The organism is Rhizobium sp. Root274 (assembly GCF_001429245.1).
In the GTDB taxonomy this organism is placed as follows: domain Bacteria; phylum Pseudomonadota; class Alphaproteobacteria; order Rhizobiales; family Rhizobiaceae; genus Allorhizobium.
Window position 1 is genome coordinate 1 of record NZ_LMJE01000008.1, and the last position, 57,671, is coordinate 57,671.

The window sequence follows — 57,671 nt, forward strand, 5'->3', positions numbered from 1 at the left end:
AGAGGTTTTCTCTAAAACGAAGGACTTCGTCGCTAGCAGCGCCGCCGCCCTCGTCAGTGAGCGGATGTATAGATTCCACCTCTCAGAAGGTCAACAGCTGTTCTCAGAAAAAATGAGAAAAAGCGACAAGGCGTTGAATTTTCATGTTTTATTTCGGGTCTTGGGATTTTGGCAGCTGCGGACCCTGTTTGACGGCGGTCATTGACCCCCCGAATCTGGCTCTCCTAGTCACGCAGTTTGCAAGGCTCCGAGGGCTTGGCTAGTGTCGGCAGCAGTTCAGGAGGTTTCCCTATCATGCGCATACTCGATCAAGCCGATACCGCCCGCTCCCTCTCCTTTCCGCCGCTGATCGACGCAATCAGCCAGATGTTCACCAGTGGCTGCGTCATGCCGGTTCGGCACCATCATACTATTGAGGTTCCCGGAGAGCGTGAGGCGACACTTCTGCTGATGCCAGCCTGGCAGCCCAGCGCCTATATCGGAGTGAAGCTCGTCTCGGTCTTTCCGGACAATCAGCTGCGTAGCCTCCCCGCGATCCACGGCAGTTATCTCCTCTCCTCGGGCAAGACCGGTGAATTGCTCGCGGTGATCGATGGTGGCGAGCTCACGGCACGGCGGACTGCGGCAACCTCGGCTCTTGCTGCACGCCATCTCGCCCGTGCCGACGCATCAACCTTGCTTGTCGTTGGTACCGGTCGGCTGTCGCTGAACCTGATCGAGGCGCATAGCCACGTGCGCCCTATAGAAAAGGTAATGGTCTGGGGACGCGACTTCTCCAAAGCGCAGGCCGTGGTCGCGGAGGCGAGAGGTCTTGGCTATGCCGCCGAGGCAGTCAGCGACCTCGAAACCGCGGCACGTTCTGCCGACATCCTGTCCTGCGCGACCCTTTCCCATACGCCCCTTATCTGGGGCGCCTGGCTGAAGCCTGGGAGCCACCTCGATCTCGTAGGCGCTTTCCGCAAGGATATGCGGGAGAGCGATGACAAGGCGGTAAAGCGCGCAAGCCTGTTCGTCGATACGCGCGCTGGTGCCTTTGCAGAGGCCGGGGACCTGCTGCAGCCGCTGGAGGCCGGGGTGATCACCCGCGCGGATATCAAAGCCGAACTCGTGGAACTGGTGAGCGGAACCGCACCAGGTCGACAGTCCGCGGGAGAGATCACGCTTTTCAAATCCGTTGGAGCGGCGCTGGAAGATCTGGCCGGGGCAATTCTTGCCTATGAAACCGTGTCGGGTGGCCACGTCCTCAGATGATACGGCCTTCCCTCCCCATACTGCCGATCACGGAACAACTATCTGCGATCGGCGCACATCTGGAGGCGCAGAATCGGCTGGTGCTTTCGGCGCCGCCCGGAGCAGGCAAAACCACACTCGTTCCGCTGTCTCTGCTCGATCAGCCATGGCGTGGCGATGGGCGCATCATTCTGCTCGAGCCCCGGCGGTTGGCGGCACGGGCGGCGGCCACGCGGATGGCAAGCCTGCTGGGCGAGGATGTCGGGGCCACGGTTGGTTATCGGATGCGGCTCGACAATCGGATCTCCGCCCAGACCCGGATCGAGGTGGTGACCGAAGGGGTTTTTGTCCGGATGATCCTCGACGATCCCGAACTTACCGGGATCTGCGCCGTTCTCTTCGACGAATTTCACGAGCGGTCACTCGATGCGGATTTCGGGCTGGCGCTGGCGCTCGATGCGCAGTCGGCGCTGCGGCCTGATCTCAAGATCGTCGTCATGTCGGCAACGCTCGACGTGGAGCGCGTGACGCGGCTGACGGGGCAGTCGCAAGCCGTGATCAGCGAGGGACGCAGCTTTCCGGTGGAGATCCGTCACCGCGATCGGTCCGGCGACGAGCGGATCGAGGACGCCATGACCTCTGCAATACTGGCGGCGCTCGCGAGCGAAGACGGCTCGATCCTGGCTTTTCTACCGGGTCAGGCGGAGATCCGCCGCGTCGCCGAACGGCTGGAGGGCAAAGTTACGGCCGATGTGCTGGTGACACCTCTTTATGGCAATCTGAGCCAGACGGAACAGGACGCTGCCATTCGTCCGGCACCCGCTTCGAAGCGAAAGGTCGTCTTATCGACTTCGATTGCCGAAACCTCGATTACCATCGACGGCGTGCGCGTTGTGATCGACAGCGGGCTGCAGCGCCTGCCCGTCTATGAAGCATCGACGGGCATCACCCGGCTGGAGACGGTGCGCGTCTCGCGCGCTTCGGCGGATCAGCGAGCGGGCCGGGCGGGTCGTACCGAGCCGGGGATTGCAATCCGGCTCTGGCATGCGGGCCAGACTGCAGCCTTGCCGGCCTTCACGCCACCGGAGATCCTGGCGACCGATCTGTCCGGGCTCGCTCTCGACATGGCCCATTGGGGCGTGACCGATCCGGCGCAGCTCGCGCTCATCGATCAGCCGCCTGCCGCGGCGCTTGCAGAGGCGCGGCAGTTACTGATCCAGCTCGGGGCGCTGGATACCGGCTACCAGCTCACAGCGCGTGGCCGGCAGATGCGGGATTTCGGGCTTCCGGCGAGACTGGCCGCCATGGTGCTTGCGGCAGCCGAGAGCGGATCGGCCCGACAGGCAGCCGATCTTGCGGTATTGCTCACCGAGCAAGGTCTCGGTGGAAGTGATGTGGATCTCGACGAGCGCCTGCGCCAGTTTCGCCGGGAGAACGGGGAGAGAGCAAAAAGCGCCCGCCTGCTGGCCTCGCGGCTGGTTGCCGGGTTCGGGCACCCGACTGAAGATCGGGCAGAGACGGCCGGAAGCCTGCTTCTGCACGCTTTCCCGGACCGTATCGCCAAGAGGCGGGGCGGGCGGGGACGCTTCGTCATGGCCAATGGCCGCGGAGCGGAGCTTCCCCAGACGGAGCGTCTGGCGGGGGCCGATATGTTGGTCGTCGCGGATCTGACCGGAAAGGCGGCTCAGGCGCGGATCCTGTCGGCTGCGGAGATCAGCCGAAGCAGCATCGAGCAGGCCATGCCTGACGCAATAAAGACGCTGGATGAGAGCGGCTTCGACATGGCAAGCCGACAGGTGCGCGCACGGCGCGTGACACGAATTGGCGCGATCATCCTTGATGAGGCCCCCTTGCCCAAACCGAAGGGCGAGGCTGCAGCACAGGCACTGGCCGACGGTGTGCGGCAGCTGGGACCGTCTGTTCTGCCATTCTCGAAGGCAACCGAACAGTTGCGCCAACGGCTGGGGTTTCTTTACCGGCTGCACGGGGATCCCTGGCCCGATACCAGTGACGAGGGGCTGGTAGCACGATTGGAGGACTGGTTCGTTCCCTTCCAGTCGGGCGTGGGCGGTCTACAGGAGATCTCCTCCGGGAGTCTGCATGACGGGTTGATGGCTCTGGTGCCGCCTGGATTGCAGCGCGAACTCGAACGGCAGGCGCCGACACATTATATGGCACCGACGGGACAGGCGCATCCTATACGCTATGACGGTCCGGAGCCCGTTTTGCAGATCCGCGTGCAGGAGCTCTTCGGCTTGAAGATCCATCCATCCATCGGCGGCGGCAAATTGCCACTGCTCTTGGAGTTGACGTCCCCGGCGCATCGACCCATTCAGACAACACGGGACCTGCCGGGGTTCTGGGCCGGCTCGTGGCGGGATGTGCGGGCGGACATGCGGGGCCGTTACCCAAAGCATCCCTGGCCGGACGACCCGGCATCGGCTGCACCGACGACCCGGGCCAAGCCGCGCGGCACCTGAACTGCGTTACAGAAAGGCGTTTGCCGATGACCATGGATCTTGCAACGAAATTTGGGCCGTCGAGCCGGCGACTCCGGCTTGAGACCCTGGTGCGGCTGCGCTGGGTGGCTGTTGCAGGACAGTTGTTGACCGTGATCCTGGTTGCCTACTGGTTCGAGTTCTCTCTGCCGCTGATGACCTGTCTTGGCCTCGTCGCGGCGCTTGCGGCGGCGAATGCGCTTCTATCGGTTGCTTTCCCGCCTACCTACCGGCTGGAACCTGTCGCTGCCTTCGCCGTGCTCGCCCTCGATCTCTTCCAGATGGGCGCGTTGCTGTTCATTACCGGGGGGCTCAGCAATCCATTTGCGCCCCTTATCTGCATCCCGGTCATCATTTCATTCGCATCGCAGCCGAATCGTCACTCGATCGCACTCTTCGTCACCGCGCTTGCCTTTATCACTCTGCTGGCCTTCACGCCTTTTCCCCTGCCCTGGTTTGAAGGGCGAACGCCCGAGGTGCATCCCCTGCTGCAGCTCGGCATGTGGAGTTCGATCGTCTCGATGATGGCCTTTGCCGCCTTTTATGCTTATCGCGTATCGCAGGAGGCAACGCTGCTTGCGGATGCGCTGACGGCAACGGAGCTGATCCTGCAGCGGGAAAAGCACCTGCACCAGCTCGATGGGCTTGCAGCGGCAGCGGCGCACGAACTCGGCACACCGCTTGCCACCATCAGTGTGGTTGCCAAGGAGATGGAACGCGAGCTCGGCCATGACGAGCGCTACCGGGAAGACGTGCAGCTCTTGCGCAGCCAGAGCGAGCGGTGCCGAGACATTCTGCGGCGGCTGACAACGCTTGCCTCGGAAGGCGAGGCGCATATGCGTGAGATGCCGCTCTCTTCGCTGATCGAGGAGGTGATCGCGCCGCATCGGGAATTTGGGATCAAGGTTGAACTGATCGAGCAGTCGAGCCGGGCCGGCGAACCGGTCGGGAGCCGCAACCCGGCGATCCTGTACGGCCTTGGCAATCTTTTGGAGAACGCCGTCGATTATGCACGATCAAAGGTGACCGTGACTGTCGATCATTCCCCCACCTTCGTCACCGTTGCCATTGAGGACGACGGGGTCGGTTTTTCCCCTGGGGTCTTGCAAAGAATTGGCGAGCCCTATGTTACAAGCAGACAAGGGGAATCCAGAGCCGGTGGACTGGGCCTGGGCCTTTTCATCGCCAAGACTTTGCTGGAACGATCTGGTGCGAGCCTGCAGTTCGAAAACGGCGAGACACTGGGATCCGGAGCGCGGGTCGTGGTGCAATGGCCCCGAGAGTTCATGGAAGCGGACACGCCCTTATGAACGCTTATGACTTTACCCCCTCGTCTTTCCTCGCCATAACTTCGCGGAAAGAGGCTCTTAACCGTCTCAAGGTTGTCAAACATGACTGATGTTGCATCCACCCTCTCCAAGACGACTGCGCAAAGCCCGCAGCACGTCGCTCACGATCTGGGACCCAATCCGACGCTGCTGATCGTCGATGACGATGCGCCTTTCCTGCGTCGACTGGCACGCGCGATGGAAAGTCGGGGATTTACGGTGGACCTGGCGGGATCGGTTGCCGAGGGGATCGCGAAGGCTAAAGAGGCGCCGCCAAGCTATGCGGTTGTCGATCTAAGGCTTGGCGACGGGACAGGCCTCGATGTCATAGAAGCCATTCGCGAGCGTCGCTCCGACACGCGCATTATCGTGTTGACCGGCTATGGAAACATTGCGACGGCGGTCACAGCGGTCAAACTCGGCGCACTCGATTATCTCGCCAAGCCTGCCGATGCGGACGATATCTATCTGGCTCTGACTCAGCGCCCAGGTGAGAAAGCGGAAATACCGGAAAATCCGATGTCGGCGGACCGGGTACGCTGGGAGCATATCCAGCGGGTCTATGAGAGCTGCGAGCGCAATGTGTCGGAGACGGCGCGGCGATTGAACATGCATCGCCGCACATTGCAGCGCATCCTAGCAAAACGCGCGCCGAAATAACCTGGCGCTAGAGCGGTGCGCGCGCCGCCCATTCGGCGAGCATCAGCCGCTGTGCTGCCGTCCGGGAGAATTCGAGCGTGACTGATTTTCGGGTCGCCGGCGCAAGCCGGTGTTCCGGCGCGTCGCGGTGCATGTGACCGGCATACCCATCAGATAACAGCAGGCCGCAATCTTCCGGGAAGATGTCGATCGGCACGCCGGGATGCGTGGCAAAGAACAGCCTGTCGCAATAGCGCCGGTAGTCCGGCCACTTTCTATCGACGCGGAAGTCCTCGATTGAAGATTTGATCTCGATAATCCAGATATCGCCTTTTTCCGACAGAGCGATCAGGTCGGCACGCCGGCCATTGGCAAGCGTGAGTTCCGGCAGGGCGGCGAATCGCAGATCGGTCAGCAAGATCTGCACACCGCGACGCACCATCATGGCACGATCCGACTGGCGACCGTCGATTAACGGATTGTTAGTGGAAACAGAAAGTAAAGTCATGAATATGTCCGTGAGAGCCTGGCTTCATGTTGCAAAAAAACAATGACGAGTCATTTTGCACCGCCGAAGACACCCGGCGGTTACGTGGCCCTTGCGTGGGCGACATTAATCCAAAATAAACCATATTCACAGATGGTCACGGCACCATCTCCCAGCCAACATTGATGAGTCACCCATGCGCTTCCGCACACTTACGATCGCGATCGGCCTACTGACCTCCGTCGGCCTCGCGAGCTGCACGACGACCTCCGGGGAAACCGACAAGGTTGCAGAAACCACCAAGGTCCAGATTTTCAGTGATGCGTATGGAACCGTGACCGATGCTGGCTTTGCTTTGCCGGCGATCCCGATCCAGAAGGTCGATCCGAAGTTTCACCGCCAGATCGTCAACTACTCGACCAGCGAGAAGCCGGGCACGATCATCGTGAACACCCGCGAGCGCTTCCTTTATTACATTCTGCCGCGCGGCCAGGCCGTGCGCTACGGTATCGGCGTGGGCAAGCAGGGCTTTGCCTGGGAAGGTGAAGCCTACATCGCCTGGAAGCAGGAATGGCCGACCTGGCATCCGCCGAAGGAAATGGCAGAGCGTAAGCCGGAAATCGCCCGCTATGTCGAGAAGGGCATGGATCCCGGCCTGAAGAACCCGCTCGGCGCACGCGCCATGTATCTGTTCAACGACAAGGGCCAGGACACGCTGTTCCGCCTGCATGGAACGCCGGAATGGGCGTCCATCGGCACGGCGGCTTCTTCGGGCTGTATCCGCCTCATGAACCAGGACGTGATCGACCTTTACAACCGCGTCAAGCCGGGCCGCAGCGCCAAGGTCATCGTTCAGCAGTAAGGCCGACTAGCGCTGGATCAAATAGAAAGGCCACCGGATCGCTCCGGTGGCCTTTTTGCTGTCTGCTCTCAAGACTGGTTCAGACCGATGTCTGGGCCTTCAGTTCGAGGCGGCGGCGGTGGAGGACCGGCTCGGTATAGCCGTTCGGCTGTTCTCTGCCCTTGAGCACCAGTTCGAGGGCTGCTTGAAAGGCTATTGAGCTATCATAGTTCGTAGCCATCGGGCGGTAGGCCGCGTCGCCTTCGTTCTGCCGATCAACGACGACTGCCATGCGTTTCATGGTTTCCTCGACCTGATCCTTCGTAACGACACCATGGTGTAGCCAGTTGGCCATATGCTGCGCCGAGATCCGCAGGGTGGCCCGGTCTTCCATCAGACCGACATTGTTGATGTCCGGCACCTTCGAGCAGCCAACACCCTGGTCGATCCAGCGGACGACATAGCCGAGGATGCCCTGCGCGTTGTTGTCGAGTTCGCGCTGGATTTCCTCCGGTGTCCAGTTTGGACGGACCGCAACCGGGACAGAGAGAATGTCGGAAAGCTTGGCCCTCTCTCGCGACTGCAGGGTCTTCTGAACTTCGGCCACATTGACCCTGTGGTAATGGGTGGCATGCAGGGTGGCTGCCGTCGGCGAAGGCACCCAAGCCGTATTGGCGCCGGCTTTCGGATGGGCGATCTTCTGCTCGAGCATGGCGGCCATCAGGTCCGGCATGGCCCACATGCCCTTGCCGATCTGGGCATGGCCCGAAAGGCCGCATTCAAGGCCGATGTCAACATTCCAATTCTCGTAGGCCGAAATCCAGGCGGCCTGCTTCATGTCACCCTTGCGGATCATCGGTCCCGCTTCCATCGAGGTGTGGATCTCGTCCCCGGTCCGATCGAGGAAGCCGGTGTTGATGAACACGACGCGCTCGCGGGCTGCACGGATGCATTCCTTGAGGTTGACAGTCGTGCGACGCTCCTCGTCCATGATGCCCATCTTGATCGTGTTGGGCGCCATGCCGACAAGCTGTTCGACCCGGGAGAAGATCTCGCAGGCAAAGGCCACCTCTTCAGGACCGTGCATCTTCGGCTTCACCACATACATGGAGCCGGCGCGCGAGTTCTTCCGACGGCCATCCTTGCCGACGTCATGCAGGGCAATCAGGGCCGTGACTGCGGCATCCATGATGCCCTCCGGCACTTCGTTGCCGTCGCGGTCACGGATCGCCGGGTTGGACATGAGATGTCCGACATTGCGGACCAGCATGAGGGAGCGTCCTGGCAGCGTGGCCGGCGTGCCATCGGCGCCGATAAAGGAGACGTCGTCCGACAGGGCGCGGGTGAAGGACTTGCCGCCTTTGACGATCTCTTCGGTGAGATCGCCCTTCATCAGTCCGAGCCAGTTTGAATAGACGGTGACTTTGTCCTCCGCGTCGACGGCTGCTACGGAATCTTCGCAGTCCATGATCGTCGTGAGAGCCGATTCGAGCCGGACATCATTGATGCCTGCCGGATCGGTCTTGCCGATCATTCCCGTGGCATCAACCAGGATTTTCAGATGGAGGCCGTTTTTGCGAAGGATGACGGCAGAGGGGTTTTCTGTCTCGCCACGATGGCCGACGAATTGCGAGGGATCCGCAAGACCGGTAACGCCGCCATCGGTCAAGACGACCGAGAGGGCGCCGGAATTGACCGAAAGCCTGGCGACCTTCGACCAATCACCCGCTGCGAGCGGTGTGGACTGATCGAGGAACTGCCGGGCCCAGGCGATGACCTTGGCGCCACGCGCGGGATTGTAGCCCTTGCCCTTCTCTGCCCCGTCGCTCTCCGGAATGGCATCGGTTCCGTAAAGGGCATCGTAGAGAGAACCCCAACGGGCGTTTGCCGCATTCAGAGCGTAACGCGCATTCATGACGGGAACGACAAGCTGCGGACCTGCTACGATCGCAATTTCCGGATCGACGTTCTCGACTGCGATGGTGAAATCCGGACCTTCCGGCAGGATATAGCCGATGTCACGCAGAAACTGTTTATAGACCGCGAGATCGGACGGTGCACCATTGTCGCGATACCATGCGTCGATCTTGGCCTGAAAGGCGTCCCGTTTTGTAAGCAAAGCCCGGTTTTTAGGGCCCAGCTCATGGACGATGGCGGCGAAGCCGGCAAAAAAGTCATCGCCAGCGACCCCGGTTTCGGGAAGGGCGTGATTCACGAGGAAATCGTGCAGCTTGGTGTCGATGGACAGTCCGTGTTGGTCGACAAAGGTCACGATGATATCTCCAAAGCTTTGCGGTATCTGTTTTGAGAACAGCTTCGCTCAATTTCATTCTCGGTCAATCCGGCACAAATAACAAAGATTGTTTCCGTTTTGGAAATTAATGCTCTCTCGCCGTCCGTGGGCGGCCGCTTGCCGTTGCCGATATGCGCGCCTCAACGAGTTTACGACGGCCCTCGATCTCCGGGGCATCAAGCTCCTCGCGCAGAGTGGTGACAAGATCGAGCGCGCCACTGGCTTCAGCCTGGCTACGCGCAAGTTCTGCCGCTGCGGAGCGGGCCGCATCCAAGGCTTCAGTCTCGTCCGTGAAGCGCTTGCTCTCGCCAATGCCGGAGAGAATAAAAAGCCCCTCCTCCGGCGACGTCACAACAAGATGAACAGTGCTTCGAACCTGCCCGACAACGGCACCGACGGCATTGGCGACATCGGCATCATCAGGAACTGCGCAGTCTGCCGAGAGCATGTCTGCGATTGCGGGATAGTAGACGCTGGCGGAGGCCCCAAGCCCGATCAGCGGACGGTCTAGCGCCAGCGAGAATCTGGCAATGCCCGTTTCGCGTTTAAGCGCGCGGTCGATGAGTATCGATTTCGCCGGGTCGACGTCCATCAGCCCATCCTCGGCGAGTGCTGCTGCCAGAATGGCCTCGGATGACTGGCGCGTCAGCCGCGCAACAATGCGCTCCGCCAGATCCTCTATCGATGTGGCAATGGGTTGCCCGCTGCCATCTTTCTGACGGATGGCGAGACGGATCCCGAGTTCGGCCGCCTCGCGATCCCATTGACCCTGCCTGCCAAGCACGTGCATGGCATCCGAAGGCGTTACTCCACAGATGTGCACGAGGCCGCGGGCGACCAGCCTGTCCAGCGTCGCCTTCTGCTGGGTGAAAGTGATCAGGGTATCGAGAGGCAGCGGCACGGGGCCGATCTTAGAGAAGAGAGCCGCTTCCTGCGGCTGCAGTCCGGCGGCCAGATTGTCGGGCACGCCAGTGCGTACGGCAAAGCGGCCATCATGGCGCCCGAGATGGGGTGCCCGCAGCTGACGTTCTAGCACCTCGCGGATAGCAGCGCCGTGCAAGGCTCCGGCCAGGCTGAGTGGGACCAGCCTTCGCGGCCCAAGCTCGATCTTCGAATTCATGCCACGGTCGTCGATGCGAACCTCGGAATCGCCGCCGAGACCGTAGGTGCGCATGGCGACAGCCTCGACCATTGTCCTGTAGCCACCGACGACTGCACCATCCTGATCAAGACGCGGCTGGCCTTTCTCCATGACGGCAACATCCGTCGTGGTGCCGCCGATATCAGAGACGACGGCATCGTCGAGACCGGTGAGATGGCGGGCGCCGACAAGACTTGCGGCCGGACCGGAGAGGATCGTTTCGATCGGGCGGGCACGCGCTTCGGAGGCTGAGATCAGCGCACCGTCGCCACGAACGACCATCAGCGGAGCATGAATGGCGCGCTCAATCAGGTATCGCTCCGCCGAGCCGATCAGGCGGTCGATCATCGACACGAGCCGCGCATTGAGCAGCGTTGTGAGAGCCCGACGCGGTCCGCCGAGTTTTGACGACAGTTCGTGACTGCAGGTGACCGGTAGACCGGACGCGGCACGAACGATATCACGGGCGCGCCGTTCATGGCTCGGATTGCGCGTGGCAAAGTAGCCGGCGATTGCCACGGAGGAGACATTGTTGGCAAGCTCGGGTAGTGCCTGCTCCAAAGCATCGCCATCAAATGGCGTTTCGTTGCCATGCACGTCATGTCCGCCCCCGATGAACAGAACCGGGTCGGTGCCCAAGGCCTCGGCCAGGCCATCACGCTTCAAATCCTCCGGACCGAAGCCGATCATGACGAGGCCGGCGCGCCCCCCCTGCCCTTCGACCAGGGCGTTTGTCGCGAGCGTCGTCGATAGCGAGACCAAGCCGATATCGGAGGGAGGAATGCCCGACGAGCGAAGAACGTTCTCCAAAGCGCCTGCGATACCGATTGACAGATCGTGGCGGGTGGTCAGCGCCTTTGCCTTGGCGACGATGCCGGCTTTTTCGCTATAGATCACCGCATCCGTATAGGTCCCGCCGGTGTCAATCCCCAGCATGTAATCTGATGTCACGCAGTCTGCCCCGATTTGCACATACCATTCCGGCTTTGCCTACCTATGGCACAGGCGAAGGGCCATTTTCCAGCCAAGCCGCGGCAAAGCCATGCCGCTCAAGGGCTATCTCGGCGTCACCCGCATCGGCAGACCGCCAGCGGGCTGCGTCGTGAGCTTCTGAACAGGCCAAGGCTTCGTCTGAGGGGTCACGTCGAAGCGGTAGCGCTGCATCAATACTGCCAGCGCGATCACCGCCTCCTGAAGCGCAAACGTTGCCCCGATACAGACACGAGGACCAGCACCGAAGGGGAGATATTGGAAGCGCCCGATCTTCTCACGCTCGCCCGGCATGAAACGGTTCGGGTCAAAGACCCGGGGTCGATCCCAGTAGAGTTCGTGCCGATGCAGCGTCCATGGCATGACGAGCACGGTGGTTCCCCGGGCGATCTCAACCACCTCGCCATTGTGTGCCACGTAGCGGTCGTCCGCAACCGCGTCCCGATTGATGGAGGGAGCCGGTGGATAAAGCCGCATAGCCTCCTCGAAGGAGGCGCGTACCAGCGGCATGCGCTCGAGCCAATCGACGGGGTCGGCGTCCGTTGCCATGACCCGGTCGATTTCGACTTCCATCGCCGCGCGGATGTCGGGGCTGTTGGCCACGCAGTAGAGCGTCCAGGCCAGCGCCCTGGCCGTCGTCTCGTGGCCGGCGCCGATAAAGGTCAGAATATTGTCTTCGATCTCCTGCGAAGTCAGTCCATCGGGACCTTCCAGCTCCAGGAGCAATGTGAGGAAATCATCCGGCGCCGTGGCGCGGTCCTTGCGAATCATGTCGCGACGGTGGTCCATCGTGCGATTGACGAGTTCGCGGAACTTGCGCAACACGCCCAGCCCACGGATACGGGTGAGACGCGGCACCCATTTGGGCGCCCGCAACAGGTCGAAGGGATCGACTCGTCCCATGCTGTGCAGGAGATCGTCGACATCCCGGGCAAAATCGCCCTGCTCCGAAATTATGCCACCGGAAAAGAGTGTCTCCGACAGGATGGCATAGGTCAGTTCCGTCATGTCAACGGCAATATCGCGGACCACACCCGACGGGCCCGACTGGTAGCGGCTGAGAAAGAGTTCGCTCTGCTCCCGCATTTGCCGGGCGAAACCGCGGGCGTGCCTGGGGGTAAAGACCGGGGCCATGGCTTTGCGAGAACGCTTCCAGACAGGACCCTCAGCGGTCAAAAGACCGTCCCGAAGGATCGGGCGCAACACAAGCTGACGGATCTCCGACATCTGGTAGTTCGCCGCATTGTCGACGAGCACGTGGCGGATCAGTCCCGGATCATTGGCGATGATGGTCGTCTGGCCGAAGAAGCGGGTAACGATCCAGGGCCAGGTATACGATGGAAGACCCGAGAGCTCGAGCGGGTTCTTCAATATCGTGCGGATGATTTCCAGGCGACTGGGCGGCACGGTGCGCGGAACCGGTGCCGGCGGCTCGAAGCCTGCCTTTTGCGGAATACCGTCCATGTCACCCTCCTTCAGGCGTCATGCCCTTCTAGGAGTTAGAGCAGCGACTCCAGCTCGTCCAGCCGGTCGTTTATCAGCCAGCCATAATAGTTCTCTTCCGGCCAATTGGCCGCACCACTCGCGCGCTTGGCAGCCAGCGCCCGCGCTCGCTGCTGGGAATTGCCGATGTTGAAGAGCGTGGCGGTGACGCCGGGGTTGCTAGAAATGTCCACATTGGCGATCGACTTGTAGTCATCGATAGACTTGCGGATCACGGCCGCCATGTAGGCGAGCGAGATGTCGGGATCCATGATGGCTTTGTAGACACCAGCTGCATCGGTCTCATCGAGCTTCGGATAGCCGGATTTGTCTGCGACAAGATCCGAGAGCATCAGCGCCGTGAGCGGGTTGATCTGCCCGAGGCCAAAGGTCTGACCAGCATAGAAAGGCTGAAAGAAGACGGCGCTGAAGCGGTTGTTGGGAAAGGAGGTCCCGCCCACTGTCTTGCCTCGGAATCGGTCCTGCCAAACGTCTTCGCGGCAGCTCCAGAGGCGGTAAGAGTCACTGAACGTGTTACAATCCGCAAATTCAGGCCGCTTCAAGAAATCAGCAATGCCTTCTCCCTCGTAAGCAAAACGGAAGCTGTTGCCGGCATAGGAGGCCGCCTTGACGTAATAGCTCTGCAAGCTGTCATAGGCGTCGACATTATAGGTATGCTCGCCGACGATCGCGCCAATCATGTGAATGGGCGCAATGCCATAGGCTGCGGCCGTTTTCTTGATCTTGCCCATGAGGGCAGAATCCGTGCGCAGGAGATCGCGCACCTTCTCATATTTGAGGTCGAAGCTGGTCTTGCCCGCCTTCGTCCGTCGAACGGAGGCTCCGGGGATCGCTGGCTGCTCTGCATTGCGATTGCCACGCGGCACCCTGTCGGCGGCGAGCGAAATCGTTGGAGCCGAACCAAGTATGGCGATGGCAAGAATGAAGATCCTGGTAATGCCTAGCACGATGCGCTGTCCCTGAGCGGGCAAGCAGCAGATTGCCATGACCCGACAGCGTCAGTCCTTACATAAGTGTCGACTGTATTGTCGACCTCAGCCGCTCTCACTTTATCGCCAGCGACACGGTGAAAGCGGCTGATAGATGCACAAAGATCACAGGATGTAGCGGCTGAGATCCGTGTCGCTGGCGAGATCCCCGACATGCTGCTGTACATAGGCAGCGTCAATCATCACCGCCGAACCGCCCCGATCCGGTGCGTGGAAGGAAATCTCGTCGAGAACACGCTCCATGACCGTCTGCAGGCGACGCGCCCCTATGTTTTCGACCGTCTCGTTCAGGCGCACGGCAACATCGGCGAGAGCGTCGATGGCATCTTCCGTGAACTCCAGTTCCAGCTCTTCCGTTTTCATCAAGGCGATATACTGGCGGATGAGACTGGCTTCGGTTTCTGTCAGGATGCGGCGAAAATCCTCCTTCGACAGCGGCTTCAATTCGACTCGGATCGGCAGACGGCCCTGCAATTCCGGCAAAAGATCCGAAGGCTTCGAGACGTGGAACGCACCCGATGCAATGAACAGAATGTGGTCTGTCTTCACCGGACCATACTTGGTCGCCACAGTCGTGCCTTCGACGAGAGGCAAGAGGTCGCGCTGGACCCCCTCCCTGGACACGCCCGCACCCATGGCACCTTCGCGCGCGGCGATCTTGTCGATTTCGTCAAGAAAGACGATCCCGTCATTCTCAACCGACCGAACCGCTTCCCGCTGGATGATCTCGTTGTCGATCAGCTTGTCAGATTCGTCGCGGATCAGGTCGCCATAGGAGGCCTTGACCGTGGTGCGGACTTTTTTGGTGCGGTTGCCCATGGCCTTGCCGAACATTTCGGACAGGTTGAGGATGCCGATGTTGGCGCCTGGCATGCCAGGCACTTCGAAGCCGGGCGCGCCGGAACCGCTATCGGCCACTTCGATATCGATCTCCTTGTCGTCGAGTTCGCCATTGCGCAGCTTCTTGCGGAAACTGTCGCGGGTGGCCGGGGACGCGGTCGCGCCGACAAGCGCGTCGAGAACCCGCTCTTCGGCCAGCGCATGCGCCTTGGCCTGAACTTCCTGGCGCTTCTTGTCCCGGACCAGCACGATGCCGATCTCGACCAGATCGCGGATGATCTGCTCGACGTCACGGCCGACATAGCCGACTTCGGTGAACTTGGTCGCTTCCACCTTGATGAAGGGAGCACCTGCCAGTTTGGCGAGGCGGCGGGAAATCTCCGTCTTGCCGACGCCGGTCGGGCCGATCATCAGAATATTCTTCGGCATAACCTCGTCACGGAGATCGTCCGACAGCTGCTGGCGGCGCCAGCGGTTGCGCAACGCAATGGCGACTGCGCGCTTGGCGTCGTGCTGGCCGATAATGTGGCGGTCGAGTTCGGAAACGATCTCGCGCGGGGAAAAATTGGTCATCTGATTGGCTCCTGATGATCCCTGGTCGGATCATCGCATGGGTTTCGTCGCTCGGCCTGCCCGTGTTCAGGCGGCGTCGAGCGTTTCAATGACGATGTTGCCGTTGGTGTAGACGCAAATGTCGCCGGCGATGGTCAGCGCACGCCGCGCGATGTCTTCGGCCGAGCGATCGCTATCCATCAAGGCCCTTGCAGCCGCATAGGCGTAATTGCCGCCAGAGCCGATGGCGATGGTGCCGTGCTCCGGCTCCAAGACGTCGCCATTGCCGGTGATTGCCAGCGTGATCGTCTTGTCGGCCACGAGCATCATTGCCTCGAGGTTGCGCAGATACTTGTCGGTACGCCAATCCTTGGCGAGTTCGACGGCGGCCCGCATCAACTGGCCGGGATACTGCTCCAGCTTCTTTTCGAGCCGGTCGAGAAGCGTGAAGGCATCTGCGGTCGCACCGGCAAATCCAGCAATCACATCACCAGTCTTGCCGATACGTCGCACCTTGCGGGCATTGCCCTTCATGACAGTCTGGCCAAGGCTCACCTGGCCGTCACCGGCCATCACCACATGGCCATCTTTGCGCACGGTAATAATCGTTGTCATCAGTCACCTGCTTGCCCGCCTCGCGGGCCTTGGTTCTGGCAGTTCCCTGCCGATTGGTCGGGTCCTATGTAAGTTGGCTTTCGACGATTGCAATCTGGTCGCATAGGCGGGGCGCCTGCCTTGCGGCAACGCAATGTAACTTCTGGATATTTGCGTGTCCTGCTGGTAAGGGAGGGCCGAGATCCCCTATGGAGCGGCCCGATGGCAGAACGTAAAGGCGAAATTTCCCGCAAGACCAACGAAACGTCGGTCGCGGTTTCCGTCCATATCGACGGCACCGGCAAGGGCAAGATTTCGACCGGCGTCGGCTTCTTCGACCATATGCTGGAGCAGCTCTGCCGCCATTCACTGATCGACATGGACATCGCCGTGAAGGGCGATCTGCATATCGACGATCACCACACGGTCGAGGATACCGGTATTGCGCTTGGCCAGGCGATTTCGAAGGCACTCGGCGACCGTAAGGGCATCACGCGTTATGCCTCGATCGACCTAGCCATGGACGAAACCATGGCCAAGGCTGCGATCGATGTCTCGGGCCGGCCGTTCCTCGTCTGGAATGTCAACTTCAGCGCGCCGAAGATCGGCACCTTCGACACCGAACTGGTTCGAGAATTCTTCCAGGCACTGGCGCAGAATGCCGGCATCACGCTGCACGTCTTGAACCACTACGGGGCCAACAACCATCATATCGCCGAGACCTGTTTCAAGGCGGTGGCGCGGGCACTTCGCTCGGCAACCGAGATTGATCCGCGGCAGGCGAACCAGATTCCCTCCACCAAGGGCACCCTGGTTTAAGGGCGCGCTCTCCGACAAAGGAAAGCGTGCGACCTTGCTCCGGCTGAGGCGTTGACCTCATCCGTCGAGCAGAAAGGACTGGAAGACATGCGTGTAGCCATTATCGACTATGGATCCGGCAATCTGAGATCCGCCACCAAGGCGTTCGAACGTGCGGCCCGCGAGGCTGGCCTCGAAGCCGAGATCGAACTCACCGACAAAGCGGACCGTGTCGCGTCAGCCGACCGGATCGTGCTACCTGGCGTCGGCGCCTATGCCGACTGCCGCCGGGGCCTCGATGCCGTCCCCGGCATGCATGATGCCATTACGGAAGTGGTCGAGACCAAAGGCCGCCCCTTCTTCGGCATCTGCGTTGGCATGCAGCTAATGTCGTCGCGCGGACTGGAGAAAACCACGACCGAGGGCTTTAGCTGGATCAAAGGCGACGTTGTCGAAATGACGCCCTCGGATCCCAACCTGAAGATCCCGCAAATCGGCTGGAATACGCTGACGCTCAACCGCCCTCACCCGCTGTTCGAGGGCATCCCGACGGGGCCGGATGGGCTGCATGCCTATTTCGTACATTCCTATCATCTGGCAGCCGAGCATGCTGCGGACGTTATTGCGACGACCGACTACGGCGGCCCGATGACCGCATTTGTCGGACGCGACACCATGGTCGGCGCGCAGTTCCATCCCGAGAAAAGCCAGGCACTTGGCCTGAAGCTGATCGCCAATTTCCTGACATGGGCGCCCTGAGCCCTTAGGACCGATATCATGATCCTATTCCCCGCCATCGACCTCAAAGACGGCCAGTGCGTTCGCCTCAAGCTGGGCGACATGGACCAGGCGACTGTCTACAACCCCGACCCGGCCGCGCAGGCACGGGCGTTCGAAGACCAGGGGTTTGAATGGCTGCATGTCGTTGATCTCAACGGCGCCTTTGCCGGTGAGAGCGTCAATGGTGCGGCCGTCGATGCGATCCTGAAGGCAACAAAAAATCCGGTGCAGCTCGGAGGCGGCATCCGGACGCTTGAGCATATCGAGAGCTGGTTGTCGCGGGGTCTGTCCCGCGTCATCCTCGGTACCGTTGCCGTGCGCGATCCGGCCCTCGTCATTGAGGCCTGCAAGCGTTTTCCTGGCAAAGTCGCCGTCGGCATCGATGCCAAGGGCGGAAAGGTCGCCGTCGAGGGTTGGGCTGAAGCGTCCGAGCTCGGCGTGATCGAGCTTGCCCAGCGTTTCGAAGGTGCGGGCGTTGCGGCAATCATCTATACGGACATTGATCGCGACGGTATTCTGACCGGCATCAACTGGGCCTCGACGCTGGAACTGGCTGCCGCCGTTTCCATCCCTGTCATCGCCTCCGGCGGCTTGGCTTCGATCGAGGATATCAAGCGCATGCTGCAGCCGGATGCACGCAAACTGGAAGGCGCGATTTCCGGCCGGGCGCTTTACGATGGCCGCATCGATCCGCAAGAGGCGCTTGCGCTGATCCAGGCTGCGAAAGGCTGAGGACGTACCATGACACTCAAGGCCCGCGTGATCCCCTGCCTCGACGTCAAGGACGGTCGAGTCGTTAAAGGCGTGAACTTCGTCGACCTGATCGATGCCGGCGACCCGGTTCAGGCGGCAAAAGCCTATGATGCGGCAGGGGCGGACGAACTCTGCTTCCTCGATATCACGGCTTCATCTGACAATCGCGACACCATCTTCGATGTCGTGGCGCAGACGGCAGACCACTGCTTCATGCCGCTCACCGTGGGCGGTGGCGTGCGCGCAGTGGCCGATATCCGCAAGCTTCTGCTGTGTGGCGCCGACAAGGTGTCGATCAATTCGGCAGCTGTCAAAAATCCCGACTTCGTTGCGGAGGCCGCCGACAAGTTCGGCAATCAGTGCATCGTGGTGTCCATCGACGCCAAGAAGGTTTCACGTGAAAACGAAAACCCGCGCTGGGAAATCTTCACCCACGGGGGGCGCCAGCCAACGGGGATCGACGCAGTCGAATTCGCGATCCAGATGGTGGAGCGCGGTGCCGGTGAGCTGCTGGTGACCTCGATGGACCGCGATGGAACGAAAAGCGGTTACGACATCGGCCTTACCCGCACGATTGCCGACAGCGTCCGTGTTCCCGTGATTGCCTCCGGTGGCGTCGGCAATCTCGATGATCTCGTTGCCGGTATCCGCGACGGTCATGCGACAGCCGTACTTGCCGCCTCGATCTTCCATTTCGGGACCTATTCGATCGCCGAGGCAAAGGCCCATATGGCCGCTGCCGGCATTGCCATGCGTCTCGACTGACACGGAAAGGCCCGTCATGAGCGACTTTACTCTCGCCGACCTGGAAACCATCGTCTCCAACCGTGCCCAGGCAAGCCCCAGCGAATCTTGGACAGCGAAGCTGGTAGCAGGCGGACAGGACAAGGCCGCGAAAAAGCTAGGGGAAGAGGCGATCGAGGCTGTCATGGCAGCCGTGAAGGACGATCGCGAGAACCTCGTCTATGAGAGCGCTGATCTGCTCTATCACCTGATGGTCGTATTGAAAATTGCCGACATACCGCTACAAGACGTGATGCAGGAACTTGAGCGTCGGACCGCTCAGACGGGCCTGAGTGAAAAGGCCAGTCGGCAGGATCCATGACCATAGCTATGCGGGACTCGGAAACGCCAGAGGTTCTCGATCATTTTCAGGCGAACGGCTATTCCCCCTATCTCTTCTTTGAATCGGAAGAATGGGCACATTTCCGGGCCGACACACCGCTGACGCTGACCGCCGATGAGGTACATCGCCTGCGATCGATCGACGACCCCATCGATCTCGATGAAGTGCGCCGGATCTATCTCTCGCTGTCGCGCCTGTTGTCGTCGCATGTGGAATCGTCGCAACTGCTGTTCGAGCAGCGCAACCGTTTCTTGAGCATGTCCGACGTGTTCAAGACGCCGTTCGTCATCGGCATTGCAGGTTCCGTGGCGGTCGGAAAATCCACGACAGCGCGTATCTTGAAAGAGCTTCTTGCGCGTTGGCCTTCCAGCCCCAAGGTAGATCTCGTCACCACCGACGGCTTTCTCTATCCCAATGCGCATCTGGTGAAGAACGGGATCCTGAACCGTAAGGGCTTTCCGGAAAGCTACGACATCGGTGCGCTCCTGCGTTTCCTGTCGGCGATCAAGGCCGGTCTCCCGAACGTGAAGGCGCCCAGCTACTCGCACCTGACTTATGACGTGCTGCCCAACGAACATCGGGTCATTGACCGTCCGGACATCCTGATCTTCGAAGGCATTAATGTCCTGCAGTCGCGCAACCTTCCCGCCGATGGAAAGATCGTGCCGATGGTTTCGGACTTCTTCGACTTTTCCATCTATATCGACGCCGACGAGAATGCGATCCACCGCTGGTATGTCGACCGTTTCATGAAATTGCGACAGACTGCATTCCGCGACCCGAATTCCTATTTCCATCGCTATGCGACAATCAGCGTCGAGGAGGCGAAGGAAATTGCCGAGGGGCTGTGGGCGAACATCAACCTCAAGAACCTGCGTGAAAACATCCTGCCAACCCGCCCAAGGGCGGACCTGATCCTGCGCAAGGGTGACAACCACCTTGTGGAGACAGTTGCTCTCAGAAAATTGTAGGCGATATATCGCCGGCTATGGATTGACGCGGCGCAGTGTCAGATTGATGCGCCCACCTGATTTCAAGAGTGTCGATGTAGCGGGATAGATCCGATCGACCCCGTGAAAGCAAAGCCTTCCTTCACCGCCGAGAATGAACACGTCGCCGCTTTCCAGCTTCAGGGATTTCGTTCGGTCGGTCCGGGAGAGCCCGCCGATCCTAAACAGGCAGGTGTTGCCAAGCGATATCGACAGGACCGGCGCCAAAAGATCCGTCTCATCGCGATCCTGATGCAGTCCCATCTTGGCGTCATCGGCATAGAAGTTGACGAGGCAAGCCTCGGGATCCTTCGGATATCCTGACAGTTCACGCCAGAGATCGAGAAGGACTTCCGGGATTTCTGGCCAGGGCTGGTTCGTCACGGGGTGGGTCGACTGATAGCGATAACCCCTTTCCTTGTCGGTTACCCAGCCGAGCGGACCGCAATTGGTCATGCGCACGGACATAGGGCGGCCACTGCCCGGCATAACGGGGATGTAAAGGGGCGCTTGTTCGACGACAGCCCGGATTTGCTCGACGAGGCTTATCTGAGCCTCACGGTCGAGCCGAGCCGGAAGATAGCGCAGACCGGGCGACAGGTTCAGTTCCTTCGCTGTGCTCGACATGCTCAATCTCCCGCAGGTTTGCTCCGCATCTTCTTGACGTCGGAGCGGCCCGATTTTTCCTTCAGACGTCGCTCAATGGAGCCTTTCGTCGGCTTGGTCTTCTTGCGCGGAGGCGGTGGGGGCTTGGCCGCTTCGAGGATCAGTTCCTTCAATCGTTCGCGCGCATCCTCACGGTTGCGTTCCTGACTGCGATAACGGCTGGCTTCCAGCATCAGGACACCCTCTTTCGAGAGGCGCTTGCCGGCAAGCTTTGCCGCGTTTTCCTTGACCCGATCGCTGAGCGACGGCGAACCGATCAGATTGAAGAAGAGCTGGACGGCGGTCGAAACCTTGTTGACGTTCTGCCCGCCGGGACCTCCCGCCAGAACGAATTGTTCCGTGAGTTCCCAGCCTGCGATGGTGATGCGGCTGTTGATCTGAAGGGGGTCGCTGGCCATGTCGTCGGTTCTTCCTTTGTCCGACCTCATATCGGCCGGGTCTTTTCAGAAGGCAAGCCCAACGCAAAAGCCCGGCTGTGCGCCGGGCTCCTGTAGACAGTGTCTGGTCGCCTTACTCGGCAGCGATCCGGATGCCCGGGGCTGCGTCGCGTACCTTGCCATCGACATGCGCTTCAAACTTGGCGAAGTTGTCTATGAACATGCCAACCAGCTTTTTCGCCTGGGCATCGTAGGCCTGTCCATCGGCCCAGGTCGAATGTGGGTCGAGGATCTTGGTATCGACGCCGGCGACCGCAACCGGGACGGCGAAGCCGAAATTCGCGTCGGTGCGCATCTCGACCTTCTTCAACTCGCCCGTTAGCGCAGCTGTCAAAAGCGCACGGGTCGCCTTGATCGGCATGCGGCTGCCAATACCGTAAGCGCCGCCCGTCCAGCCGGTGTTGACCAACCAGCAATCGACCTGATGGGTGGCGATCAGGTCGCGCAGCAGGTTGCCGTATTCGGTCGGGTGGCGCGGCATGAACGGAGCCCCGAAGCAGGTCGAGAAGGTCGCTTCCGGTTCCGTCACGTCCTTTTCCGTACCGGCGACCTTGGCGGTGTAACCGGACAGGAAGTGGTACATGGCCTGCTCGGGCGTCAGCTTGGCAATCGGGGGCAACACGCCGAAGGCGTCTGCCGTCAGCATGATGATTGTCTTCGGATGCGGGGCGCGACCGGTCTCCGAAGCATTCGGGATGAAATGCAGCGGATATGCGCAACGCGTGTTTTCCGTCAGCGACCCGTCGTTGAAGTCAGGAACCCGGTCTTCATTGAGGACGACGTTCTCAAGAACGGTGCCGAAGCGCTTTGTCGTAGCATAGATTTCCGGTTCGGCCTCAGCCGACAGACGGATCGTCTTGGCGTAGCAGCCACCTTCGAAGTTGAAGATGCCGTTCTCGCCCCAGCCGTGTTCGTCGTCACCGATCAAGGTCCGGCTTGGATCAGCAGAAAGTGTGGTCTTGCCGGTCCCCGACAGGCCGAAGAAGACGGCTGCATCACCATCCGGGCCGACATTGGCCGAGCAGTGCATCGGCATGACGCCCTTCGACGGCAGCAGGTAATTGAGGACGGTAAAGACCGATTTCTTCATCTCGCCGGCGTAGGAGGTGCCACCGATCAGAACGATGCCGTTGGTCAGGTCACAGGCAATAACCGTCTCAGTTCGGCATCCATGACGGGCCGGATCGGCGCGGAAGCTTGGCAGATCGATGATCGTCAGCTTCGGCACGAAGCTCTTCAAGGCGTCCCGGTTAGGGCGGATGAGCAGATTGCGGATGAACAGAGAGTGCCAGGCAAATTCGGTGACAACGCGTGTGGGAAGGGCATTGTCCGCGTCCGCTCCGCCAATCAGGTCCTGGACTAAGAGGTCCTTGCCGGCCGCATGAGCCAGCATGTCTTGGTGCAGAATGCTGAAATGCTCCGGCGACAAAGGCTTATTGTTGTCCCACCAGATCTGATCCACGGTCTTGTCATCGCGCACAACGAACTTGTCCTTTGCGGAACGGCCCGTGTGCTGACCCGTCAGAGCGCGCAGCGCACCGTCGGCCGTCAGTTCGGCCTCACCCCGACGAATCGCCTCTTCATAGAGCGCGCCCTCAAGAAGGTTATAGCGAACATTCGCGGCCTTTCCCAAACCAGCTTCTGCGAGACCTGTTGCCAGGTTTCTGATGCCGAATTCCTCCATAATGCGCCGTCCTCTCGTGTGGGCCACAACTCTCCGATGGGGAAAACATAGATCGAAGACGGGCATGGCGCAAGATAAAGGCGGAAAATAATCAATGATATCAATTATTTAATCGATTTAAAACGTCGAATTACCAGTTTAAATCGTTTAGTTCCTGTTATATTCTGTCTGCGCAGAAAGGCGCTGGAGGCTTCCCAAAGGAGGCTGGCATTGTTTTCGACCCGCCCCACCTTTCCCTTTGCCACAATTTGTTCCACCTTTATCCCCATGAAGCACTGCCGTGAAACCGGAGCTGGGCTGGGGTAGAGCCAGGAGCAGCGCTTAAGATATGATGGAGAGTTACATTATGCAGACGATCGCCCTGGTGGATGACGACCGCAATATTCTGACATCCGTCTCGATCGCTCTCGAAGCCGAAGGCTACAAGGTCGAGACCTATACCGACGGCGCATCGGCCCTTGATGGCCTCTTGGCACGGCCCCCGCAGCTGGCGATCTTCGATATCAAGATGCCGCGCATGGACGGTATGGAGCTGCTGCGCAGGCTCAGACAGAAGTCCGACATCCCGGTCATCTTTCTCACCTCCAAAGATGAAGAGATCGATGAACTGTTCGGCCTGAAGATGGGCGCCGATGATTTCATCACCAAGCCCTTCTCCCAGCGCCTGCTGGTTGAGCGGGTGAAGGCAATCCTTCGTCGTGCAGCAAGCCGTGAAAATCTGGCTGCGACCGGTGGCGCCTCTGCCAAGCCCGGCAGCGAGCAACAGGCACGCACGCTGGAGCGTGGCCAGCTGGTCATGGACCAGGAGCGCCACACCTGCACCTGGAAGGGCGATCCGGTTACTCTCACTGTCACGGAATTTCTCATCCTCCAGTCGCTTGCGCAGCGTCCGGGCGTGGTGAAGAGCCGTGACGCCCTGATGGATGCGGCTTATGACGAACAGGTCTATGTCGACGACCGGACCATCGACAGCCATATCAAGCGCCTGCGCAAGAAGTTCAAAATGGTCGACACCGACTTCGATATGATTGAAACCCTCTATGGTGTGGGCTACCGCTTCCGCGAGGCGGCTTAAGCTCCCGGCTTCGCCGATCTGCCGCCAATGGAGTTGCAGATTTAGGCGGCACGGGTGAAAGGGTGAGACTTGGCCAGGCAGGTTGACGATGGGACATTGGAGGAGCTGGAGAGCGGCTCCGAACAGCGACGGCTGTTTTCCCATCCCTTCATTCTCATCCGACGGATCTTCGGCCACGCGCTGTTTTCCAGCCTGACGCGTCGGATCGTGTTCTTCAACCTCGCTGCGCTGATCGTGCTGGTCGGTGGGATCATGTATCTCAACCAGTTTCGCGAGGGTCTGATCGATGCACGCGTCGAAAGTCTTCTGACCCAGGGCGAAATTATCGCGGCCGCGGTTTCGGCCTCCGCCTCGGTCGACACAAACTCCATCACTATTGATCCGGAAAAGCTGCTGGAGCTCCAGGCCGGGCAGAGCATCACGCCGGTCCCCAATGACGAAGACCTGGAATTCCCGATCAATCCGGAACGGGTCGCTCCCGTTCTCCGCCGGCTGATCTCCCCGACCCGCATTCGCGCCCGGCTCTTCGATGCCGACGCCAATCTGCTGTTGGACTCGCGGCATCTCTATTCCCGCGGCCAAGTGCTACGTTTTGACCTGCCGCCCGTGGACAACGACACGTCCAGCCTGACCGACTGGATTACCCGGATGTTCAACACTATCCTGCAACCGGGCAACCTTCCCATTTACAAGGAAGCGCCGGGCGGAGATGGATCGATCTACCCCGAAGTGATGAATGCGCTTACCGGCGTTCGTGGTGCGGTAGTTCGGGTCACCGATCAGGGGGAGCTGATAGTCTCCGTCGCCGTCCCTGTGCAACGCTCGCGTGCCGTGCTCGGCGTCTTGCTGCTGTCGACCCAGGCGGGCGATATCGACAAGATCGTTCATGCCGAACGTCTGGCCATCCTGCGCGTCTTCGGAGTGGCGACGCTTGTCAATATCGTCGTGTCGCTGCTGTTGTCGTCTACGATTGCGAATCCCCTTCGCAGGCTTTCGGCGGCTGCGATCCGGGTGCGTCGCGGAGCCAAGGAGCGCGAGGAGATCCCCGATTTCTCGGTGCGTCAGGACGAGATCGGCAATCTATCGATTGCGCTGCGCGAGATGACGACCGCGCTCTATGATCGAATCGATGCGATCGAAAGCTTTGCCGCCGATGTCAGTCACGAGCTCAAGAACCCGCTGACGTCGCTGCGCTCTGCCGTGGAAACCCTTCCGCTCGCGAAAACGCCGGAATCCCGGCAGCGGCTGATGGATATCATCCAACACGATGTTCGCAGACTGGATCGCCTGATCAGCGACATCTCCGACGCATCGAGACTCGACGCGGAACTGGCGCGCGCGGACGCAAAGCCGGTTGATCTGGAAATCCTGCTCTCAAGCCTGGTCGATATCTCAAGGGAGATCCGTCACGGCAAGAAGGCTGTACAGATTGATTATGTCATCGACCAGAAGCCAGGCTCCAGGCAGGGCTTTATCGTCAATGGACATGATCTGCGGCTCGGACAGATCGTCACCAACCTGATCGAAAACGCCCGCTCTTTCGTGCCCGAACAGGGTGGCTGCATCACGGTCCGCCTGTCGCGCACACGCACGCGCTGCCTGATCCAAGTGGAAGACAATGGACCCGGTATTCAGGCGGAAGATATCGACCGGATCTTCGAGCGGTTCTACACCGACCGGCCCGAGGGCGAGAGCTTCGGTCAGAACTCGGGTCTGGGCCTCTCCATCAGCCGCCAGATCGCCGAAGCCCATGGCGGTACGCTGCGCGCAGAGAACGTCCTGGATGGCAAAGGCGGCCGCGTCACCGGGGCCCGCTTTATTCTGTCCTTGCCCGTCGAGATCGGCAATTGAGCGGCGAACCGTTCAATGTGCACGGTACGGCCATTGTGGTCGACGGCACCGGCCTGCTGTTCATCGGTCCGTCAGGCAGCGGAAAATCTGCCCTCGCCTTCGACTGTCTGGCGGAGGCCAGTCTTCGCCGCCTTTCCGCAGCGCTCGTCTCAGACGATCAGGTTTATCTGTCACGCAGAAACGGACGGATTTTCGGACAGAGGCCGGAGGCGATCCAAGGCCTGATCGAGTTGCGCTACAGCGGCATCGTCGTTCTCGACAGTATCGAGGAAGCAGAACTCCATTTTGTCATCTCTCCTGTGGTCTCTGCGGACAGTCCTCGCCTGCCGCCGGAGGACGAACGGCATTCGCTTTCGTCTGACATCAATCTTCCTGTGATCAGGGTGCCGTTCTGGAGCCGTTTTCCGCTGGCTCTCATCTTTGCACAAATTGTCACGATGAAAGCAAAGCACTCCTGAGCACGCGCTTTTGGCTTGCACTTCCCGTTTTCATGGACAAGATGGCGTCCTATCGATGGACGAACCACTGGTGTTGCGCTATCTGGCGACTTTTTCCGCTAAGGGGCAGTAGAGAATGATCGGACTTGTGCTTGTCACTCATGGCAAGCTGGCTGAAGAGTTTCATCACGCGGTGGAACATGTCGTCGGCCCACAGAAATGCATCGAGACTGTTTCGATTGGCCCCGAAGACGACATGGACCAGCGTCGTCAGGATATTCTAGATGCCGTGCTGCGCGCCGATGACGGACATGGTGTGATCATTCTGACCGACATGTTCGGCGGCACGCCTTCCAATCTCGCCATTTCCGTTATGAACACCGGCCGGATCGAAGTCATCGCTGGCGTCAACCTTCCCATGCTCATAAAACTCGCCGGCATTCGAGGGGATAACGACATGGATCGTGCCCTGGTGGAAGCCTCTGAAGCTGGCCGCAAATACATCAACGTCGCCAGCCGCGTGCTCAGTGGAAAGTGATGGAATGACTGCCCCACTTGCACGCGACCTGCTGATCATCAACAAACGCGGCCTTCATGCGCGCGCTTCCGCCAAGTTCGTCCAGACAGTGAGCGGCTTCGACGCCGCTGTTACGGTATCGAAAGACGGCACCAGTGTCGGCGGCACCTCCATCATGGGCTTGATGATGCTGGCTGCCAGCCCCGGCTGTTCGATCAGCGTGACGGCATCCGGGAACGACGCAGAGGCGGTGCTGGATGCTCTCTCGGCTTTGGTCGCCGATCGCTTCGGGGAGGAGATGTAAAGCATCTCCACATAAGGACATAAAGACTTCTTTATGTCTGATTGCCTTCTTTGACGATCCCTGCTAGGAACAGCGCAATCGCCGCGATTTCATTTCGCGGGTCGAGCGTTCCTCGGTTCTGCTTCAGGCGGAGACCGGGCCCAGATCCAGCCGGAGACTCTCATGAGCAAACATGACTACGTCATCGCCGACATCGGTCTTGCCGATTACGGTCGCAAGGAAATCAGCATTGCCGAGACGGAAATGCCGGGCCTGATGGCCTGCCGCGAAGAATTCGGCGCCAGCAGACCGCTGAAGGGTGCCCGCATCACCGGCTCGCTGCACATGACAATCCAGACCGCCGTGCTGATCGAGACGCTGGTTGCACTCGGCGCCGACGTGCGCTGGGCCTCCTGCAACATCTTCTCAACCCAGGACCATGCCGCTGCCGCGATCGCCGCGGCCGGCATCCCGGTCTTCGCCATTAAGGGCGAGTCGCTGACCGACTATTGGGACTATACCGACCGCATCTTCCAGTGGACCGATGGCGGTGTGTCCAACATGATCCTCGACGACGGCGGCGACGCCACCATGTACATCCTGCTGGGTGCACGCGCCGAAGCCGGCGAAAACGTTCTGTCGAACCCGGGCTCTGAAGAAGAAGAGATCCTCTTCGCTCAGATCAAGAAGCGCCTCGCCGCCTCCCCCGGCTGGTTCACCAAGCAGCGTGATGCCATCAAGGGTGTCACGGAAGAAACCACCACAGGCGTGCACCGCCTCTACGAACTCGCCAAGAAGGGCCTCCTCCCCTTCCCGGCCATCAATGTCAACGACTCCGTCACCAAGTCGAAGTTCGACAACAAGTATGGCTGCAAGGAATCGCTGGTGGACGGCATTCGCCGCGGTACCGACGTGATGATGGCCGGCAAGGTTGCCGTCGTTTGCGGTTATGGCGACGTGGGCAAGGGTTCGGCTGCTTCGCTGCGTGGTGCGGGTGCCCGCGTCAAGGTCACGGAAGTCGACCCGATCTGCGCTCTGCAGGCCGCCATGGACGGCTTTGAAGTTGTCACGCTGGAAGATGTCGTCGCGTCTGCCGACATCTTCATCACCACGACGGGCAACAAGGATGTCATCCGCATCGAGCATATGCGCGAGATGAAGGACATGGCGATCGTCGGGAACATCGGCCACTTCGACAACGAGATCCAGGTTGCGGCTCTCCGGAACCTCAAGTGGACGAACATCAAGCCGCAAGTCGACATGATTGAGTTCCCCAAGGGCAACCGGATGATCCTGCTTTCGGAAGGCCGTCTGCTCAACCTCGGCAATGCGACAGGCCATCCGTCCTTTGTCATGTCGGCCTCGTTTACCAACCAGGTTCTGGGCCAGATCGAACTCTTTGCGAAGACCGAAGAGTACAAGCCGGGCGTCTATGTCCTGCCGAAACACCTCGACGAGAAGGTCGCCCGCCTGCATCTGGAGAAGCTCGGTGTGAAGCTGACGACGCTTTCGGACGAACAGGCCGCCTATATCGGCGTCACGACGCAGGGTCCGTTCAAGGCAGAACACTATCGCTATTAAAATATAGCTGGATAATATCTACATCTAGTGGGCGGCGCCTTGACAACGGCACCGCCTTCTTTTTTGGGCCCCGGCCTTCCCGCCACTTTCCATCGGCGGTATTGTTTTAGAACTTGATTCGTGGACCGCACGAGCGGACCGCGAGCACGGATGTCTTGTCGACGATGCGGCACATAATGAGACGGAGACAGACCGAGAATGTCGGTAGATCAACGCACCCCGCGTTTGCGGGATACGGCTATGATGGCCGGTATTTCGAGCCTTTGGCGGCACAATCTTGAACTGAAACCCGCAGAGCGGAGCTCTATCGTCCAACGGCAGGGCGTTGTAGAGTCCCTGCGAAGGATCCTGGCTGGCAGCAGCATGCTGGCGGGGATGCTGTCGCCATCGCTCGCTCGGGCGGAAGCGGTCCAGTCCATCGTCGGCGATCTTAACCGGGTCGATGTTGCCGGCTACGCCCTTCTGCTGGGCGCTCTTTCAGCTGCCCTGGTCTCCGCGGGCTGGCTTGCGCGGCAGCGCAACCGCTTGGAATCCGAGAGCCGCGACCTGCGTTCCGAACTCTCGATTAGCCAGCACAAGATTTCCAAGTATCAGGCCTTCATTGCCGACAAGAACCGGCGTGTGGTCATCTGGGACGGCCAGAACAGCAAAGCCGAGCTTCTTGGCCATTTGCCCGGCGAAACCGGGGCGCCGCAGAACGATGGCGATTTCCTTGCTTTCGGCCGTTGGTTGACGCCAAGCTCGGCCAGTGAAGTGGAACGGGCGATCGAGGCTCTCCGCTCCAATGCCTCCACCTTCGATCTCGTGGTGGAGACCAGCCGCGGCGAGGTTATCGAGGTTCAAGGGCGCCTCTATGGCGGGCGCGCCTACGCCGTCTTCCTCGCACTCAACAATCTATGGGCAGAGCTGGCGGAACTGAAGATCGAGCGTAACCGTCTGCGCAACTCGATTGCTTCCTTCGAGTCCCTTCTGGATTCGATCGAGCAACCGGTGTGGCAGCGAGACGCTGAGGGACGGCTGACCTGGGTGAACCACGCATACAGCGAGGCAGTGGAGGCAAGCTCTCCCAATCAGGCGGTCCAGGAGGGTCGGGAGATCCTCGGCACACTGACGCGCGAGAAGATCAAGGCCACCACCACGCCTGAATCGCCGTTCCGGGACACGGTTTCAACGGCGGTGCGCGGCGGGCGGACATTCTTCGAGGTCGTGGACGTGCGCGGGCCGGCAGGATCCTGTGGCATGGCGATCGACGTGTCCTCGGCGGAGACGCTGCGCGAGGAGCTCGTTCGCACCCTGAAAAGCCATGCAGAAACGCTTGATCATTTGGCAACCCCTGTTGCCATTTTCGATGCCGATAGGCGTCTGCAGTTCTACAATCAGGCCTTCGTGCAGCTTTGGGGCTTGGAAACATCCTTCCTCGAATCGCGACCGGATCATGCGGAGCTCCTTGACCGGTTGCGCTCGGCGCACAAGCTGCCCGAACAGCTGAGCTGGAAGGCCTGGAAAGAAAGCTGCCTTTCCGTCTACCGCGCGCTGGAAACCCAGACCGACCTCTGGCACCTTCCGAACGGACAGACGCTCCGCGTTATCGCCTCGGCACACCCGCAAGGCGGCGTCACGTGGATGTTCGAAAATCTGACCGAGCAGGTCAGCCTGGAAACACGCTACAACACGCTGCTCCAGGTTCAGGGCGAAACCATCGATCACCTTTCCGAAGGGGTGGCAGTGTTCGGTCCGGACGGTCGAATCCAGCTTTCCAATCCCGCCTTTCGGGCGCTCTGGGGCATCACGGAAGCTCAGGCGGCCGTTGGAACGCATATCCGCCTGCTCGAAGCGGCCTGCAAGTCGTCCTATGACAAGGCTGACGGCTGGAAGGCGTTCGGCAAGATGATCACCAGCTTCGAGGACGAACGCCCGTCGAGCCAGGGGACGCTGGAGCTCTATTCCGGTCTTGTGCTCGATTATGCCGTAACGCCTCTGCCAAACGCCCAGACCATGCTGACCTTCGTCAACATGACCGATAGCGTGCGGGCCGAACGTGCGCTCAAGGAGAAGAACGAAGCGCTGCGCAAGGCGGACGAGCTGAAGAACGATTTCGTCCAGCACGTCTCCTATGAACTCCGCTCGCCGCTTACGAACATCATCGGCTTCACCGATCTTCTGAAGACACCGGCGATCGGGCCGCTCAACGAGCGCCAGTCCGAATATGTCGACCACATCTCGACATCCTCGTCGCTGCTGCTGACAATCGTGAACGACATTCTCGACCTTGCCACAGTCGACGCCGGCATCATGCAGCTGGACTATTCCGAGATCGACCTCAGCGATCTTCTTGATGACGTTTCCATGCAGATGACGGATCGGCTGCAGGAGGGCGGCGTTACGCTTGAAATCTCGGCACCCTCGCAGCTAGGGCACATCATCGCCGATCGTCAGCGTTTAAAGCAGATACTCATCAAGATCCTGACAAACGCTGTCAATTTCGCTCCCGAAGGTACGGCCGTGAAAATGAAGTGCTGGCGTGAGGGCGTCGACTTCGTGTTCTCGGTCGTGGACCGTGGGTGCGGAATGGAAGCGGAGATGTTGTCTTCTGCCTTTGATCGATTCTCGACCAATCCCAAAGGCGGAAAGCGGAGCGGTCCGGGGCTCGGCCTTTCGATCGTGCGCAGTTTCGTCAACCTGCACCATGGCGAGGTTTCGATCGACAGTGCGCCCGGACAGGGCACCACCGTTAACTGCCGCATCCCGTCGGCCAGCATTCCGCAAGTGATCGCCGCAGCCGAATGACGGAGCAACCGGATCTGATCGAGCAGAGCTTGCCGGACGAGACCGCAACGGTCGAGTTCGGCCAGGATCTGGCGCTCGCACTTCAGGCCGGCGACTGCGTTGCGCTATGGGGAGATCTGGGTGCCGGAAAATCGACCCTCTGCCGCGCCCTCCTGCGCGCGATAGCAGATGATCCGGATCTCGAAGTGCCCAGCCCCACGTTCACGCTCGTGCAGAGTTACGATCTCCGGGTTCCGGTATCCCATTTCGATCTCTACCGCCTTGCAGATATCAGCGAGCTCGATGAACTGGGTTTCGATGAGGCGCTCTCGACGGGCATATGTTTGGTGGAGTGGCCCGAGAGAGCCGGCAAGGCCCTGCCAGAGAAGCGGATCGACATTCGTTTCCAGTTTTCGGCAGATGGTGGGCGGATCCTCTCTATTGCCGCACCAGAAGCCAAAATAGCGAGGCTTCGGCGTATCGGGCAGATCAGGCGCTTTCTGGTCGAGCACGGTTTCTCCTATGCGGCCCGACGACACCTGACCGGAGATGCCTCCAGTCGCGCCTATGAACATGTCTATCCGAAAAATTGCGATGCGCGTCTGGTCCTGATGGACGCCCCGGCGCGGCCAAATGGACCGCCGATCCGCGACGGCAAGCCCTATTCGCAGATCGTGCATCTGGCCGAGGATGTCTATCCCTTCGTTGCCATCGATGACGCTCTTCGCGCACGCGGATTTGCGGCTCCGGCCATTTTGGCGGCAGATTGCGATTCCGGCATTCTTCTGCTGGAAGACCTGGGCACGGAGGGCGTTCTCGACCCGCAAGGGAACCCAATCGAAGAACGGTATAGGGCATCCGCTGCCTGTCTGGCCGCGATCCATGACACGTCATTCGACCGTGAGATCTCCCTTAAAGATGGGAAGGTGCATGTCATCCCGGACTTCGACCGCCCGGCGATGAAGATGGAGGTCGAGCTGCTGCTGGACTGGCATCTTCCCTGGAAACGGAACGGAGCGGCCGTCAGCGATGCGGAGCGGGAGGCCTATCTCGGGATCTGGGACAGCCTGATCGATGAGCTGGCGGCGGTCGAGAAATCCATCGTGCTGCGCGACTTTCATTCTCCGAATATCATCTGGCGGGGCAACCGCACTGGTCACGACCGAATCGGGCTCATCGACTTTCAGGACGCAATGATCGGGCCTTCGGCCTATGATCTGGTCTCTCTCGTTCAGGATGCACGCGTGACGATCCCCCGGCCGCTGATGGATCAGTTGATGGCCGACTATCTCGCCCTTCGCAACAAGGCCGCAGGCTTCGACGAAGCCGCCTTCCTCAAGGGCTGGGCCATTATGTCCGCTCAGAGGGCCTGCAAACTGAACGGACTTTGGGTTCGTTTGCTGAAGCGAGATGGAAAGCCTGGTTATATGCGGCACATGCCGAGAACGCTCTGGCATTTGTCGGTGGCGTTCGAGCATCCCGCCCTTACCCCCTTGCGCAGCTGGTGCGCAGAGGCTGGAATCGAACTTCCCGAATCAGCGGCGTAGTTTAAATGACCATCACACAAGCCATGGTACTCGCGGCCGGTCTCGGTACGCGAATGAGACCTATCACCGACACGACGCCCAAACCGCTCGTCAAGATCGGCGGCAAGGCGATGATCGACTATGCGCTGGATGCTCTGAGAGAAGCAGGCATTACGACAGTGGTGGTCAATGTCCATCATCATGCAGACCAGATGGAGCGCCATCTGGCGGATGTCGACGGGTTGGACATCATCATTTCGGACGAGCGGGCGCGGCTGATGGATTCCGGCGGCGGACTGGCCCGGGGCCTGAAAGTCCTTGATCGCCGTGTACCGGCTCTCGTGATGAATGCGGATCTGTTCTGGATCGGTGAACCCAAGGGAAAACCTTCAAACCTCACGCGGCTCGGTCACCTTTTCGACCCCGGGACCATGGACATGGCGATGCTCTGCGTCGAAGAGAGCCAGACGACCGGCCACAACGGGAAGAACGACTTTTCCATGGCTGCGGACGGAGCGCTGACGCGCTTTCGCGCCCGAGATCCTGCCCCGTTCGTCTATGCTGGTGCGCTGGCCCTGATGCCGGCGCTGTTGTCAGACGCGCCGGAGGAGCCCTTCAATCTCAACATCTACTTTGACCGCGCAATCGCCGCGCGGCGGTTATTTGGAGAGCCGCTGGAAGGACATTGGCTGACAGTCGGCACACCGGATGCTGTCGCACCGGCCGAGGCTATGATCGCTCGCTATCGGCAGGAGAGTTGAGCGTGGCAGCGGCATCCCCACGCGTCTTTACCATTCCACCGGGGCGTCCTTTCCTCAAGACGCTGACGCAGGCGCTGCTCGACGGCTCGCTGGTGCAAGGTTACCGCTATGAGCCCAACGACCCCCTGTCCCTAGCCAAGGTGACCATTCTCGTGCCGACGCGCCGCGCCGCACGTGTGCTGCGGTCGGAATTTGTCGACCTGCTGGGAGGTCGCTCCGCAATCCTTCCTAACATACGACCTCTCGGCGAAACGGATGATGACAGCGGCTATTTCGATCAGGACACGCCTCTCCTAATGGATCTCGCCCCGCCGGTGAGTGGCACCGTCATGCTGCTCGAACTCGCGCGCTTGATCCTCGCCTGGCGAAACCAGTTGCCTGAAATCGTGCGTTCGATCCACAGCGACACGCCTCTTGTCGCTCCTGCAAGCCCTGCCGATGCCGTCTGGCTTGCCCGAGCGCTCGTCGAGCTGATCGAAGCGGCCGAGACCGAGGGCTGCGATTGGGAGAACCTCAACAACCTTCAGTCAGCAGACTTCGGTTCCTGGTGGCAGCTGACGCTGGAATTCCTCAAGATCGCCACGAAGTTCTGGCCTGAGCGACTGAAGGAACTGGTGCGCTCGTCGCCCGCCCGACACCGCGACGCCGTGTTGCGGGCCGAGGCCGAGCGCGTTCGCCGGTCCGGACCCACCGGGCCGATCATCGTGGCAGGGTCGACAGGCTCAATTCCGGCTGCGGCAGAACTGATCGCGGCGATCGGCGGACGTGAAAACGGAGTCGTCGTACTGCCCGGTCTCGACCACCACATGCCGGAAGACGACTGGCTGAAGCTGAATGATCGCGGCATGTCGGCCCTTGCGCCCAACCCGGCCGTTCGCGGGCATCCTCAATATGGCCTCGCTCAGCTTTTGCAACACATGGGTATGGAGCGCAGTGAGATCCCGGCGCTCGCCCAAGCAGAGGCCGTGCTGCAGGATCGGACGGAGATTTTCTCTCGGGCCATGGCGCCGGCCGAAGCCACCGACAGCTGGAAGTCCTGGCGAGATGATTTCGCAACCGAGCGCGTTTTGGCGGCCTTTCAAGACGTATCTTTGATCGAAGCGGCAAATGAGAGAGAAGAGGCGACTGCCATTGCCATCGCGCTTCGGCTTACTCTCGAAGAGACGGCCGATGTCCCGGAAAGCCGGGTTGCCTTGATAACGCCCGACCGTGCGCTCGCGCGTCGCGTCATGTCCGAGTTGACGCGCTTCGGCATAGAGGCCGACGATTCGGCCGGTACGCCGCTGACGGGTACTCTTGCCGCAACCCTCACGCAGGTCGTCACCGAAGCCTGCCTGAGGCCCGGCGATCCAGTACCGATCGTGTCCCTGATCAAGCATCCGCTTGCCCGGTTCGGATTCTCTGAGGAAGCGATGCGCAGGGCTGCCGATGCGCTTGAGGTCATCGCCTTGCGCGGTGGCATCCGCATGCTGGACCTTGCCGAAATGGAGGTTCTTTTCGAACAGGGAATGGTCGAACATCTGGCGGACCGGCATAAGCCCCAGTGGCGTCTCTCCGTCCCGCCGGAAGACATAGAACTTGCCCGCCTGCTGGCGAGCAAGATTACTGCAGCGGTGGAGCCACTGATTTCCGCTGTTGTTCGATCAACGGACGGTTCGTCGCTGACGCACCGGTTCACGCTTGCCGATTGGGCCGAACGGACAGGGCGTGTGCTGGAAGCGGTCTGCATCGACGACCGACAGGATCTTGCGGCCCTCTGGGGCAATGAAGGCGGCGACACGCTGGCGCAACTGCTGGGCCAGGTGATGGAGGCCGACGGGCAAATCGAGGCGGACGGAGCGCAGTGGGTGGAGATCCTGACGGCGCTGATGGCCGGGCAGGCGGTCAAACCGAGGGCGATGCGCCATCCACGCGTCTTCATCTTCGGGACGCTCGAAGCCCGCCTGCAGAATGTCGACATGATGGTCATCGGCGGCATGAACGAAGGCAGCTGGCCGGGCCAGACCAAAAACAATCCCTTCCTGTCGCGGATGATGAAAACCGATGTCGGGCTCGAACCACCCGAGCGACAGACCGGTCAGGTCGCGCACGACTTCCAGATGGCCTGTGGGACCCGCAAGCTGATCTTCACCCGTGCGCTTCGACAGGGATCCGCCCCAACGGTCGCGTCGCGGTGGCTCCAGCGTTTGATAGCACTCGGTGGCCCCGAGCTGGAAGCGGCGATGAAGCGGCGCGGCCAGGTCTTTCGCCGTTATGCCGATCTGATAGACCAGGGCGACAGCCAGGCCCCTGCCCAGCGTCCGGCACCCCGGCCCCGTCTTGAGCTTCAGCCTCGATCCTTCAGCTTTTCCGAAGTTGGTCGGTTCCGAAGGGACCCCTATGCGACTTACGCACGGCGGATCCTTAGGCTCGATGCCGTGGAGCCGTTCAACCAGGATCCGGGTGCGGCGGACCGTGGTACTCTTTATCATCGAATTGTCGATCGTTTCGTGCGCGAGAACCACGATCCCGGTCGCCGCGACGCCGTCGACATTCTGCGAGCAATCACGGACGAGGAGTTCCTGACAGAGGCCCTTCCGCTGCACCTTGACATCGTGTGGCGCCAGCGCTTCTACGCGGTGGCATCCGAATTTATCGAATGGGAACGCAAGCGACGTCCGGAATTACGGCGGATCCTGACGGAAGTCCGGGGAAGTGTGATCCTAGAGCCCGTCGGCATCACCATCAGCGGCATCGCCGACCGCATCGACATCAAGGGCGGCGGTCATGCAGATATCATCGACTACAAGACGGGTTTGGCGCCGAGTGTCGGGCAAGCCCGCAGCCTGTTGGACCCACAGCTGGCGCTTGAGGCTGCCGCCCTTCTGCAAGGTGCGTTCAAACCCGCCGGGCAGGTGCGACCGGAGAACCTGATCTATGTTCGCCTGAGGCCTGGGGACCGGTTCAAGGTGGACCCAGTGAACAACGAGCTTAGCGGGCGCGGAGACAACAAGAAATCGGCAGCGGATCTGGCATCGCAGGCGGTCGATGAGCTTGGCCGCTTCGTTGCCGCTCTCCACAGCGGGGAGCGCGGATATGTCTCAAGGCTTATTCCCGCCGAGCAAAACAGTTACGGCGGCGAATACGATCATCTCGCGCGCGTCGCCGAGTGGTCGACGGCCCATACCGAGGAGGCGAACGCCGATGAGTGAAAGCGGCATCGGCATCGACACGTTGCCCAGCAGCAGCGACCCCGCCGCTTTGCTGGACTGGACCTCGCAAGAACAGTCCCGGGCCTCCCATCCGGGCCAGTCTGCCTGGGTGTCTGCCAATGCCGGTTCCGGCAAGACGCATGTGCTGACGCAGCGGGTTATCCGCCTGCTGCTCGCTGGCGCTCGCCCCTCCTCTATCCTCTGCCTCACTTATACCAAAGCCGCGGCTTCGGAGATGTCGAACCGCGTGTTTCAGCGCCTGGCTGAGTGGGCAACGCTTGATGACGCGGAGCTGTCTCAGCGGATCGCGAAGATCGAGCAACGGCAACCGGATCGTGTGACACTCGCAGCTGCTCGACGGCTATTTGCAAAAGCTCTGGAAACACCGGGTGGGTTGAAAATCCAGACCATCCACGCCTTCTGCGAGGCCTTGCTGCATCAGTTTCCGCTGGAAGCGAATGTCGCCGGCCACTTCAATGTCTTGGACGATCGTGCGGCCGTAACCGTGCTTGCAGAGGCCCGGCGATCACTCCTGACGGCGACATCCACGGAAAACGATCCCGCGCTCGCCGAAGCCTTCTCCAAGGTTCTGAGCATCGCCGATGAAAGCGGATTGGAGACCCTGATCGGCGATATCGTTGCCAATCGGCACGCGATCCGTGACTTTCGAGGGGTGGCAGAAAGGCTTGGCGGGCTTGATCTCGCGCTGCGGCGGCGGTTCGGCATAGGTCCGACCGAGACCGAGCTCTCGCGCGCCGACGACTACTGGCCCCTTGATGGGCTCTCGGGACCGAGCTTTGCGCACTATATTCGGCTGGCTTTGGAGAAGGGTGGAGAAAAGGTCCGCGCCGTTGCCGAGACCTTGGAACGCGCCCTTGTCGAAACCGATCCCCTGGTGCGGGTGAGCTTGATCGATAGTGCCTTCCTGACAAGCTCGGAAACCGCCAAAGCCGATAGCTCCCTGATCGCCGCAGCCATGACGAAAGCGGCGCCCGAGCTTAAGGATGCCGTCATCGCTGCGCGCGAGCATATCATGGCGAGGCGCGACAGACTGCGAATTTTCCGCATGTACGAGGCAACAAAGGCAGCCTTCACGCTCGCCCTGCGGCTGGACACGGATTACGAGGAGCTGAAGAAGCGGCGATCGCAGCTCGATTTCGAGGACCTCATCGTCCGCACCGCACAACTGCTGACGCGCAGCGATGTCGGCGCCTGGGTGCATTACAAGCTTGACCAGGGCATCGACCATATCTTGGTAGACGAGGCGCAGGATACGAGCCCTGTCCAATGGGCCGTTATCCGGTCGTTGCGCGAAGACTTCTTCAGCGGAGCGAGCGCGAAAGCGGGGATACGCACCTTTTTCGCCGTGGGTGATGAGAAGCAGTCGATCTACTCGTTCCAGGGCGCACGTCCAGAGCAGTTTTCGGCCGAGGCGAAGCAAACACAGGCGGCTGTTTCCCACAGCGGCCAGGCCTTCAATTCGGTGCGCTTGCCCCTCTCCTTCCGTTCCACCGAATCCGTTCTGCAGGCGGTTGACCAGGTATTCCTTGCGCCAGAAAACCGTCGCGGCCTGAGCGCCGGCGGAGACGACATCGTTCACCGCTCCAGCCGGATTGGGCAGCCCGGCGTGGTCGACGTTTGGGAAATGATCGTCGCCGACAAGCAGGAGAAGACGGAAGACTGGACTGCGCCTTTCGATGCAACGCCGGAGAGCGCACCGTCTGCGCTTCTGGCAAGGCGGATCGCCTATCAGATCCGCGAGATGGTCGGGCGCGAGACGATCATCGAAGACGGGCATGTACGCTTGATTCGGCCGGGCGATATCCTGGTTCTGGTCCGCAAACGCGACAGTTTCGTCAATTCCCTGACCCGCGCACTCAAGCGACCGTATAACATTCCTGTCGCCGGTGCCGACCGGTTGAAGCTGACGAGCCACATCGCTGTCCAGGATATGCTGGCTCTGGGACGCTTCCTGCTTTTGCCGAACGACGACCTGTCGCTCGCGGCGCTCTTGAAGGGCCCACTCTTTAATCATGCAGAAGACGATCTTCTGACGCTAGCTTCGGAGCGGCCGGAAGGGCAGAGCCTATGGCGCCGGTTGCAGCACGAGGCAGAGCCTGAGGGTTCCCCCTGGCGCCGGACTTTCGAGACGCTCACCTTGTTCTTCGAACAGTCGCGCGTGTTTTCGGTGCACGACTTCTTTGCCCGCGTTCTTGGCGCTCACCATGGGCGTAAGGCATATCTCGCGCGACTGGGATCCGAGGTCAGCGACATTCTCGACGAATTCCTGAGCTTTGCCCTCGCTTTCGAGACGGCCGGTCTGCCCGGCCTGCAATCCTTCATCTCGACGCTGGAAATGGAAGCACCGGAGGTGAAGCGCGAGCAGGACAAGGAGCGGAACGAAGTCCGCATCATGACCGTACATGCCTCTAAGGGATTGGAGGCGCCGATTGTGTTTCTGGTCGATGGTGGTTCAAAGCCATTCAACAGCAACCATCTGGCGAAATTTCGCCTGCTGGAGGCGGAGGATGGTGTTGCGACCCCGTTCTGGGTGCCGGGAAAGTCTCTGTCCAACTCCCTGACACAGCGTGACAGCGATCGCCTGCAAGCCCTGGCAGAAGAGGAATATCGCCGGCTGCTCTATGTGGCGATGACGCGCGCGGCGGACCGGCTGATCATCGCCGGCTATCGCGGCGTCAATGATCCCGGTGATATCTGGCACCGGATGGTGTTCGACGCCCTTAGAGCCGATGACACACGCTGCGCACCAGCAGAGTATCATGGGCCGGATGGAACCTGGAACGGCGTGCGATGGAGCATGCCGGATCGAGATCGCGAATTTCCCCAGGCGCCCGAATCCAGCGAAGAACAGCATACGATCGAGCTGCCGAAACATCTGTGGCGGCCACTTGCCCCGCCCATCGCGCTCCCACGTCCTTTAAGCCCATCGACGGCGGGGAGCATTCTGATCGACGACGACAGCGAGGACATGATCACGGCCTCGGCTCTCTTCGTGTCGGATGAGAAGCCGGACATCGCCCTTCAGCGAGGGCGCCTGATCCATCGCATGCTGCAAAACCTTCCGGAGGTTCCCCGGACGGAGTGGGCCGATGCGGCGGAGCGCTACGTGAACAGGTCGGCCCGCTTCTGGCCCATGCCGGAACGCCAGCGCCTCGTCTCGACGGTCTTGTCAGTGCTGGAAAATCCAGAGCTGACATCGCTCTTCACTGACGGAAGCCAGCCGGAAGTCTCCGTCATGGGCACGCTGATGCTGCGTGGCGAGCCCCGGGCCGTTTCCGGCCGTCTCGACCGCATGGCCGTCCTTCCAGACAAGGTGGTGATCGCCGACTACAAGACCAATCGAAAACCGCCCCGCAACGCCGACTCAGCCCCCCTCTCGCACCGCGCACAGCTTGCGATCTACAGAGAGATCCTGAAGCCGCTTTACCCCGGAAAGTCCATCGAATGCTGGCTCGTCTACACCGAAACGGGAAGTCTCATCCGTCTTGACGACACAGTCCTTGCGCGCTCCCTTGCCGACCTTCAAACATCGTGAGATACCGCATATTGAAATTACCGCGACGCGGCATCACATATCTAGTCAATTCCAGTCCTATAAGGAGAGCCCCATGGCTACCGTGAAAGTCGACACATCCAATTTCCAGGCAGAGGTTCTCAACGCATCCGAACCGGTCGTTGTCGATTTCTGGGCTGAATGGTGCGGCCCCTGCAAGATGATTGCTCCGAGCCTCGAAGAGATTTCGAACGAGATGGCCGGCAAGGTAAAAATCGCGAAGCTGAACATCGATGAAAATCCGGAACTCGCCGCACAGTTTGGCGTGCGTTCAATCCCGACGCTTGCTGTCTTCAAGGGTGGCGAAGTGGCTGACATCAAGGTTGGCGCCGCTCCAAAGACCGCGCTTACCAGCTGGATCGCCGGCGCGGCCTGAGTGGCAGCTACACAGCTTCAGAGACAAAAAAGCCCGGCTCAACCGGGCTTTTTTCATGTCGGGATTGTGCCGTTTTGGGCAAGGACGTTGCCGGCGAGATAGAGCGATCCGCCAATCATGATGCGCGGCGGGGCAGAATCAGCACTGCGCGTACGAATGGCTTCCAGGGCTTCACCCACAGAACTCATGGGCAAAGCCTTCAATCCAGCATCTGCTGCGGATTGGGCAAGAGCCACCGGATCCAGGCCTACATCCGAACCAAGGATCGGCACGGTGTAGACATCGTGTGCGATATCCGTGAAGGCCCGGAAATATCCGATCGGGTCCTTGGTGTTGATCATGCCGACGATCAGATGCAGCGGACGCGCCTGCTTCTCTTCCATCGCAGCCATGGCTTCGGCAATGACTTCACCGGCACCCGGATTGTGTCCGCCGTCAAGCCAGATCTCGGCGCCAACAGGCGCGTGCTCGATGAGAGCGCCCTCCGTCAGACGCTGCAATCGCCCAGGCCATTCGACCGACAACATCGCCTTCTCGGCAACCTGGTCCTTTACCGCAAAGCCAGCGGCTTTCACGGCGCGAATAGCGGTCGCCGCATTGCCGATCTGGTGACGCCCCGGCAGGCGGGGGAGCGGTAGATCCATCAGGCCGAATTCATCCTGATAAACGAGCCGACCGAACTCCTCATAGCCGAGGAAATCTTGGGCGAAGACGGTCAGGGGACAGCCGAGTCGGTCAGCCGTGCTGATCAGCACGTCCTTGGCACCGTCGAATTCCTGATGGCCGATGACGACTGGAATGCCGCGCTTCATGATGCCGGCCTTTTCCGCCGCGATCAGTTCGACCCGGTCCCCGAGATAGGCCTGGTGGTCGAGAGAGATCGGCTGAATAATGGACACGGCAGGTTTGTCGATCACATTGGTCGCGTCGAAGCGACCGCCGAGACCGACTTCGATGACAGCAACATCCGCCGGCTGCTCGGAAAACAGGATGAAAGTAACAGCCGTGAGGATCTCGAAAACCGTGATCGGCTTGCCGCCATTCGCATTTGCGACGCGGCGCAAGGCGTCTGCGAAGAGCTCATCTTCGACCAGACGTCCCGGACCACCCTTTACGCCGATACGATAACGCTCATGCCAGCGGACAAGATGCGGTGATGTGTGAACGTGGACCGAAAGGCCTTGGGCTTCCAGAAGGGCACGACAGAACGCCGACGCGGATCCTTTGCCATTGGTGCCTGCAACATGGATGACAGGTGGCAGGCGTGTCTGCGGATTGCCCAACACGTCGAGAAGACGGCGGATACGATCAAGCGAAAGATCGTAGCCCTTAGGGTGTAGCCCCATGAGCTTTTCGATCTCTGCGTCGGCCAGACTGACGATGGGCGCTGTCATCACATTTGTCCCGCTGCCGCGGCCTCGACGGAATTGATTTAGGCCGTTGCCTTGGCAGCCGTCACCACAGGTGCGGTGTCATTTGCCGGACGCTTGGTCATGATCTTCAAGACCCGCGCCAGCGTGTCAGGAATGTCATGCCGCTTCACGACCATGTCGACCATGCCGTGTTCGAGCAGGTATTCCGAGGTCTGGAAGCCTTCCGGCAGCTTTTCGCGGATGGTCTGCTCGATGACGCGCTTGCCGGCAAAGCAGATTTCGGCACCGGGTTCGGCAATGTGCAGGTCACCCAGCATGGCGTAGGAGGCCGTGACGCCACCGGTGGTCGGATTGGTCAGGACGACGATATAGGGCTGGCCGGCTTCCTTCAGCATGTCGACGGCAACGGTCGTGCGCGGCAGTTGCATCAGTGACAGGATGCCTTCCTGCATACGGGCACCGCCAGAGGCAGGGAACATGACAAGCGGGCACTTTTCCTTAATGGCACGCTCGAAGGCCTTCACGATCGCTTCGCCAGCGGCAATGCCGAGCGAGCCGCCCATAAAGTTAAATTCATGCACAACCGCGACGAGCTTCAGCCCCTGGACGGTGCCGACGCCGGCGAGGATCGTGTCTTCCTGCTCAGTTTTCAGACGGCTCTCTTTCAGGCGATCGGCATATTTCTTGGAATCGCGGAATTTGAGCGGATCCTGGGCCACCTTCGGCTGCTGGAGCGCCTCGTACTGACCGCCATCAAACAGATCGATCAAACGCGCCTTGCCCGGCATCTTCATGTGATAGCCGGAGGCCGGAATGACCCACTTGTTCTCTTCGAGGTCCTTATGGAAGACCATCTCGCCCGTTTCCGGGCACTTGATCCAGAGATTTTCCGGAACTTCGCGGCGGCCCAACATGGAATTGATGCGCGGGCGAACATAGTTTGTGATCCAGTTCACGCGGTGTACTCCTGACGTTTCCAGTCCATATGGGAAAGTTATTCGGCAGCAGCAAGGCGCGCGCTGTGCACGCCGCTGGCAAGACCGCGAACAAGCGTGACAACGGCCTGTACCGTGTCTGCCGTGGCTTTCCCGTCGGTGGTGAGATTGGTGGCAACCTGATTAACAATCGCCGTGCCGACGACGACGCCGTCAGCATTCGCACCGATCAAGCGCGCATGTTCGGCAGTCTTCACGCCGAAGCCGACGCAGATCGGCAGTTTTGTGTGGTTCTTGATGCGCTGAACAGCACCCGACACGCGGGACGGATCCGGCAGCGACGAGCCGGTGATGCCGTTCATCGAGACGTAGTAGACGAAGCCGGAAGTGTTTTCCAAAACCTTGGGCAGGCGCTTGTCGTCGGTTGTCGGGGTGGCCAAACGAATGAAGTTGATGTCGCGGCTGCGGGCCGGGATGCAGAGTTCGTCATCCATTTCCGGCGGCAGATCGACGACAATCAGACCATCGATGCCGGCTGCCAGCGCGTCATCGAGGAAGCGTTCGACGCCATAGACGTAGATCGGGTTGTAGTAACCCATCATGACGATCGGAGTGTCGTTGTCGGTCTTGCGGAATTCCCGCGCCAGGTCGAGCGTGCGCACGAGTGTCTGGCCGGCTTTCAGCGCGCGTTGACCTGCAAGCTGGATCGCCGGGCCATCGGCCATCGGATCGGAAAAAGGCATGCCCAATTCGATGACGTCAGAGCCTGCTTCCGGCAGTGCCTTCATGATGGCGAGAGAGGTCTCATAATCGGGATCGCCGCCCATGAAATAGGTGACGAGTGCCGGGCGTCCCTCAGCCTTCAAGTCGGCAAAGCGCTTCTCCATACGAGCAGTCATGATCAGAGCCCCATTCCAAGAATCTTGCCGACGGTGAAGATGTCCTTGTCGCCGCGACCGCAGAGATTCATGACGATGATCTGATCCTTGGCCATGGTCGGGGCCCGCTTGATGACTTCGGCCAGCGCATGGCTCGGCTCGAGCGCCGGAATGATGCCCTCGGTGCGTGTCAGCAGCTGGAAGGCAGCGAGCGCCTCGTCGTCGCGGATCGGAACATATTCGACGCGGCCCATATCTTTCAGCCAGGAATGTTCGGGGCCAATGCCGGGATAGTCGAGGCCTGCTGAAATCGAGTGGCCTTCCTTGATCTGACCGTCCGAGTCCTGCAGCAGATAGGTGCGGTTGCCATGCAGCACGCCCGGCGTCCCGGCCGTCAGCGATGCGCAATGCTCTTCACCTTCCAGCCCCTTGCCGCCCGCTTCGACGCCAACGATGCGGACGCTATCGTCGTCCAGGAAGGGGTGGAAGAGACCGATGGCGTTGGAACCGCCACCAACGGCCGCAATCAGCATGTCCGGCAGGCGGCCTTCGGCGGCCATCATCTGCTCGCGGGTTTCGCGGCCAATAACGGACTGGAAGTCCCGCACCATCTCCGGATAGGGATGCGGGCCGGCTGCGGTGCCGATCATGTAATAGGTATCATCGACATTGGTGACCCAGTCACGCAACGCCTCGTTCATGGCATCCTTCAGCGTGCCGTGACCGGCGGTCACCGGCTTCACTTCGGCGCCGAGAAGCTTCATGCGGAACACGTTCGGCGCCTGACGCTGTACGTCTGTCGCGCCCATATAGACGACGCATGGAATGCCGAAGCGAGCAGCGACGGTGGCGGAGGCCACACCGTGCTGACCAGCCCCGGTTTCCGCGATGATGCGGGTCTTGCCCATGCGCTTGGCGAGCAGGATCTGGCCCAGGCAGTTGTTGATCTTGTGGCTGCCGGTGTGATTGAGCTCGTCGCGCTTGAAATAGATTTTCGCGCCGCCCAGTTCCTCTGTCAGGCGTTCAGCGAAATAGAGAGGGCTCGGGCGGCCGGTGTAATGGGTGTTCAGATGCGCCAGCTCAGCCTGGAATTCCGGGTCCGTCTTGGCCTTTTCCCATTCTGCCTGCAGATCCAGAATCAGCGGCATCAGGGTTTCGGCAACGAAGCGGCCGCCAAAGATGCCGAAACGGCCATCTTCGTCGGGTCCCTCGCGGAAGGAATTCGGTTTGGGTGACTGGTTCACTTGACACTCCCTGATACCGGCGCTCGGCGGGTCGCATCGGCGACCGCCGCAAAAAACTCATCCATCATCTGCAGATCCTTCACTCCGGGCGCAGACTCGACGCCTGAAGAGACATCGATCGCGCGTGCACCCGTTTCGCTCATCGCTTCTGCTATATTGTTCTTGTTGAGACCACCGGAAAGCATGTAATCCACGCTGTCGTCAAGCGATCGCAACAAGCGCCAGTCGAAGCTCACGCCATTCCCACCCGGCAGATCGGAACCCGCGGGCGGCTTGGCGTCGAAGAGAAATCGATCGGCAATGCCGATATAGGGCTCGATGCGCCTGAGATCATCAGCATCGCGGATGGAAAATGCCTTCATGATCGGCAGACCCGTCACCGCCTTCACCGTCAGCAGACGCTCCGGCGTCTCGTGACCATGAAACTGCAGGATGTCCGGCCGCAGCAAGGCGATGATCTCGTCCAGATCATCATTGTCTGCATCGACGGTCACGGCCACGATCTTCACCTGCCCGCGAACACGGTCTGCCAACGTGCCGGCAATGTCCGGCTCGATGTTGCGCGGGCTCTTTTCGAAAAAAATGAAGCCGATATGGCTGGCACCGCGCTCGGCCGCACGATCAACCGCCTCCGGCGTCTTCAATCCGCAGATCTTGATATCGGGTCTCATGCGAGCGACGTCGCACGAAATCAAAAAAGAGTCGAGCCAAATTGCGACAAGAGCTGAATGGTCGCGGCCTTAGGTTCAACCGAAATCAATGGCATGAAGCGAAGAGCCATGCCGTTTCAACCAAGCCTTCGCCTGGTCCAGGTGCGGACACAGCTCTTCGCACAGAGCCCAGAAGGCCGGCCCGTGGTTCATCTCGCGCAAATGCGCCACTTCGTGGGCGGCCAGATAGTCGATCACAGTGGGGGGGGCCATGACGATGCGCCAGGAAAAGCTCAGTTTGCCGTCCCAGGAACAGGAGCCCCAGCGGCTGCGCGTATCCTTGAGACTGAGACTCTTCACCGGCTTACCCACGCGCCTGGCATAACGTGTCACCAGGACCTCAAGGTCCTTGCGCGCTTCCTTCTTCAGGAAGTCCGCCACACGACGAGGCAGATGATCCTCAAGGCCGCTGACACTCAGGACGTGGCCGATCTCGCTGTCGATGGACTGGGTCAGCCCTCGGAGCTGGCCTGTGTGAACGATACGGTGGCTGATTCCGCGCAGAAGAATATCGCTGCCATCCTCAATCCGGGCGCCGGCATTCTGCCGCGCGAGGCGCGTGCGCAGCCATCCGCGGTGCCGATCAAGGAAGTCTTCGACATCACGCTCACGCAGTCCGGGCGGCACTGTCATCTTAAGAGCGCGACCGCCAGGTTCGATCCGGAGCGTGATGCGGGTTGCTCTGCTGTTTCGACGAATGGTCAAGGGAACGGATCGACCATCCACGGGCACGACCCGCTCCAGCACCAGGGCCGGTTCGCGTGCCGGCTTCAGCTTTGTCAACAGAGGAAACATCAGGGTATTCTAGCCGATTCGCCGGGAATATCGGGACAGAAAAAGCCGGCATCGAAGATGCCGGCTGGATCGTTCATATGGCCTGTGCCGCTTAGTTGCCGGAGTATCCGGCAGGCGGAGTTGTGTCACCAGAAGGCTTTACCTGCTGGCGGTCGCGCATGAAGCGGTCGAACTCATCCTGATCCTTTGCCCGGCGCAGTTCGCGGACATAGGTGTCGAAGTCGGCGCGCATCTCGTCGAGCCTGCGACGCTCTTCGTCCAGCCGGTCAAGCTCGGCCTTGCGCCAGTCGTCGAAGGCGACGTTGCCGGTGGCACTGACCGGGCCAGCATAGCGGTTGGAGCGGCACCAGGCGAAGGCGTCATCGGCCTTACGATTGGCTTCTCGCTTGAAGCTCTGAAACTTCTCGCCAAACATGATGTAGGCGAGCATTGCCAGACCCAGCGGCCAGAAGACCACGAAGCCCAGCACCATCAATGCGACGGTCGCCGGAGTCCAATCCGGCCGAAGCAGTGCTGACTGGTTCATCATCGATTACCCTCGTTTCATCCGGGCGACACGATGTCTCCCGATGATTTCGATGTGGGAAATGCGAGGGTCTGCTTCAAGAAATGCGCGGACCCAATCGGAGAACCAACTGAATCCCCTTACATAAATCGATGTTCCGGGAAGCGATTAGCCTGCCTTGCCGCCCTTGATAACCCGCTTGACGGGGGTCTGCTTCACCGTCTTCCCATGGGTCTTGGCAAACTGGACGATGCGCGGCGCGATTTCGCGACGGAAGCGGGAGCCGTTGAAGACCCCGTAATGACCGACATCCGGCTGGACATAGTGCATGCGCATGTCGTCCGGAATGCTGGAGCAGATCGTCTGCGCCGCATGGGTCTGGCCGACGCCTGAGATGTCGTCGTTTTCACCCTCGACGGTGAGAAGTGCAACATTCTTGATTGCGGTGGTATCGACCCGCTTCGTGCGGTGCATCATCTCGCCCTTCGGCAGAGCGTGCTTGATGAAAACGGTATCGACCGTCTGGAGATAGAACTCGGCAGTCAGATCCATCACAGCCAGATATTCGTCATAGAAGTCGCGATGCTTTTCCGCCGGCTCCCCGTCATTCTTGACGAGGTGCATGTAGAAGTCCTTGTGAGCAATCATGTGCCGATCAAGGTTCATCGACATGAAGCCCGAGAGCTGCAAGAATCCGGGGTACACGCTGCGCATAACCCCCGGTTGCGGCCAGGGAACCTGCATGATGACGTTGTCACGGAACCATTCGAGCGGCTTTTCCTGGGCCAGCTGATTGACGGCCGTCGGATTGATACGGGTATCGATGGGACCACCCATCAAGGTCATCGACGAGGGTGCGCATACATCGCCATCGGCTTCCATGACGGCGACCGCCGCAAGAACGGGGACGGAGGGCTGACAGACGGCAACGATGTGGGTATCGGGTCCAAGATGATGCAGGATCTCGATCACATAGTCGATGTAGTCATCCAGATCGAAGTCACCCTCGGTCACCGGCACCATGCGGGCATCGATCCAGTCGGTGATGTAGAGATCAGCGCTCGGCAACAAAGCTTCGACGGTTCCGCGCAACAGCGTGGCATAATGCCCGGACATCGGCGCAACGATCAGGATGCGAGGGCCTTTATCGGCTCCCATCGGGAGATGGCGCTTGAAATGGATAAGGTCGCAGAAGGGTTTGCGCCATACCACCTCTTCTTCAACGGTAACGCTGTCGCCATCAATGATCGTTGTCGGAAGCCCAAACTCGGGCTTCGCATATCGCCGGGTCATCCGCTCGAACACTTCAAAACCCGCCGAGAAACTCCGGCCTACAACGGTATGAGACCAGGGATTGAGCGGGTTCTTCCAAGCGAGATTGAATGCATCTGCGCTGGCTCGGAATGGAGCCATCATCGCGTGGTTGAGTTCGTAGAGCTGATAGAACATCGCATCTCTTACCTTTGCGTCACAGGCCGTCGGCCTTCACAGAAGTGATACAGTAGCAGAGTTTTTGCAGTGCAAGAACCCTCACCTTTCGTTGCGCCTGGGAGGCAACCTGGGCAGCGCAACCTGCCTTTATGATGCCCGAAAAGGCTTAAAGTTCCCTACTAGTCAGCGGGTGAAACGTTTGCAGCAAGCGACAATGAATTTCCGAAGACAGGGCTTTCGCAGTGCGGCATTTTGCTGTTTGTTCCACAGGTCATCCTCCCCCTGACGCACAAAGGACTATTATGACTGACAGCAATCACCGTCACTCCGAATACAATGTCGACCCGCTGTTCCTTGATCGGTGGTCACCACGCGCATTCGACGGGAGCGCGATGCCTAAAGACGATCTTCTGACCATTCTGGACGCAGGACATTGGGCACCTTCGGCCTTCAACTACCAGCCTTGGCGTTTCGTTTATGGTCTGAAGGGCACTCCAGAATTCGAAAAGCTGCTCGGCCTTCTGATCGAGTTCAATCAAGGCTGGGCACGGAACGCATCCGCGCTGGTCTTTGTCATTTCTGATACTCTCAGCCGTCCCGCCGACGGTTCTGAAGCGAAGTCCTACCGCAGCCATAGCTTTGATGCCGGGGCTGCCTGGGGTCTTATTTCACTCCAGGCCGTCAAGCTGGGTTACTTCGCCCACGCCATGACAGGCGTGGATTTCGATCGCGCCATGACCGCTTTGAACGTGCCTGAAGGGTTCCACATCAACGCTGCCGTTGCGGTCGGCAAGCTCGGCGACCTGTCGGTCCTGCCGGAAGGGCTTCGTGCTCGCGAAACGCCGAGCGCTCGCAAACCTCTGGCTGAAGTGGCACTCGAAGGCGGGTTTTAAGGCCCTCTCGTCTCGAGTGTGGGGTTTCACGTGAATCACGTTAACCACGTTTAGAGCCCGGCTCGCTTCCGATGCAAAAAGGGCCGCTTCGATCATCCGAAGCGGCCCTTTTCGAGATGTGATTGATAACTTCGCCGATCAGATATCGAGGTTGGCAACGTTCAGCGCGTTTTCCTGAATGAAGTCGCGCCTGGGTTCGACCTCGTCGCCCATAAGGCGGGAGAACAGGCCGTCGGCATCGGTCGCATCGTTGACCTTGACCTGAAGCAGTGAACGCACATTCGGATCCAATGTCGTTTCCCAAAGCTGCTCGGCGTTCATTTCGCCCAAGCCTTTGTAACGCTGCATGGATAGGCCCTTGCGTCCGGTCGCGAAAATGGAGTCCAGCAAGGCGCGCGGACCCGACATTTCCGTGCGGCCATCCTTGCGCATCAGAACCGGGGGTGCCGCATAGACCTCGCGAAGACGCGCCGACATCTGATCCATGTGGCGGGCATCGGCGGATCCAATCAGGGCCACATCGACGGCAGCCACTTCCTTGACGCCACGGACCATGCGTTCGAAACGCAATCCGCCCTCGTCGGTGACGAAGCCCTGCCAGCCACGTTCGGTTTCTTCGGCAATCATGTCGAGACGGCGCGCCACTTCCGCTGCTGTGGCTTCCGCCTGCTGACGGTTACCCGTCAGTTCAGGGTTCAGGGCACCGGCGATTGCCGCCTGTTCGATGACGTTGCGATTGTAGCGTGAATGCAGGCTATCGATCAGTGACCGGATGCGCAGCGCATCCTGAATGACGTCACGGAGGTCCTGCCCTGCTCTCACCTCACCATTCGAAAGCGTCAAAGTCGCTTCTTCCAGGCCCATGGTGATCAGGTAATCTTCCAGCGCCTTTTCGTCTTTCAGATACTGCACCGACTTGCCGCGCGACACCTTATAGAGCGGAGGCTGGGCGATATAGAGGTGGCCCCGTTCAATCAGCGCCGGCATCTGGCGGAAGAAGAATGTCAAGAGCAGCGTTCGAATGTGAGCGCCGTCGACGTCAGCATCCGTCATGATGATGATCTTGTGGTAACGCAGCTTATCCGCGTTGAATTCGTCCTTGCCGATAGACGTGCCAAGGGCTGTGATCAGTGTGCCGATTTCCTGGCTCGACAGCATCTTGTCGAAGCGTGCGCGCTCAACGTTCAAGATCTTACCGCGCAGCGGCAGGATCGCCTGGTTTTCTCGCGAGCGGCCCTGCTTGGCCGAACCGCCTGCGGAGTCACCCTCGACGAGGAAGAGTTCGGATTTCGCCGGATCGCGTTCCGAGCAGTCGGCCAGCTTGCCGGGCAGTGAAGCGATATCCAGTGCGCCCTTGCGGCGGGTGAGCTCACGCGCCTTGCGGGCGGCCTCACGAGCAACGGCGGCCTCAACCACCTTGCCGACCAAGATCTTGGCTTCGGTCGGATGTTCTTCAAACCAGGTGCTGAGCGCTTCGTTGACGAGGTTTTCGACAACGGGGCGAACTTCAGACGAGACCAGCTTGTCCTTGGTCTGGGACGAGAATTTTGGATCTGGAACCTTGACCGACAGGACGGCCGTCAGGCCTTCGCGGCAGTCCTCACCCTGCAGCGATACCTTTTCCTTCTTCGTGATACCGGAGGAATCGGCATAGGAGGTGACCTGACGGGTGAGAGCGCCCCGGAAGCCGGCCATATGCGTGCCGCCGTCGCGCTGAGGGATGTTGTTGGTGAAGCAGAGCACGTTTTCGTGGTAGCTATCGTTCCACCACATAGCGACTTCAACCGTGATGCCGTCCTTCTCGCCCTTGATGGCGACCGGCTTTTCGACCAGCGGCTTCTTCGAGCGGTCGAGGTAGCGGACGAAGGCTTCGAGGCCGCCGTCGTACAGCATTTCTTCCTGGCGGATGTCGGATTTACGCTTGTCGGTCAGCAGGATGCGTACGCCGGAGTTCAGGAAGGCGAGCTCGCGCAGGCGGTGCTCCAGCGTTCCGTAGTCGAATTCCACATTGGTGAAGGTTTCGGTGCTGGGCAGGAAGGTCACTTCCGTGCCCGACCGGCCTTCGTATTCCCCGATCACCTTCAACGGGCCGTCGGCCACACCGTGGGTGAAGGTAATTTCATGCAGCTTGTTGTTGCGGCGGATCTTCAGATTGAGCTTGACCGAAAGCGCGTTGACGACAGAGACACCGACGCCGTGCAGACCGCCGGAGACCTTGTAGGAATTCTGGTCGAATTTGCCGCCGGCATGGAGCTGGGTCATGATGACTTCGGCTGCGGACACGCCTTCACCGGTGTGAATGTCAGTCGGAATGCCGCGTCCGTTGTCGGTGACCGTGACGGATCCGTCCGCGTTCAGGGTCACCGTGACGATATCTGCATGGCCGGCCAGCGCTTCGTCGATGGCGTTATCAACGACTTCGTAGACCATGTGATGGAGGCCGGAGCCGTCATCCGTGTCGCCGATATACATGCCCGGGCGCTTTCGAACGGCGTCGAGCCCCTTCAGCACCTTGATGGAATCGGCGCCATATTCGGCCTGTCCGCCATTTTCCTCGATCGGCAAGTCGGTCATTTAGCAATCTTTCCAGTCATTTCTCAAAGGTTCCGCTGATTCGAATCAGCGGCTTCAAGCGCCTCGACTATAGGGGTTTTGGCAGGAGTTCCAAAGGCGAGAGCGTTGTTTCCCGTGGATAGCGCGGGGAATCAGACGCGTTCACGGCCGTTTTTTGGCGCCATCAACAATATCCTGCAAATTTCTTAGCATGTCCGGCGGCAGGTGGCGAATCACCCGCGCCAAATCATTGGCAAAGGCCGTATATTCCGGCGGCATGCCAGAAGTATCCACCACCACGCGAGGGCGAGAAACTGCGGCAACGGAGAAGAGCTCTTCGGCCTCATCCCAGATAATGTTGAAGTAGCCAGCCACCCTTTGCAGAAAGTCGAAATTCGGCACACCGCGTTTCCCGTGCTCGAGGGCCGAGAGATAGGCCGGGGACACGCCGATCGCAACGGCCATCTCCTTCTGCGAGACTCCCTTGCGTTTGCGCAGGTCCCTGACGGCGTGGCCGAACGGCGTCATCGCCGGCCCTGCCCTTGGCGCGAGAGGCGCACGTACATGGCGCCCTCCCCACCATGCTGACGGGCAGCGGGCTCATACGAAGAGATCAGGAAGCGGAATTCGGGCAGCGAAAACCAGAGGGGAACGGCACGCTTCAGCGCCCCTTCGCTGCCAAGCGAACTACCTTTGCCCGTGATCACGAGGACGTAGCGCAGGCCACGTTCATGGGCTCGGATGAGGAAGTCGAGCAGCATTCCATGCGCTTCACTCTGGATCAGCCCGTGCAGGTCGATGCGGGCCTCAAGCGCGAGATGGCCCCGCGACAGTTTCCGCTTGACCGGTCGCTCGAGCGGATGGTGATGGCGAACGGGCGCATTACGATTGGTGGTCGACGACTGCGGATCTTCATTCTGGCTAAGAGAGCCACGGGAGAGTGGAGCGGGTTCTTCCTCGGGTAAGGGTTCGAACTCCTGCTCGAACGCAACGAGATCCTCCATGCGACCCGGCATCGGTCGCGTGGAGCGGGCAACCTTGGCCCACAGAATTCGATCTTCCGGATTGAGCTTGGTCCCGCCCGACACTCAGACAAACCTCTCCGCTGCCTGCTTTGGAACGAGCATATAGAAATCTGCCGCGTTGCGCACCGCTCCTGCCATATCGCCAGCTTCCGGGCCGGAGCCGGTGAAGATGTCGCCCCGCGCAGGACCAACGATCGCCGAACCGGTATCGAGGGCGAGCATCAGGCGGCTGAAGTCTCGCCCGCCGTCAAGCCGGGTGAGGCCTGGAGCGCGGACGAAGAAGGGAAACCCGAAGGTGTGAATGGTGCGATCAACGGCGAGCGAGCGCCCTGCAATCAGAGGGACCTTGGCTGCGGCGATGGGACCACGGGTCAGATCGGTAACGTCTGCCTCGCGGAAGAAAATGTAGGATGAATTATGCCAGAGGATTTCATCGACCCGTTGCGGATGATCGCCTAACCAAGCCCTGATCGACTGCATGGAGATATTCCGCTCGAGGATCTCTCCCAAATCGATCAGATGTCGTCCGATTCCGGAAAAAGGATGCCCAGCCTTGGCCGCATAGGTGATCCGAGCGATGTGCCCGTCCGGATATTTCAATCGGGCAGCACCCTGGACATGGGCGAAGAAGACGTCGACCTTCGATTTTGCCCAGGCAATCTCGAGGCCGCGATTGTCGAGGTAACCCCGGTCGATCGCCTGACGATCAGGATAAGGCTTTAGCCCATCCGGATCTGCGAGAGCGAAAGCATAGCTTGGGTCCATTCCAGAGGGACGGTTGTCTTCGGTTACGTCCACCAGATCATGGGGGCGGGCATAGAAGGGATGCTTGTAAACATCATCCGGTCGCGCGCTGACTTCCACTTCCGGCTCGTAGAAGGCTGTGACGAGACCGGACCCTTGCTCTGGGATGATCTGCAAAACCTGACACTGAGCTTCGAAAAAATGGCGAGCCTCAGATGCATTCTGAGGAACTGCGCTGGCCGCAGCTTCCAGCAGTGGCAGCAAATCGCGGGCCGAAAGGCCGAGTGAGCCACTTCGATAAGGCTTCGCATTTTGAAGATGCTTCAGGCAATCCGCCATGGCAGGCCACAGGGTCGAAGGATCGTCCTGTTGCCAGCCTGGAAGTTCGTCGAAGCCGATGGGCTTCAGTCGGTATCCGCTGGACGCCTCGTTCATTGTTCGGCTTCGGTCGCAATCAGTTTCCAATTCGGATCGCGCGAGCGAACATCGCGAGCGAATGTCCAAACGTCGTTGACGTCGGCCACCGCCTCGGCATCGCCATCAACAAGCGCGCCGCTCTTGTCATAGGTCGCGGTAATCAGCTGGCTGAGGATCCGGACGGTCACCTGCTCCTCGTTGTCCTTTGCCGAGGCCTGCGTAATCTCAGCCTTCTCAATTCCGACGAAGGTCGACTTCATGGATTCGCCGCGGCTCTCGCGATCCGCAATGGCGCTTTCGAAGCCTTCGAAGACCTCTCGCGACAATAGACCTTTCAAGGTCTTGCGGTCGCCCTCGGCGTAGGCGAGTACGATCATTTCATACGCGACCTTGGCGCCGTTCAGGAACTCCTTGGGCGTAAAGGTTGCATCGTGAAGGAGCAGTTCGCGAAGCTGCTCATTGAGCGGGGTTCCGACCGGGGCGTAGGCGTCGATGACTGAAAAGCGGTCTTCGCCATTCGCTTCGTCCCGGCGCTGCAGTGTCACAACCTTACCGTCGTCGCTGCCCGGTGCCTTCGCAGCTTCCCGCTGCGCCAGGGTCTCAAAGGGCGACTTTTCGTTGCCCGTGCGGCGGCCAAGCACACTGCGCAGCTGAAAAAAGATCAGCACCGCGGCGACCAGGAAGAACAAAGTGACAAAATCGCTAGATCCCATGAATACCGCCAGGCTTGATTGAATTCGCTTTTTCCATCTCCCATATAGTCTTGCGCGCCGCATCATTCAAATGGCGTGATGCATTCTTTGCAGCGAGTAGGCGCCGACTTCTGCGAAATCCAGATCACGAAGGCGTATGGAGACTGAAATGCGCCTTCCACTGGTGCTGTTCCTTATTGCACCGCTGCTGGAAATCGCCAGCCTTATCCTCGTCGGACAGGCGATTGGGGTCCTGTCGACCCTTGCTCTCGTCGTCTCTTCCGCCGTCCTCGGTCTCTTCCTCTTGAAGCAGCAAGGCGGAGGTATCCTGAGGCGGCTTCAAGAAGAGACGCAACGCGGGATCGATCCTGGTCGTGAGCTGGTACATGGCGCCTTGCTCGTCGTCGCCGCCTTCCTGCTGATCGTGCCGGGCTTTGTCGGAGACATCATTGGTCTGCTGCTCTTTATTCCAAAACTGCGGGATCTCTTTTGGCAGACGCTGAAGCCGCGGATCATTATAAAGGGCCAGTTCCGCCAGGGCGAAGGACGGGAATATCGGAGCGGTCTTGGGACAGAGACCGTGGTCGATCTTGACGACGGCGAGTACACCCGCGAGCCTTGCAATAATTCCCCCTGGAAGGGGCCGCGAATCGGAAGAGACTGAGGGCTTAGCGCCACCCTGCGAGGGTTGTAAGCTCTGGGCTCAAATGTTAGATGGCCATAGCAATTCAATTCAAGGACATGGCCTATGGCTGACAACACTCAGGGAACGCAGTCTCCTTCCCTCAACATTCTCGCCCAGTATATCAAAGACTTTTCGTTCGAGAATCCCGGTGCGCCACGCTCGCTTCAGGCACGTGACAAGGCTCCGGCGATCAACATCAATGTGAACGTCAACGCCAATCCACTGTCTGATACGGATTTCGACGTCGTCCTGTCGCTGAACGCGGAAGCCAAGGACGGTGACAAAGTCGTGTTCGTAACCGAGCTGGTTTATGGCGGCGTTTTCCGGATCACCGGCTTCCCGCAGGAGCACATGCTTCCGGTTCTGTTCATCGAGTGCCCGCGCCTTCTCTTCCCGTTTGCACGCCAGATCGTTGCAGACGCCACGCGCAATGGCGGTTTCCCGCCGCTGATGATCGACCCGATCGATTTTGCCCAGATGTTTGCCCAGCGCGTTGCCGAAGAGCAGTCGCGGGCCCAGTCGCAGTCGGATCCGAATTAATTGCCGAACATCCGCTGGTAAAAAGAAAGGCCCCTCCCCGGGGCCTTTTTTCAATTGGTGTATTTAGACCAAATCGCCTTTGACCCAAGACTGGCCACCAGCTGGGCATGACCTTCGATCTCTTCAAGCGAAAGGCGTGCCGCCATAGGGCGGGGCCTGTCGTAGGAGATCTCGATGACTTCCGTGACCTCAACCACCTGATTGCGCCTGGTCTCGATCGAGGTGAGACCGAGTGCCGCCTGGCGACCGCCCAGCATCTCAATATAGACCTCAGCCAGCAGTTCGGAGTCGAGCAGAGCACCGTGCTTGGTACGATGGGAATTGTCGATGCCATAACGTCTGCAGAGTGCATCGAGAGAGTTTGGTCCCATCGGATGTTTTCGACGCGCGAGCGACAGCGTATCGATTACGAGTTCCGGCGCGACGGGTGGTAAACCAAGGCGATCGAATTCCGCGTTGATGAAGCCCATGTCGAAGGTCGCATTATGAGCCACCCACTTCGCCCCTTCGAAGAATTCCTGCAGTTGCGGGACGATGTCTGCGAAGGTTGGCTTATCCTTCAGGAATGCATCGGTGATACCATGCACGGCCAGCGCATCGGGGTGCACCTTGCGATCACCGGGATTGATGTAGACGTGAAAGGTACGGCCCGTCGGGAAATGATTCAGCAGTTCGACACCGCCGATTTCGATAACACGATCGGCCTTGTTTTCCAGGCCTGTAGTTTCCGTATCGAAGACGATCTCACGCATTGTCCGTCTTTCCTCATCGAGAGTTGCGCTGGCGCAGTGTCGCAAGAATGTCCTGCACCTGCCTTCTGGCATGTTCGATAGTAACGCCGCTGTCCACGACGAAATCTGCGCGAGCCCGCTTTTCAACATCCGGCACTTGTCTAGAGAGAATGAGATCGAGCTTTTCTTCTGTCATGCCGGGCCGGGCCAGCACACGCCGGCGCTGTATCTCTTCGTCACAACTCGCAACGACCTTTACATCGACCCGTTGATCCGCCCCGGTCTCGAAGAGCAGCGGGATGTCGAGAACTGCAAACTCAGCGCCTGATTGCCGTTGCTGCCCCAAGAATTTGTTCTCGCGCTGCCGTACCAGCGGATGGACTATCGCCTCCAGCCTTTTGAAGTTAGCCGGATTCTTTGCCAG

At 60.0% G+C, this 57,671-nt stretch carries 52 protein-coding genes (1 of these 52 running past the window's edge); 27 read left to right on the forward strand and 25 right to left on the reverse strand.

From position 1 onward, the window contains the following. The 5 genes from ASE36_RS22940 to ASE36_RS15260 form a co-directional block, all read left to right on the forward strand. Positions 1 to 205: hypothetical protein (locus ASE36_RS22940; protein ID WP_210171879.1), on the forward strand; the 205-nt coding region annotated here is incomplete at its 5' end. 89 nt (positions 206 to 294) lie between these two features. Further along, positions 295 to 1,251, forward strand: coding sequence for an ornithine cyclodeaminase family protein (locus ASE36_RS15245; protein ID WP_062281492.1), 957 nt, complete (start codon positions 295 to 297; stop codon positions 1,249 to 1,251). Then, on the forward strand, positions 1,248 to 3,710 hold the full coding sequence (hrpB, locus tag ASE36_RS15250) for an ATP-dependent helicase HrpB (protein ID WP_062281495.1): 2,463 nt from the start codon (positions 1,248 to 1,250) through the stop codon (positions 3,708 to 3,710). Before ASE36_RS15245 ends, hrpB begins: the two co-directional genes overlap by 4 nt. A 26-nt stretch (positions 3,711 to 3,736) precedes the next feature. Then, on the forward strand, positions 3,737 to 5,038 hold the full coding sequence (locus tag ASE36_RS15255) for an ActS/PrrB/RegB family redox-sensitive histidine kinase (protein WP_062281498.1): 1,302 nt from the start codon (positions 3,737 to 3,739) through the stop codon (positions 5,036 to 5,038). An 81-nt stretch (positions 5,039 to 5,119) separates the two neighbouring features. After that, positions 5,120 to 5,716 (forward strand): ActR/PrrA/RegA family redox response regulator transcription factor, encoded by a 597-nt coding sequence (locus tag ASE36_RS15260; protein WP_062281501.1) that lies wholly within the window; start codon positions 5,120 to 5,122, stop codon positions 5,714 to 5,716. A 7-nt stretch (positions 5,717 to 5,723) separates the two neighbouring features. Here ASE36_RS15260 and ASE36_RS15265 read toward each other — a convergent pair whose 3' ends face one another. Beyond that, the gene (locus ASE36_RS15265) at positions 5,724 to 6,203 is read right to left on the reverse strand and encodes an MmcB family DNA repair protein (RefSeq protein WP_062281503.1); all 480 of its coding nucleotides are present in this window, start codon (positions 6,201 to 6,203) and stop codon (positions 5,724 to 5,726) included. Between the two features lie 175 nt (positions 6,204 to 6,378). Between ASE36_RS15265 and ASE36_RS15270 the strand changes: the two genes are divergently transcribed. Next, a complete protein-coding gene (locus ASE36_RS15270) occupies positions 6,379 to 7,044 on the forward strand; it encodes a L,D-transpeptidase (protein WP_062281506.1) in 666 nt (221 codons plus the stop codon). A gap of 79 nt (positions 7,045 to 7,123) precedes the next feature. On the opposite strand, the gene ASE36_RS15275 is transcribed toward ASE36_RS15270, so the two are convergent. From ASE36_RS15275 to hslV, 6 genes are all read right to left on the reverse strand, one after another. Next, the gene (locus ASE36_RS15275; protein WP_062281508.1) at positions 7,124 to 9,295 is read right to left on the reverse strand and encodes a malate synthase G; all 2,172 of its coding nucleotides are present in this window, start codon (positions 9,293 to 9,295) and stop codon (positions 7,124 to 7,126) included. A gap of 106 nt (positions 9,296 to 9,401) precedes the next feature. Beyond that, on the reverse strand, positions 9,402 to 11,408 hold the full coding sequence (locus ASE36_RS15280) for a hydantoinase/oxoprolinase N-terminal domain-containing protein (RefSeq protein ID WP_062282691.1): 2,007 nt from the start codon (positions 11,406 to 11,408) through the stop codon (positions 9,402 to 9,404). 105 nt (positions 11,409 to 11,513) lie between these two features. Further along, complete coding sequence (locus ASE36_RS15285) at positions 11,514 to 12,911, reverse strand: cytochrome P450 (protein ID WP_062281510.1); 1,398 nt, start codon at positions 12,909 to 12,911, stop codon at positions 11,514 to 11,516. Positions 12,912 to 12,946: 35 nt separating this feature from the next. Continuing rightward, positions 12,947 to 13,936 (reverse strand): DUF1402 family protein, encoded by a 990-nt coding sequence (locus ASE36_RS15290; protein ID WP_082511135.1) that lies wholly within the window; start codon positions 13,934 to 13,936, stop codon positions 12,947 to 12,949. Positions 13,937 to 14,044: 108 nt separating this feature from the next. Then, positions 14,045 to 15,352: an ATP-dependent protease ATPase subunit HslU gene (hslU, locus tag ASE36_RS15295; RefSeq protein WP_062281512.1), complete on the reverse strand. Its 1,308-nt coding sequence runs from the start codon at positions 15,350 to 15,352 to the stop codon at positions 14,045 to 14,047. A 66-nt stretch (positions 15,353 to 15,418) separates the two neighbouring features. After that, the gene (gene hslV / locus ASE36_RS15300) at positions 15,419 to 15,946 is read right to left on the reverse strand and encodes an ATP-dependent protease subunit HslV (protein ID WP_062281516.1); all 528 of its coding nucleotides are present in this window, start codon (positions 15,944 to 15,946) and stop codon (positions 15,419 to 15,421) included. A 201-nt stretch (positions 15,947 to 16,147) separates the two neighbouring features. Between hslV and hisB the strand changes: the two genes are divergently transcribed. The 6 genes from hisB to coaA all read left to right on the forward strand — a co-directional run bounded on the left by hisB (position 16,148) and on the right by coaA (position 20,353). Further along, positions 16,148 to 16,744 (forward strand): imidazoleglycerol-phosphate dehydratase HisB, encoded by a 597-nt coding sequence (hisB, locus tag ASE36_RS15305; protein WP_062281519.1) that lies wholly within the window; start codon positions 16,148 to 16,150, stop codon positions 16,742 to 16,744. Between the two features lie 87 nt (positions 16,745 to 16,831). Then, on the forward strand, positions 16,832 to 17,482 hold the full coding sequence (gene hisH, locus ASE36_RS15310; protein WP_062282697.1) for an imidazole glycerol phosphate synthase subunit HisH: 651 nt from the start codon (positions 16,832 to 16,834) through the stop codon (positions 17,480 to 17,482). Between the two features lie 18 nt (positions 17,483 to 17,500). Next, complete coding sequence (gene hisA / locus ASE36_RS15315) at positions 17,501 to 18,235, forward strand: 1-(5-phosphoribosyl)-5-[(5-phosphoribosylamino)methylideneamino]imidazole-4-carboxamide isomerase (protein WP_062281521.1); 735 nt, start codon at positions 17,501 to 17,503, stop codon at positions 18,233 to 18,235. A gap of 9 nt (positions 18,236 to 18,244) precedes the next feature. Beyond that, the gene (hisF, locus tag ASE36_RS15320; protein WP_062281524.1) at positions 18,245 to 19,021 is read left to right on the forward strand and encodes an imidazole glycerol phosphate synthase subunit HisF; all 777 of its coding nucleotides are present in this window, start codon (positions 18,245 to 18,247) and stop codon (positions 19,019 to 19,021) included. 16 nt (positions 19,022 to 19,037) lie between these two features. Then, positions 19,038 to 19,361 (forward strand): phosphoribosyl-ATP diphosphatase, encoded by a 324-nt coding sequence (locus ASE36_RS15325; protein ID WP_062281527.1) that lies wholly within the window; start codon positions 19,038 to 19,040, stop codon positions 19,359 to 19,361. Next, positions 19,358 to 20,353, forward strand: coding sequence for a type I pantothenate kinase (coaA, locus tag ASE36_RS15330; protein WP_062281530.1), 996 nt, complete (start codon positions 19,358 to 19,360; stop codon positions 20,351 to 20,353). The genes ASE36_RS15325 and coaA overlap by 4 nt, the downstream gene beginning before the upstream one ends. A 15-nt stretch (positions 20,354 to 20,368) precedes the next feature. Here the strand turns inward: coaA and ASE36_RS15335 are convergent, their stop codons facing one another. The 3 genes from ASE36_RS15335 to ASE36_RS15345 all read right to left on the reverse strand — a co-directional run bounded on the left by ASE36_RS15335 (position 20,369) and on the right by ASE36_RS15345 (position 23,158). Continuing rightward, entirely contained in the window at positions 20,369 to 20,998 is a 630-nt protein-coding gene (locus ASE36_RS15335) for an alpha-ketoglutarate-dependent dioxygenase AlkB family protein (protein WP_062281533.1), read from the reverse strand. A 2-nt stretch (positions 20,999 to 21,000) separates the two neighbouring features. Further along, a complete protein-coding gene (gene arfB, locus ASE36_RS15340; protein ID WP_062281536.1) occupies positions 21,001 to 21,435 on the reverse strand; it encodes an alternative ribosome rescue aminoacyl-tRNA hydrolase ArfB in 435 nt (144 codons plus the stop codon). A gap of 112 nt (positions 21,436 to 21,547) precedes the next feature. Next, a complete protein-coding gene (locus ASE36_RS15345; RefSeq protein WP_062281538.1) occupies positions 21,548 to 23,158 on the reverse strand; it encodes a phosphoenolpyruvate carboxykinase in 1,611 nt (536 codons plus the stop codon). Between the two features lie 346 nt (positions 23,159 to 23,504). Between ASE36_RS15345 and ASE36_RS15350 the strand changes: the two genes are divergently transcribed. From ASE36_RS15350 to trxA, 12 genes are all read left to right on the forward strand, one after another. Beyond that, positions 23,505 to 24,233, forward strand: a complete 729-nt coding sequence (locus ASE36_RS15350; protein WP_140829981.1) for a response regulator transcription factor — start codon at positions 23,505 to 23,507, stop codon at positions 24,231 to 24,233. A 69-nt stretch (positions 24,234 to 24,302) separates the two neighbouring features. Beyond that, positions 24,303 to 26,084, forward strand: a complete 1,782-nt coding sequence (locus ASE36_RS15355) for a sensor histidine kinase (protein ID WP_062281544.1) — start codon at positions 24,303 to 24,305, stop codon at positions 26,082 to 26,084. Then, complete coding sequence (locus ASE36_RS15360; protein WP_062281547.1) at positions 26,081 to 26,542, forward strand: HPr kinase/phosphorylase; 462 nt, start codon at positions 26,081 to 26,083, stop codon at positions 26,540 to 26,542. The genes ASE36_RS15355 and ASE36_RS15360 overlap by 4 nt, the downstream gene beginning before the upstream one ends. Before the next feature lie 115 nt (positions 26,543 to 26,657). After that, the gene (locus ASE36_RS15365) at positions 26,658 to 27,059 is read left to right on the forward strand and encodes a PTS sugar transporter subunit IIA (RefSeq protein ID WP_062281551.1); all 402 of its coding nucleotides are present in this window, start codon (positions 26,658 to 26,660) and stop codon (positions 27,057 to 27,059) included. A gap of 4 nt (positions 27,060 to 27,063) precedes the next feature. Beyond that, positions 27,064 to 27,342, forward strand: a complete 279-nt coding sequence (locus ASE36_RS15370; RefSeq protein ID WP_062281554.1) for an HPr family phosphocarrier protein — start codon at positions 27,064 to 27,066, stop codon at positions 27,340 to 27,342. A 162-nt stretch (positions 27,343 to 27,504) separates the two neighbouring features. Continuing rightward, positions 27,505 to 28,902, forward strand: a complete 1,398-nt coding sequence (gene ahcY, locus ASE36_RS15375; RefSeq protein WP_062281557.1) for an adenosylhomocysteinase — start codon at positions 27,505 to 27,507, stop codon at positions 28,900 to 28,902. 363 nt (positions 28,903 to 29,265) lie between these two features. Further along, positions 29,266 to 31,689 (forward strand): PAS domain-containing sensor histidine kinase, encoded by a 2,424-nt coding sequence (locus ASE36_RS15380; RefSeq protein ID WP_244474768.1) that lies wholly within the window; start codon positions 29,266 to 29,268, stop codon positions 31,687 to 31,689. Beyond that, complete coding sequence (gene tsaE / locus ASE36_RS15385; protein WP_062281563.1) at positions 31,686 to 33,215, forward strand: tRNA (adenosine(37)-N6)-threonylcarbamoyltransferase complex ATPase subunit type 1 TsaE; 1,530 nt, start codon at positions 31,686 to 31,688, stop codon at positions 33,213 to 33,215. Before ASE36_RS15380 ends, tsaE begins: the two co-directional genes overlap by 4 nt. A gap of 5 nt (positions 33,216 to 33,220) precedes the next feature. Next, positions 33,221 to 33,955 (forward strand): nucleotidyltransferase family protein, encoded by a 735-nt coding sequence (locus ASE36_RS15390; protein WP_062281565.1) that lies wholly within the window; start codon positions 33,221 to 33,223, stop codon positions 33,953 to 33,955. 2 nt (positions 33,956 to 33,957) lie between these two features. Continuing rightward, on the forward strand, positions 33,958 to 37,146 hold the full coding sequence (gene addB, locus ASE36_RS15395) for a double-strand break repair protein AddB (protein WP_062281568.1): 3,189 nt from the start codon (positions 33,958 to 33,960) through the stop codon (positions 37,144 to 37,146). Next, positions 37,139 to 40,702 (forward strand): double-strand break repair helicase AddA, encoded by a 3,564-nt coding sequence (gene addA, locus ASE36_RS15400; protein ID WP_062281571.1) that lies wholly within the window; start codon positions 37,139 to 37,141, stop codon positions 40,700 to 40,702. Before addB ends, addA begins: the two co-directional genes overlap by 8 nt. 73 nt (positions 40,703 to 40,775) lie before the next feature. Next, a complete protein-coding gene (trxA, locus tag ASE36_RS15405; RefSeq protein ID WP_062281573.1) occupies positions 40,776 to 41,096 on the forward strand; it encodes a thioredoxin in 321 nt (106 codons plus the stop codon). A gap of 53 nt (positions 41,097 to 41,149) precedes the next feature. Here the strand turns inward: trxA and ASE36_RS15410 are convergent, their stop codons facing one another. The 8 genes from ASE36_RS15410 to ASE36_RS15445 form a co-directional block, all read right to left on the reverse strand. Continuing rightward, on the reverse strand, positions 41,150 to 42,490 hold the full coding sequence (locus ASE36_RS15410; protein ID WP_244474769.1) for a bifunctional folylpolyglutamate synthase/dihydrofolate synthase: 1,341 nt from the start codon (positions 42,488 to 42,490) through the stop codon (positions 41,150 to 41,152). Positions 42,491 to 42,528: 38 nt separating this feature from the next. Continuing rightward, entirely contained in the window at positions 42,529 to 43,425 is an 897-nt protein-coding gene (gene accD / locus ASE36_RS15415; RefSeq protein WP_062281575.1) for an acetyl-CoA carboxylase, carboxyltransferase subunit beta, read from the reverse strand. Positions 43,426 to 43,463: 38 nt separating this feature from the next. Next, positions 43,464 to 44,303: a tryptophan synthase subunit alpha gene (gene trpA / locus ASE36_RS15420; protein WP_062281578.1), complete on the reverse strand. Its 840-nt coding sequence runs from the start codon at positions 44,301 to 44,303 to the stop codon at positions 43,464 to 43,466. A gap of 2 nt (positions 44,304 to 44,305) precedes the next feature. After that, positions 44,306 to 45,526, reverse strand: a complete 1,221-nt coding sequence (trpB, locus tag ASE36_RS15425) for a tryptophan synthase subunit beta (protein ID WP_062281580.1) — start codon at positions 45,524 to 45,526, stop codon at positions 44,306 to 44,308. Next, positions 45,523 to 46,197, reverse strand: coding sequence for a phosphoribosylanthranilate isomerase (locus ASE36_RS15430; protein WP_062281583.1), 675 nt, complete (start codon positions 46,195 to 46,197; stop codon positions 45,523 to 45,525). Before ASE36_RS15430 ends, trpB begins: the two co-directional genes overlap by 4 nt. A gap of 75 nt (positions 46,198 to 46,272) precedes the next feature. After that, on the reverse strand, positions 46,273 to 47,031 hold the full coding sequence (locus tag ASE36_RS15435) for a M48 family metallopeptidase (protein ID WP_062281585.1): 759 nt from the start codon (positions 47,029 to 47,031) through the stop codon (positions 46,273 to 46,275). Between the two features lie 91 nt (positions 47,032 to 47,122). Continuing rightward, the gene (locus ASE36_RS15440) at positions 47,123 to 47,557 is read right to left on the reverse strand and encodes a DUF2852 domain-containing protein (RefSeq protein ID WP_062282703.1); all 435 of its coding nucleotides are present in this window, start codon (positions 47,555 to 47,557) and stop codon (positions 47,123 to 47,125) included. 147 nt (positions 47,558 to 47,704) lie between these two features. Continuing rightward, positions 47,705 to 48,985: a polyhydroxyalkanoate depolymerase gene (locus ASE36_RS15445; protein ID WP_062281588.1), complete on the reverse strand. Its 1,281-nt coding sequence runs from the start codon at positions 48,983 to 48,985 to the stop codon at positions 47,705 to 47,707. A gap of 284 nt (positions 48,986 to 49,269) precedes the next feature. Here ASE36_RS15445 and ASE36_RS15450 point away from each other — a divergent pair, with 284 nt between their 5' ends. After that, positions 49,270 to 49,860: a nitroreductase family protein gene (locus ASE36_RS15450; protein ID WP_062281592.1), complete on the forward strand. Its 591-nt coding sequence runs from the start codon at positions 49,270 to 49,272 to the stop codon at positions 49,858 to 49,860. Positions 49,861 to 49,998: 138 nt separating this feature from the next. On the opposite strand, the gene gyrB is transcribed toward ASE36_RS15450, so the two are convergent. The 5 genes from gyrB to ASE36_RS15475 all read right to left on the reverse strand — a co-directional run bounded on the left by gyrB (position 49,999) and on the right by ASE36_RS15475 (position 55,312). Further along, positions 49,999 to 52,434, reverse strand: coding sequence for a DNA topoisomerase (ATP-hydrolyzing) subunit B (gene gyrB, locus ASE36_RS15455; protein WP_062281595.1), 2,436 nt, complete (start codon positions 52,432 to 52,434; stop codon positions 49,999 to 50,001). A 141-nt stretch (positions 52,435 to 52,575) separates the two neighbouring features. Next, on the reverse strand, positions 52,576 to 52,941 hold the full coding sequence (locus ASE36_RS15460) for a helix-turn-helix domain-containing protein (RefSeq protein ID WP_062281597.1): 366 nt from the start codon (positions 52,939 to 52,941) through the stop codon (positions 52,576 to 52,578). Next, entirely contained in the window at positions 52,938 to 53,501 is a 564-nt protein-coding gene (locus ASE36_RS15465; protein ID WP_062281600.1) for a Smr/MutS family protein, read from the reverse strand. Before ASE36_RS15465 ends, ASE36_RS15460 begins: the two co-directional genes overlap by 4 nt. Then, on the reverse strand, positions 53,502 to 54,617 hold the full coding sequence (locus ASE36_RS15470; RefSeq protein ID WP_062281603.1) for a murein transglycosylase A: 1,116 nt from the start codon (positions 54,615 to 54,617) through the stop codon (positions 53,502 to 53,504). After that, positions 54,614 to 55,312, reverse strand: a complete 699-nt coding sequence (locus ASE36_RS15475; protein WP_062281606.1) for a Tim44/TimA family putative adaptor protein — start codon at positions 55,310 to 55,312, stop codon at positions 54,614 to 54,616. Before ASE36_RS15475 ends, ASE36_RS15470 begins: the two co-directional genes overlap by 4 nt. A 148-nt stretch (positions 55,313 to 55,460) precedes the next feature. Between ASE36_RS15475 and ASE36_RS15480 the strand changes: the two genes are divergently transcribed. Beyond that, entirely contained in the window at positions 55,461 to 55,955 is a 495-nt protein-coding gene (locus ASE36_RS15480) for an FxsA family protein (protein ID WP_062281609.1), read from the forward strand. 84 nt (positions 55,956 to 56,039) lie between these two features. Next, positions 56,040 to 56,516 carry a protein-export chaperone SecB gene (secB, locus tag ASE36_RS15485; RefSeq protein ID WP_062281612.1) on the forward strand — a complete coding sequence of 159 codons (477 nt, stop codon included), beginning with the start codon at positions 56,040 to 56,042 and terminating at the stop codon, positions 56,514 to 56,516. 50 nt (positions 56,517 to 56,566) lie between these two features. Here the strand turns inward: secB and dnaQ are convergent, their stop codons facing one another. Next, positions 56,567 to 57,268 carry a DNA polymerase III subunit epsilon gene (gene dnaQ / locus ASE36_RS15490; RefSeq protein WP_062281615.1) on the reverse strand — a complete coding sequence of 234 codons (702 nt, stop codon included), beginning with the start codon at positions 57,266 to 57,268 and terminating at the stop codon, positions 56,567 to 56,569. 13 nt (positions 57,269 to 57,281) lie between these two features. Continuing rightward, positions 57,282 to 57,671 carry the 3' portion of a dephospho-CoA kinase gene (gene coaE, locus ASE36_RS15495; protein WP_062281618.1) on the reverse strand. It continues 204 nt past the right edge of the window, so only the last 390 of its 594 coding nucleotides appear in the window; the start codon falls outside the window, past its right edge; the stop codon is at positions 57,282 to 57,284.

What these genes read in the sequence shown, in the direction of transcription:
- secB (WP_062281612.1), top strand. Translation starts at nt 56,040, where the DNA reads ATGGCTGACAACACTCAGGGAACGCAGTCTCCTTCCCTCAACATTCTC.
- ASE36_RS15350 (WP_140829981.1), top strand. Translation starts at nt 23,505, where the DNA reads ATGCAGACGATCGCCCTGGTGGATGACGACCGCAATATTCTGACATCC.
- ASE36_RS15430 (WP_062281583.1), bottom strand. Translation starts at nt 46,197, where the DNA reads ATGAGACCCGATATCAAGATCTGCGGATTGAAGACGCCGGAGGCGGTT.
- ASE36_RS15285 (WP_062281510.1), bottom strand. Translation starts at nt 12,911, where the DNA reads ATGGACGGTATTCCGCAAAAGGCAGGCTTCGAGCCGCCGGCACCGGTT.
- coaA (WP_062281530.1), top strand. Translation starts at nt 19,358, where the DNA reads ATGACCATAGCTATGCGGGACTCGGAAACGCCAGAGGTTCTCGATCAT.
- addA (WP_062281571.1), top strand. Translation starts at nt 37,139, where the DNA reads ATGAGTGAAAGCGGCATCGGCATCGACACGTTGCCCAGCAGCAGCGAC.
- hslU (WP_062281512.1), bottom strand. Translation starts at nt 15,352, where the DNA reads ATGACCAATTTTTCCCCGCGCGAGATCGTTTCCGAACTCGACCGCCAC.
- ASE36_RS15290 (WP_082511135.1), bottom strand. Translation starts at nt 13,936, where the DNA reads ATGGCAATCTGCTGCTTGCCCGCTCAGGGACAGCGCATCGTGCTAGGC.
- ASE36_RS15325 (WP_062281527.1), top strand. Translation starts at nt 19,038, where the DNA reads ATGAGCGACTTTACTCTCGCCGACCTGGAAACCATCGTCTCCAACCGT.
- gyrB (WP_062281595.1), bottom strand. Translation starts at nt 52,434, where the DNA reads ATGACCGACTTGCCGATCGAGGAAAATGGCGGACAGGCCGAATATGGC.
- ASE36_RS15390 (WP_062281565.1), top strand. Translation starts at nt 33,221, where the DNA reads ATGACCATCACACAAGCCATGGTACTCGCGGCCGGTCTCGGTACGCGA.
- ASE36_RS15410 (WP_244474769.1), bottom strand. Translation starts at nt 42,490, where the DNA reads ATGACAGCGCCCATCGTCAGTCTGGCCGACGCAGAGATCGAAAAGCTC.
- ASE36_RS15470 (WP_062281603.1), bottom strand. Translation starts at nt 54,617, where the DNA reads ATGAACGAGGCGTCCAGCGGATACCGACTGAAGCCCATCGGCTTCGAC.
- trpA (WP_062281578.1), bottom strand. Translation starts at nt 44,303, where the DNA reads ATGACTGCTCGTATGGAGAAGCGCTTTGCCGACTTGAAGGCTGAGGGA.
- ASE36_RS15460 (WP_062281597.1), bottom strand. Translation starts at nt 52,941, where the DNA reads ATGACGCCGTTCGGCCACGCCGTCAGGGACCTGCGCAAACGCAAGGGA.
- tsaE (WP_062281563.1), top strand. Translation starts at nt 31,686, where the DNA reads ATGACGGAGCAACCGGATCTGATCGAGCAGAGCTTGCCGGACGAGACC.
- ASE36_RS15335 (WP_062281533.1), bottom strand. Translation starts at nt 20,998, where the DNA reads ATGTCGAGCACAGCGAAGGAACTGAACCTGTCGCCCGGTCTGCGCTAT.
- trxA (WP_062281573.1), top strand. Translation starts at nt 40,776, where the DNA reads ATGGCTACCGTGAAAGTCGACACATCCAATTTCCAGGCAGAGGTTCTC.
- ASE36_RS15365 (WP_062281551.1), top strand. Translation starts at nt 26,658, where the DNA reads ATGATCGGACTTGTGCTTGTCACTCATGGCAAGCTGGCTGAAGAGTTT.
- ASE36_RS15260 (WP_062281501.1), top strand. Translation starts at nt 5,120, where the DNA reads ATGACTGATGTTGCATCCACCCTCTCCAAGACGACTGCGCAAAGCCCG.
- ahcY (WP_062281557.1), top strand. Translation starts at nt 27,505, where the DNA reads ATGAGCAAACATGACTACGTCATCGCCGACATCGGTCTTGCCGATTAC.
- hrpB (WP_062281495.1), top strand. Translation starts at nt 1,248, where the DNA reads ATGATACGGCCTTCCCTCCCCATACTGCCGATCACGGAACAACTATCT.
- hisA (WP_062281521.1), top strand. Translation starts at nt 17,501, where the DNA reads ATGATCCTATTCCCCGCCATCGACCTCAAAGACGGCCAGTGCGTTCGC.
- ASE36_RS15245 (WP_062281492.1), top strand. Translation starts at nt 295, where the DNA reads ATGCGCATACTCGATCAAGCCGATACCGCCCGCTCCCTCTCCTTTCCG.
- dnaQ (WP_062281615.1), bottom strand. Translation starts at nt 57,268, where the DNA reads ATGCGTGAGATCGTCTTCGATACGGAAACTACAGGCCTGGAAAACAAG.
- arfB (WP_062281536.1), bottom strand. Translation starts at nt 21,435, where the DNA reads ATGGCCAGCGACCCCCTTCAGATCAACAGCCGCATCACCATCGCAGGC.
- ASE36_RS15270 (WP_062281506.1), top strand. Translation starts at nt 6,379, where the DNA reads ATGCGCTTCCGCACACTTACGATCGCGATCGGCCTACTGACCTCCGTC.
- ASE36_RS15480 (WP_062281609.1), top strand. Translation starts at nt 55,461, where the DNA reads ATGCGCCTTCCACTGGTGCTGTTCCTTATTGCACCGCTGCTGGAAATC.
- ASE36_RS15450 (WP_062281592.1), top strand. Translation starts at nt 49,270, where the DNA reads ATGACTGACAGCAATCACCGTCACTCCGAATACAATGTCGACCCGCTG.
- ASE36_RS15445 (WP_062281588.1), bottom strand. Translation starts at nt 48,985, where the DNA reads ATGTTCTATCAGCTCTACGAACTCAACCACGCGATGATGGCTCCATTC.
- ASE36_RS15255 (WP_062281498.1), top strand. Translation starts at nt 3,737, where the DNA reads ATGACCATGGATCTTGCAACGAAATTTGGGCCGTCGAGCCGGCGACTC.
- hisF (WP_062281524.1), top strand. Translation starts at nt 18,245, where the DNA reads ATGACACTCAAGGCCCGCGTGATCCCCTGCCTCGACGTCAAGGACGGT.
- ASE36_RS15265 (WP_062281503.1), bottom strand. Translation starts at nt 6,203, where the DNA reads ATGACTTTACTTTCTGTTTCCACTAACAATCCGTTAATCGACGGTCGC.
- ASE36_RS15440 (WP_062282703.1), bottom strand. Translation starts at nt 47,557, where the DNA reads ATGAACCAGTCAGCACTGCTTCGGCCGGATTGGACTCCGGCGACCGTC.
- ASE36_RS15380 (WP_244474768.1), top strand. Translation starts at nt 29,266, where the DNA reads ATGCTGGCGGGGATGCTGTCGCCATCGCTCGCTCGGGCGGAAGCGGTC.
- ASE36_RS15475 (WP_062281606.1), bottom strand. Translation starts at nt 55,312, where the DNA reads ATGGGATCTAGCGATTTTGTCACTTTGTTCTTCCTGGTCGCCGCGGTG.
- ASE36_RS15345 (WP_062281538.1), bottom strand. Translation starts at nt 23,158, where the DNA reads ATGGAGGAATTCGGCATCAGAAACCTGGCAACAGGTCTCGCAGAAGCT.
- ASE36_RS15435 (WP_062281585.1), bottom strand. Translation starts at nt 47,031, where the DNA reads ATGTTTCCTCTGTTGACAAAGCTGAAGCCGGCACGCGAACCGGCCCTG.
- hisH (WP_062282697.1), top strand. Translation starts at nt 16,832, where the DNA reads ATGCGTGTAGCCATTATCGACTATGGATCCGGCAATCTGAGATCCGCC.
- hslV (WP_062281516.1), bottom strand. Translation starts at nt 15,946, where the DNA reads ATGACAACGATTATTACCGTGCGCAAAGATGGCCATGTGGTGATGGCC.
- hisB (WP_062281519.1), top strand. Translation starts at nt 16,148, where the DNA reads ATGGCAGAACGTAAAGGCGAAATTTCCCGCAAGACCAACGAAACGTCG.
- ASE36_RS15370 (WP_062281554.1), top strand. Translation starts at nt 27,064, where the DNA reads ATGACTGCCCCACTTGCACGCGACCTGCTGATCATCAACAAACGCGGC.